Source organism: Phocoenobacter atlanticus subsp. cyclopteri, from assembly GCF_018343795.1.
Taxonomy (GTDB): Bacteria; Pseudomonadota; Gammaproteobacteria; order Enterobacterales; family Pasteurellaceae; genus Phocoenobacter; species Phocoenobacter atlanticus.
In genome coordinates this window covers 1,787,815-1,845,485 of sequence record NZ_CP074346.1, presented here as the reverse complement: position 1 = coordinate 1,845,485, position 57,671 = coordinate 1,787,815, and the positions used below count along the sequence as shown (strand labels likewise).

The following is a 57,671-nucleotide window of genomic DNA, read 5'->3' as shown; positions in this document are numbered from 1 at the left end:
GTGCTGAGTTGAAACGGCGAGTTGGATTGTTTCTTTAAAAATAGGCACTTCAATAAAAGATTCAGTTTCTCGACAAAAGGCTAATAAGCCACAGTCTAGTTGTCCAGTCTCTAATTGTTGTACAAGTTCAGCTGTTTGAAGTTCATAAATATAGAGTTCTAATTGGGGAAATAATTTTGCTAAATGAGGTAAAATTATCGGTGATAAATAAGGGGCTAGAGTTGGAATAATTCCAATATGCAAAGGACCAGACATCTCTTTGCCTTGATTGCTTGCCATATCTTTAAATACTTTCACTTCTCTTAATATCGCTTTAGCTTGATCAACAAGGATTAATCCTGCTTGAGTAAATAACACTTTACGGCTTGTTCTTTCAAGTAATATTGTACCTAATTCATTTTCTAATTTTCTGATTTGACCACTGAGAGTGGGTTGGCTAACATTACAAGAATCCGCCGCTTTACGGAAATGTTTAAACTCTGAAAGTGCAATTAAATATTCAAGATCACGAATATTCATAGAAACCCTCTATAAAAACCTATTGATATAATAGGCGACATTATGACATAAATCAGTGTAAAATAGTCAACAGTTTTTAATGAAACACCTCAATAAATTTAGGAGAAAATTATGTCTTTACAAGATATTTCAGGTCAAAAAGTACCACAAGTTACCTTCCACACACGTCAAGAAGACAACTGGGTTGATGTAACAACGAACGATATTTTTGCAGGTAAAACTGTCATCGTATTTTCATTACCAGGTGCATTCACACCAACGTGTTCTTCAACTCACTTACCTCGTTATAACGAATTAGCGAGCGAATTTGAAGCATTAGGTGTTGATGATATCTACTGTTTATCAGTAAATGATACTTTTGTAATGAATGCGTGGAAAGCTGATCAAGATGCAAAAAATATCAAAGTAATCCCAGACGGTAGCGGTGAATTTACCAAAGGTATGGGTATGTTAGTAAGCAAAGACGACTTAGGGTTTGGCGATCGTTCTTGGCGTTATTCTATGCTTGTGAAAGATGGCGTAATTGAAAAAATGTTCATCGAACCACAAGAACCAGGCGACCCATTCAAAGTATCTGATGCTGATACAATGATCAAATACTTAAAACCTGATTGGCAACCAAAACAATCTGCATCAATTATTACAAAACCAGGTTGCCCATTCTGTACAAAAGCGAAAATGCTATTAGAAGAAAAAGGCATTGCTTATGAAGAAATCGTTTTAGGTCGTGATGCAACAATGACTTCTGTTCGTGCAATTACTGGTCGTGCAACAGCACCACAAGTATTTATTGGCGGAAAACACATTGGCGGATTTGACGATTTAGCAAAATATTTTGCATAATTGCAAAAAGGTTAAATAAAGTAACCGCTAAAAACCCTTATTCGCTTGAGTAAGGGTTTTTTTATATTCTACAGTTTTGAGGAAAATTTCTCTTTTTTGTCCTTTATACCTATATTCTTGGTACTAAAAGATAAATTCATCAAGCTATTCTATCAAGAATAACTATCCATAATTTAGATGAGTGACTTTATTGCAGGGCAAGATAGTATTTAAAATCTCTTAGATTCAAAAAAGAAGTGCAACGTTTGAAAAATAGTAATTGAAATGTAAGATGTGCAGTGTTGCACTTCGATTTTCAACTACCACATATCAAAACGTTATGAAACACTACAAACATCTTACACAAGAACAAAGATATCAAATTTCTGCTCTAATGAAAACAGGAATCTCAAAAAGTGAAATTTCTCGAATCATTGGCGTTCACAAAGCAACGATATACCGTGAACTAAAACGTAATACTGGACAACGAGGTTACCGCCCTAAACAAGCAAATAACCTCGCTGTCTCTAGAAAAGCAAATAATGCTCAAACAATTAGTGATTTTGGCTGGGCATATATAGAGGAGTTATTATCAAGGAAATACTCTCCTGAACAAATTACAGGGAGACTACGTTTTCTTGGGTGGACTAATGTGCCTAGTCACGAAAGAATCTATCAATATATTTATGCGGATAAACAAGCAGGAGGAAAGCTGTATCAGCACCTACGTTGTCAGAAAACCTACAGAAAACGAGGTTACGCTAATCAAGATAGACGTGGTCAAATAGCAAATAGAATTGATATTACAGAACGTCCTGCTTCTGTTGATAATAGAGAACGCTTAGGGGATTATGAAGGTGATACCGTTGTAGGTAAACATCATCGTGGAGTGCTAGTTACCTTGGTTGATAGGGTAAGTCGAGAAACTAAAATAAAATGTTTACCTAACCGTAAGGCTGAACGAGTTAAAGAAGCTTGTATTGAAATGCTTTTAGGTGAAAATCCATTAAGTATTACCTTTGATAATGGTAAAGAGTTTGCACAACACGAAGAGATTGCAAAGTCATTAAAGACAACGATTTATTTTGCAAAACCATATCACTCTTGGGAGCGTGGAACAAATGAAAATACGAATGGGCTTATTCGGCAATTTTTACCAAAATCAGCCACTTTAGATAAAGTAACTGATGATGAGATTAAAGCTATTGAAGATAATTTAAACAATAGACCAAGAAAAGTATTAGGCTATCAAACACCTCTTGAGGTAAAATCTAGATTTGGGTGCGTTGCACTTCAAACTTGAATCCGCCTCTAATAAAAATCCTCACAAAACATTATTAGGCATAAGTATAGCGGGTAGATCCAGTTAAAAATTTACTACTTTTATGCTCGCTGATTTTTAATAACATTTAGTTATTGATTTTATAAAATCAATAGGTAAGGATTGCCCTTACCTTGAGTTATAAGTTTCACTCCTTTAGAATTTCTTGTAGATTAGGGTTATCTTTTTCATTAGTTATATAATGACCATCAAATATACTTGTTTCAAATTGTGTTAGTTTAGGATTGAGTTCCATAATTAATGTTTTTAGATCAGTTAAATCTTGAAATATAATTCCATCAGCACCTATTTGCTTACCAATAGCCTCATCATCTCTGTTATAACCAATCAATTCTGTGGCTAAGGGCATATCAATGCCATAGACATTAGGATAACGAACTGCTGGTGCAGCTGAAGCAAAATAAACCTTTTTTGCTCCCATCTCTCGAGCCATTTTGATAATTTGCTTTGATGTTGTTCCACGTACAATAGAATCATCTACTAGTAAGACATTTTTCCCCTCAAATTCACTACGAATAGGATTGAGTTTACGTCGCACAGATTGTTGTCGTTGTGCTTGGTTAGGCATAATAAAAGTACGTCCAATATAATGGTTTTTTACAAAACCAAATCGACAAGGTAAGTTTAAATACCGAGCCATTTCAATGGCGGCTGTTCCACTTGTTTCTGGTATAGGAATAATGACATCAATATCGTGATGTGACCATTCGCGCTGTAATTTTTGAGCTAATTTGATACCTTGTGCCATACGAGAATGATAAACCGAGACACCGTCCAAAATAGAGTCAGGACGGGATAAATAAATATATTCAAATAAGCAAGGAGTAGTTTGTGGATGGTCTACACAAATTTGAGTAAAACATTCTCCTTGTGTACTAATAAAAATAGCTTCTCCTGCTTTAATATCTCGTTCTAACTTAAAACCACAGATACTTAAAGCTGCACTTTCGGATGCAACCATATACTCCGTTCCTTTATCTGTTTGGCGGCTTCCATAGACGAGAGGTCGTATACCATAAGGATCTCGAAATGCGACAATACCGTAGCCAGTAATAAGTGTTACAACTGCATATCCACCACGAATTCGTTGATGAACTTGAGTAATTGCTTGAAAGATATCTTTTGCAGTAGGGGTTTTTGCTCCTTGTATCTGTAGCTCATGAGCAAAAACATTTAATAATATTTCTGAATCAGAATAGGTATTAAGGTGCCGCAGATCATTACTATGAATTTCTTCAATTAATTGAGCGGTATTTGTCAAATTACCATTATGAGCTAGTGCGATACCGTAGGGTGCGTTAACGTAGAAAGGTTGAGCTTCTGCCACATTATTTGTACCTGCAGTTGGGTATCGAACGTGTCCAATACCAATATTTCCTGTTAATTTTTTCATATGGCGAGTACGAATAACCTCTCTGACTAATCCATTCTCTTTTCGCATATAAAATTTACCATTATCGCCAGTAACTATTCCAGCAGCATCTTGCCCACGGTGTTGTAACACCGTAAGGGCATCAAAGATAATTTGATTTACATAATTTTGAGCAACAACAACACCAACAACACCACACATTTTTATATCCCTTTATCTGAAAGTAATTGACCAATATCATTACGATAATACATTTCTCTAAAAGTAATGTTAGCCACGTTTTGATATGCTTTTTCTTTTGCCTGTTCTAGGCTACTCGCTATTCCTACGATATTAAGCACCCTTCCACCGTTTGTGTAGTAGAGGTGTTCTTTTTCTTGAACACCTGCGAAGAAAATTTGACAATCCTTTTTTTCAATGCTTTCTGCTATGCCTAAAATTTTGTCCCCTTTCTTATATTTGGTAGGGTAGCCCCCTGCAGTAAGGACGACACAACAAGTGCTAGCGTTATGCCATTGTAGAGTGATACTTTCTAACTGTTTATCTAAGGATTTTTGAATAATCTCCAGTAGATCACTTTCTAAAAGTGGTAAAACGGCTTGCGTTTCAGGATCACCAAAACGCATATTGTATTCGAGTAAATAAACGCCGTCAGCACACACCATTAATCCAAAGAAAATGACGCCTGCAAAGTCCATTTTTTCTTGCTGTAACCCTTTTAATGTTGGTTGCAGAATATCAGTAATGAATTGTTGTTTTACTTCTGGGGTGTAATGTGGATTGGGGGCAATAACCCCCATTCCGCCAGTATTTAAACCTGTATCTCCCTCACCAATTTTTTTGTGATCTTTGGCAGAGATAAAAGGTAAAATTGTTTTACCATCAGTGACTGATAAAATAGAAATTTCCACACCTTCTAGAAATTGTTCGATAATAATGGTATCACCAGCATTGGCGAAAACTTTTTTAACCATCATATCATCAATGGTTTTTTCAGCCTCTGTATGTGTTTGACAGATAACCACGCCCTTACCTGCTGCTAAACCACTGGCTTTAACTACAAGGGGATATGGCATAAATTTGATATAATCTAGAGCAAGTTTAGGATCATTAAAACTTTGTGATTTTGCTGTTTTCACACCATACTTCTGCATAAATTGCTTAGCGAAAGATTTAGAACCTTCTAATTTAGCTGCTTTTTTATCAGGTCCAAAAATAGTTAAGTTATTTTGCTGAAATAAATCAACGATACCTGCTACTAATAATTCCTCACTACCAACAATTGTTAAATCTATTTGTTGTTCTTTAGCAAAAGTAAGGATTTCTTGACTTGTTGTTAAGTTTACATTTTCGCAATTAGGTAATAAAGTATCATAGGCATTACCCACTGCTGCGTAAATCTTTGTTACTCGTGGATTTTGAGCTATCTTCCAAGCGATAGCGTGTTCACGACCACCTGCTCCTATAATTAATATTTTCATTTAGGTTACCTTAATGTTTAAAATGTCTTAATTGACTAAATACCATCGCAATATCTTTTTTATTGCAGACATCAATAGAATCTTGATCACGAATAGAGCCACCCGGTTGAATAATTGCAGTAATAGCATTTTCTGATACTAATTCAACCACATCACTAAATGGGAAAAATGCATCAGAGGCAAGCACCATATTGGTTTTATCAAAGGTATTAGCTCTTTCAATGGCTTTTTCTGTTGCCCAAATACGACTGACTTCACCGCCACCAATTCCAAGTGTTTGTCCATCTTTGGCAATCACTATTGCATTTGATTTCACATATTTAACCACTTTTAAAGCAAATAATAAGTCTTTATTCTCAATATCATTTGGTTGTTTATTTGTGACCACTTTAGCATTATCTAGTAGGGCATTATTTACGTCTTGTACTAACAAACCACCATCTACTTTGATATATTCTTTACTGTCTTGTGGCTTTTGATTGCATTTGATGACTCTTAAGTTTTTCTTTTGTTTAAGAACAGTAAGGGCGTCATCGCTAAAGCTAGGAGCAATAACAATTTCTAGGAAAATATCGTTTAATTTTTTTGCCGTACTTTCATCAACTTCACTGTTAAAGGCAACAATGCCACCAAAAATTGATACGGGGTCGCATTCGTAGGCTTTGCTATAAGCTGTTTCAACACTATCAGCAATGGCAACACCACAAGGTGTTGAGTGCTTAACTGCACAACAAGCAATGTCTTCAGTTTCATTAAATTCACAGACGACTTTCCACGCTAAATCCATATCTCGAATATTATTAAATGATAAGGCTTTACCGTTTAGCTGGCTAAAGTTTTTCATTGCTCCATCATTCATTTTATCAACATAGTAAACCGCTTTTTGATGTGAATTTTCGCCATAACGCATTTCACTTTCTTTTTGATAAGAAATCGTTAAAAATTCAGGGCAGTCATCATCAAGTAGGAATTGGGAAATAGCAGCATCATAACAAGCGGTCAGATTAAATACTTTTTTTGCAAAAAATTTCCTTGTTTCATAGCTAATAGTTTGACTGTTATTTAGTTCATCAATAACGATTTGATAATCTTTTTTATCAGTAATGACTACTACATCTTTAAATGACTTGGCAGCACTGCGGAGCATTGTTGGACCACCAATATCAATAAATTCAATAGTATCATCAAAAGGTAAATTTTCTTTCACTTTATCAAAGAATGGATAAAGATTCACAATGACAAAATCAATGGTGGCGATATTTTTTTCTCTTAAAGTTTGCATATGTTCTGCATTGTCACGTATTGCCAAAATACCACCGTGAATATATGGGTGGAGCGTTTTTACTCGACCATCTAGCATTTCATCAGAATCAATGAGTTGACTGACTTCAAGGACAGGAACGCCACTTGCTTGCAAATGCCTATAAGTGCCACCAGTAGAAATAATTTCTACATTATGTTTGATAAGACACTCGGCTAATTCTACGATACCGTCTTTATCAAAAACCGATAGTAATGCTCTTTTTTTCATCGTTGTTTCCTTTGTTAAAGTTAAAATATCTTTTATTGATTAAGTGCAGTATCAAAATCTTTCAGTGCATTCATATCTAATTCATCTGCAACAGTATGTAAATTCGCTATGTGTTCCGTGCCAAAATATCTAAATGTTTCATTAAATGGTAAGAAAAAATCATCGCCTAAATGGTTACCGATAGATGAAGTAATTACTGCTGTTTTTTTGCCGCGCAATTTTCGTCCTATATCTTTTGCAATAGTGATTAAATCGCTAGTGCGGTCAAAAAATACTTTCATTTGTGCCGACATTGCATACCAATATACAGGCGTTGCAAAGACAAAAACATCATAATTTTCAGTGATATTTTCAATGATTTTGAGAAAATCATCATTTTGATTATGGTGCTCATAGTCGTAGTATGAAATGTTGTAATCTAATAAATCAATCACATCATAATCAGAAAATTTTCTTAACTCATCAATAACCTTTCGTGTGCCACCATTTTTTCTTGAACTTCCTAAAATTATTACTTTTCTCATTCTGTACTCCTATATTTTTTTACTGTAATGATAATATTTTGTATCTTGTTCCCAATCACGATTTTCGTAGAGTTTTTGTACAAAATTCTTTAACCACTCTCGGCAACAGTTCCCACTCTTTTTGCAATACCGATTTTGCAATTTCATCAGCCGTTTTTGCACTGCTAATATCCACTTCACTTTGGGCAATAATATCGCCTGTGTCCACGCCTGCATCAACATAATGCACCGTACAACCACTGATTGTATCGCCACTTGCCAATACGGCTTTATGCACATTTATTCCATACATTCCACGTCCACCATATTTAGGTAGTAACGAGGGGTGGATATTAATGACGGTATAGCAGTCAGTGAGGTCTTTATCTAAAATAGATAAAAATCCAGCCAGTACCACTAAATTAATTTTGCGTGTAGCTAAAATTTCACAAATTTGCTGTGAACAATTTTCTCTTGTTACTTGAAAAGTAGTGATATGGTATTGTTCAGCGAGAGTGGTAGCTTTACAACTTCTATCTGCAACAACGCAATCGATTGCAATTTTATGTTTAATTAATTGCATCATATTGCTACCACCACCAGAGACTAAAACAGCAATTTTGATAGAATCTTTAGATGTTATTTTAGACACAATTGATTATCCCCTTGTTCAATATGTCCAATTACATAAGCAGGTTCGCTAATGCTGGCTAAATAATCAACAACATCATCAACCATATTAGGATTAACCACAAGGGTAAAACCTACACCCATATTAAAAGTGCCAAACATCTCATCTTCACTGATATTGCCTCGTTGTTGCACTTCGGCAAAGAGTGGTAGTGATTGCCATAGCGGAGTGACGTTATTTTTGAATACTACAGGTGATAAGTCTTTATTCATACAACGAGGTAGATTTTCAATCAAACCACCGCCAGTAATATGTGCCATTGCGTGAATATCAAACTTTTCTAATAGTTGTAAAATCGGCTTCACATAGATTTTGGTTGGAGTTAGTAGCCAATCACTTACACTTTTGCCTTCAATAACTTCATTATAATCGCTAAAAATTTTGCGTAGCAGAGAAAAACCATTACTATGAAAACCACTCGAAGGTAAGGCAATAATACTATCACCAGCACGTACTTTATCACCATTAATCAGTTGTGATTTTTCTACGACACCAACACAAAATCCAGCAATATCGTAATCACCAATTTGATAAAATCCTGGCATTTCAGCGGTTTCTCCACCAATTAAAGCTGCTCCAGCTTGTAAACAGCCATCAGAAATGCCTGATACTAATTCAGCGGCAACTTCAGCCTCTAATTTGCCACACGCCAAATAATCTAAAAAGAACAGTGGTTTTGCACCGTGACATAAAATATCATTAACACACATCGCCACCGCATCAATACCGACCGTATCGTATTTTTTCTGTGTTAAAGCAATTTCTAACTTTGTGCCTACGCCATCGGTGCCTGAGACTAAAATGGGTTCTTTATAGTTTCCTAAGGCGTACATCGCCCCAAAACTACCCAAATTGGTTAGTACTGATGAATTATGTGTTTGTTGCACTTTTTTCTTCATCAGTTCAACGGCTTTATAGCCTTCTTCTTTATCAACGCCTGCTTGTTTGTATGTGATTGTGGTCATTGTTATCTCTTTTGCTAACTTTATATATCAAAATCATTAGTATTAATTACTTCTGCATAAAAATAGTTTAATGCTGATAAAAACGATTTTTGTACATTTTCTGCATCGACTTTTTTTCCGAATATTTCTAAATTTTTCGTTGCACAAGCATCGCCTATTACTTTAATCTTAAAGCCTAAATCTTTACCAGCCCTTACAGTTGCATCAACGCACATATGCGTCATCATTCCTAGAATTACTAAATTTTCTATATCATTATTTTTTAGATATTCAAATAACTCTGTATCTCTAAAACTATTGGGAAAATGTTTAATAAATACTTTTTCATTAGGTTGTGGTTTTACGGAATTATGTATTTCTGCTCCCAGAGTATCAGGTAGAAAGAAACTAGCATCAGGTCGTGTAGATAAATGTTTAATATGAACAACAAGTTGATTTTTTTCTCTAAATTTATCTAATATTTTTTTCGCATTAATACTTGCTTTTTCACTTTCAAATAATTCTATTTTTCCATTCGGAAAATAGTCATTTTGAATATCAATAATAATAAGTGCTTTATTCATTTTTTACTCCTTTTTTAATTATTTGCCAAACGCTTACATATTTCCAAATAGGCATCTTCAATATCGCCTAAATCTTGACGGAAACGGTCTTTATCCAATTTTTTACCTGTTTCTTTATCCCAGAAACGACAAGTATCTGGCGTAATTTCATCAGCAAGTAAAATATCACCCTTTGCATTTTTACCAAACTCAATTTTAAAATCGACTAATGTAATACCAAGTTTGTCAAATTTGGCTTTTAACAAATCATTAATCTTAGCAGTAATATTATAAATACTTGCCAATTCATCATAAGTCGCTAAGCCTAATGCGACAGCGTGGTGATCATTAATCAATGGATCGCCATATTCATCATTTTTATAGCAAATTTCAAAAATAGTATTATTTGGTTTTGTACCTTCGGCAATACCCACTCGTTTTGCCATTGAACCAGCAATAAGGTTGCGGACAATCACTTCTAATGGGAAAATTTGTACTTTTTGGCACAGTTGTTCTCTATCACTTAACTTTTCAATAAAGTGCGTTTTGATACCATTTTCTTCCAGTAATTTAAAAATTATTGTAGTAATTTGGTTATTGAGTACACCTTTATCTTTGATTGTTCCTTTTTTTGCACCATTGCCAGCAGTGGCATCATCTTTGTAAAAAATAATCACTTGCTCAGTGTTATCAGTTGCATAAATTTGTTTGGCTTTGCCTTCGTAAATAAATTCTGTTTTCATTTTTTTGCTCTTTTGGTTAATCGTGTTCGTTAAGATGAATTTATTGTAGAGATAGGGCATGCCCTGTCTCTACGGATAAAATTACAATGCTACATTAATAGTATCTTTAAAACCTTCTTTCATATTCGTTCTAAAATTGGCTAATTTGGCTTGCAAATCAGCATTACCGATAGCAAGCATTTGTACTGCTAACATACCTGCATTAAAAGAATTATTAATGCCGACACTTGCCACAGGAATAGATTTTGGCATTTGCACAATGGAATACAATGCGTCTATGCCATTACCGATAGCCGATTTTCCAGCATTAATTGGCACGCCGATAACTGGCAAGGTGGTTTTTGATGCCACTACACCCGGTAAATGTGCCGATAAACCAGCACCAGCGATAATCACACCATAGTTTTCTTGTTCAAATTTCGTCAGTATTTCTGCCAATAATTCAGGCGCTCGATGTGCTGATAAAATATGTGCTGAATACTCTATGCCAAATTGTTTTAAACAATCTGATGCACCTTTCATTACTTCTAAATCGGATTGACTACCGAATATAATACCTACTTTCATAATAAAAACTCCGTTAATTAAAATTTTTGTGATTTGTAATATTCTTTAACTTTTCCCACATTCCAATCTTGTGGCAATTTGTCTTTTTCTACAAAGTTCATACAATAGACATTATTTTTATCTTTTGAATACGCTCGGTAGAGATGTTTCCAAGTGTTTATATCAACTCGTGGTAATTTTTTATTGCAAAAAATACGCTCTTTTTATCTCGTGAAAATCCATTGCCTAACAATTTCCAAGTTTCTTTATCTGCACCTTTTAATACACCGCTTTCATAAAAGATATTTTCACTATCCATTGCAAAGTAATCATCTGCATTTACAAGCGTTAAAGTTTGTGGGTCGCTACAACTTTTTATTACTCTGCCAAAGTAATAAGCAAAGTTTTTGTCATACGCAAAACCATTACCTAAAACGCAAAAATCTTGTGCGTCAAGCCCTTTTAATTGTGTAAGTGAAGTTTCATTTTCAATGTAAGCAACATTTTTGTCTTTCCAATAACCATTGCCTAACGCTACAAAACTATCTCTATCAACCTTTGATAATTTAGACCAAGCGTGATAAATATTATTTTTATCTCGTGCAATAAAAACAGTATCACTACTTTGATAAATCTCAAATGTTTCAATATCAGCACTACGCAAAATGCGTTTTTGATGCACGATTTTTCCGTCTTGTATTTCCCAATAAATAATCTTATTAAATTCCTTATCAATAACTTTTTCATTAGGGTATTCGGTTAATTTTTTCCACATCATAACTCTACCCAAAATACTTAACCCCATTTGCAAAAATATTTTGGTCATTATCACCAGAAATATTTTTGAATGTTCCCTCAGAATAACGCTCGGAATGCCCCATTTTGCCTAAAATTCTGCCATCAGCTGACATAATACCCTCTATGGCTAGGCTTGAGCCATTAGGGTTATAAATAAATTCATTAGTTGCTCTATTAGATAAATCAACATATTGTGTCGCAATTTGCCCATTGGCAATGAGTTGTTGTAGAGTATCTTCGCTTGCATAAAAACGTCCTTCACCATGAGAAACGGGAATATTAAAAGTTTGTCCCACAGCAAAAGAAGATAACCAAGGTGATTGGTTATTTACTATTTTTGTTGTTACTATTTGAGAAATATGGCGACCGATCTTATTAAAAGTTAGCGTTGGCGATTGTGGCGTAATTTGACCGATATCACCATTTGGTAACAAGCCTGATTTAACAAGAGCTTGGAAGCCATTACAGATGCCTAAAACCAAGCCATCTCTTGCTAGAAATTCATTAATACTCTCTTTTAATTGTGGGTTTTGTAAGATAGCAGCAATAAATTTACCTGAACCATCTGGCTCATCACCTGCACTAAAACCGCCAGGTAATACAAAGATTTGTGCTGTTTTAAGTTTATGGCACAGTTGATTAATAGAATCACGAATATAATTTGAGGTAATATTTCTAAATAATAGTATTTCCGCACATCCTCCATTGCGATTAAATGCGTTATACATATCGTATTCTGAATTACTACCAGGGAAAGTGGCGATTAATACTCTAGGTTTTGCAACCTTAACACCTTGTATTGAATGTGCTATTTTATTTGTTGTCACAGATAAATCTGTCAGAATAGCCGGTTGTTCATCCGTTTTTACTGGAAAAATTTTTGCTAGTTTTCCTAGCCATACTTCTTGCAAAGTAGTTAGATTAATATGTTCGTTATCAATAACAACAGAAAACTCATTAATACTTTGCCCTAATAAAACTGCATTAGGTTGGCTGATTATTTTTTGACTTTCAACAATGATGCTGGCTGGTTTAATAGTAAAATAATCAGTGTTATTGTTGTTGAGTCTAACACCGATACGATTACCGAAACTCATTTTTGCCAAAGCTTCCGCAATACCACCGTGTTTTACTGTCATTGCTGATAATATAGTGCCTTCTTCAATACCTGTCAGCACTGTTTCAAAATTATTTTTAAGGATATGGGCATTATAGTGTCCTTCATCATCTAATGGATTATCCAGTAGATAAATATATGAACCAATTTGCTTAAATTCAGGAGAAATAATGTTATTAATATTACCAGAACTTACTGCAAAAGAAATAAAAGTTGGTGGTACGTGTAAATCGTTAAATGTACCACTCATCGAGTCTTTACCACCAATAGCCGCGACGTGAAAATCACTTTGAGCCTTGATTGCCCCTAGCAGCGCTAAAAAGGGTTTTGACCAAGTGACACTGTCCTGCCCTAGTTTTTGGAAATATTCTTGGAATGATAAGCGAGCTTTCTTATAATCAATACCGACTGAAACCAATTTAGCAAGAGAATCAATGACGGCATACATTGCTCCGTGATAGGGTGACCACGATAATAGATAAGGATTACAACCCCAAGTAATGGCAGAAACAGTTTGTGTTTCTTTATTAAGCACTGGTAATTTAGCAACAGAAACATCTATTGGAGTCATTTGATAACGTCCACCAAATGGCATTAATACTGTTCCTGCCCCAATAGTAGAATCAAACATTTCACTCAAACCTTTTTGTGAGGTGACGTTTAAATCACATAAATTTTCTTCCCACTGTTTTTGTAAATTATCACCTGAAACTACCCGCTTAAAAGGTTGTTGTCTATCAATATTAGTAACGGTAATATCAATTTGTTGTCTCACACCATTAGTGTTTAAAAACTCACGTTGAATATCGACAATATGTGTACCTTTCCACGTCAGCAATAAACGATTATCATCGGTTACCTTACCAACTACTGTTGCTAATAAATTTTCTTCTTGGGCATATTGCAAAAAGGTTTGACTATCTTTTTCAGAAACAATCACTGCCATACGTTCTTGTGATTCAGAAATAGCGAGTTCAGTACCACTTAATCCTTCATATTTTACAGGAATTAAATCAAGATTAACTTTAACACCATCGGCAAGCTCACCAATCGCAACGCAAACCCCACCTGCACCAAAGTCATTACACTTTTTAATTAATCTAGTAGCATTAGCATTTCTGAATAAGCGTTGAATTTTACGCTCTTCTAGAGCGTTACCTTTTTGTACCTCTGCTCCGCAAAGTAGCAAAGAATTATCATTATGTTCTTTAGATGAACCTGATGCTCCACCACAGCCATCACGTCCTGTCTTGCCACCCAGTAAAATAATATGATCATTAGGTTGTGGTTTAGCCCTGATTACATTTTTGATAGGAGCAGCAGCAACCACTGCACCTACTTCCATTCGTTTAGCTTTATAACCTTCGTGATACAATTCTGACACCAATGAGGTGGCAATACCAATTTGGTTACCATAGGAAGAATAACCTTCAGCAGCTTCAGTGGTAATTTTTTGTTGGCTTAATTTACCAGCAAGAGTATCTTCGATTTTTTCCAGTGGATTAGCTGAACCTGTCACGCGAATTGCCTGATAAACATAAGCTCGCCCAGATAATGGATCTCGAATAGCACCGCCTAAACAAGTAGAGGCACCACCAAACGGTTCAATTTCTGTTGGGTGATTGTGAGTTTCATTTTTGAACATCAACAACCATTTTTCAAGGTGTTTTTCCCCTGAAAAATCGCTAGTTTCCACATCCAAATAGACAGAACAGGCATTGTTTTCATCAGAAATTTCTAAATCATCTAAATATCCAGTTTTATGTAAATATTTTGCCATCACTGTTGCCATATCCATTAGACACTGAGACTTATTTGCAGCTACTTTTGATTTAATGTCTAAATAATGATTGAATGCTGACTGTATTTGTTGTCCAAAAGGCGAATCAGGAAAGCTGATATGTCTAATTTGTGTTTCAAAGGTGGTATGGCGACAATGATCTGACCAATAGGTATCAAAAACTTTAATTTCAGTTTCAGTAGGATTTCTACCTAGTTGTTGATAATGTTGATGAATAGAATGTAAATCTTCGTAGCCCATAGCAAGATTTAGTTCATCTTTTAATTGATCGAGTTGGTTATGATTAAGACTGAGGAAGTTATCATAGATAACTACGCTATCATTAATAGTAATGGGTGTTTTAGCAAAGAGAGATAAATCTTTCTCTTTGCTATCAACAGGGTTTATATAGAATTGTTTAATTTTACTGAGATCAGCGAGGTTAACACTTCCTTCAAGAATAATAATTTTAAAAGATTTAACGGTAATATTAAGTTTTTTTGATAAAATAATTTCAATACATTGTAAAGCAGAGTCTGCTCGTTGGTCGAATTGCCCATCTAAGCATTCAACAGCAAAGTACGTTTTATTTGTTAATTCTAATTCATCAATAACTTTATCACTAACAAGTTCTGATAAAATTCGATATTTAATTTTAGCAATCTCTTGGACACTTGCTTCTAGATCAAAAATATCATAACCATTGATTACCTTTAAGGATTCTAATCCTTGAATATGTAATTCTTGTTTAAATTTAGCACATAACTGCTTCGCCTCTATATCAAAACCAGACTGCTTTTCAATGAAAAAACGTAGATTTGTCATCTTATCCTCAAAGTCATTTTAAAAATGTTAGAAACAAAAAAAGCCTAGATGCACGCATCTAGGCTGAATAATACAGATAAATTATTTTGTGATTTATACAAGTGCTTTATTCTCATTACAAAATACCATAGTTTTACGAAAACAACGCAAGGAGTACAGAATTAAATTCAGTACTTTTTGTAATAAGAGTTATTTTCGTAGTAGTTAATTTAAGGTTAACTGTAGAGACGCTCAACCATATTTTGAGCATATACGATTAAAAATTTTGTGCGATTTTACAACATTTTTTTTGTAAAGTAATCCTCTTTTTTTAAATAAAAATTAATTGTTTTTAAAATAGCGTTGTCCTTTCACTTCTTTACTACTTTCAATTAAACGATGATAATTTTCAAAGCGAGTTCGGTTAATTTTGCCTTCTTCTACGGCTTCTCTAATTGCACAGTTTGGATCGGTGTTGTGTTTACAATCACGGAATTTGCATAAACCTAAAATAGATTGAAATTCTATATAACCTTGAGTGATTTGCTCCACCTCTAAATGCCATAAGCCAAACTCACGAATACCTGGAGAATCAATCAGTTTACCACCTTGTGGTAATTGATATAAATAGGAAGCGGTAGTCGTGTGTTGCCCTAACCCTGAGTTAGTACTCACTTTATTAGTGAGTATATTGCTCTCTGGAAGTATTTGGTTGATTAAGCTTGATTTTCCGACTCCAGATTGTCCTACAAAAATAGACGTACCTTGTGAAAGATAGCGGTCTAATTTTTCCATTCCTTCTCCTGTTTGAGCAGATAAACAAAGGCTTTGATAACCAATGTTACGATAGATATCGAGTTGTTTTTCAACTTCTTGTCGCTCATCATCATTTAATAAATCAATTTTATTTAACACAATTAAGGCTGGAATTTTTGCATTTTCACAAATCACCAAATAGCGATCAATAATATTTAATGACAACTCAGGCAATACGGCAGATACAATAATAATTTGATCAATATTTGATGCCATTACTTTGATTCCGTCATAATAATCGGGGCGAGAAAGTTCATTTTTACGAGGATAAATTGCCTCGATCACACCACTAATGCCTTGCAATTGTTCACTGCCTTTTCGCCAAGATACTTTATCTCCGACTACCACAGATTTTAGAGTACGACGTAGATTACAACGGCATACCTCACCATCTGAATTTTCTACGTCAGCATGTTTAGCGTGACGGGCGATAACCAAACCATCTTTTGTTTCACCCAGCATTTCATCTTGCCATTCTAATTCTTTTTTATGAATTTTATTGTGATGATTAGATTGAATACGTCGTTTTTGATTTTGTGTGAGTTTTCGTTGTTTTCCCAAAAGATTACCCAAATTAACTGATTTTATTAAATTATAGCCTAAGAATTAACTTCTTGCTCCAAAAATTGCACTTCCTATACGAACCATTGTTGAACCACATTCAATCGCACTTTGCATATCATTGCTCATTCCCATTGAAAGGGTGTCAATTTCGGGGTAGTGCTGTTGTAAGGTATCAAATAATGCTTTCATTTTATTTAAGGCGATTTTTTGTTTTTCAGGCTCACTCTCCGATTTTGGAATCGCCATCAAACCACGTAGTTTTAAACGTGGTAACAGCATAATTTCATTGGCAAGAGAGAGCATTTCACGGGGAGCAATCCCTGATTTTGATTCTTCATCACTAATGTTAATTTGGATTAACACATTCAGTGGAGCAAGGTGTTCAGGGCGTTGTTCATTTAAGCGAGTGGCAACTTTTAAGCGATCGATAGTTTGTACCCAATCAAAATGTTCAGCCACTAAGCGGGTCTTTTTTGATTGTAGCGTACCAATAAAATGCCATTCAAGATCATTATAATTATGAAAATAAGCAATTTTTTCTACCCCTTCTTGCATATAATTTTCCCCAAAGGCACGTTGTCCGCAAGCAATTGCTTGTTCAATATCGCTTACAGGTTTGGTTTTGGTTACTGCAAGTAATGTTACCTGATCTAAGCGGTTACATTTTTGTAAAAATTTGCAAATTTGTTTCTTTATTTGTGTTAAATTTTGTTCAATAGACATTTTTAATCCTAAATAAGCTATAATCTCTCCATATTAAAATGCAATATGGTTTAAATCAATAGAGAATATATGAAAGAGTTAGCAAAAATTAAATTAGTAATAACCGATGTCGATGGTGTTTTAACAGACGGCGGACTTTATTACAATGAAAAAGGCGAAGAATTAAAAAAATTCCACGTACAAGATGGTTTAGGTATTAAAATGCTCTTAACTACAGGTACAAAAGTGGCGGTGCTTTCGGGCGGTGATTCGCCGTTGTTACGTAAACGAATTGATGTGTTGAAAATTCCTTATTTTTTATTAGGGAAAATGGAAAAACGCACCGCTTGTTTGACCTTAATTGAGCAAGCAGGAGTAACCCCAGAAGAAACGGCTTACATTGGTGATGATACCTTAGATTTACCCGCATTTGAGATTTGTGGTTTGGCAATTGCTGTGGCAGATGCCCCTGATTACATTAAAAAGCAAGCTGATTTAATTTTAAAAAAGGCAGGGGGACAAGGTGCTTTTCGTGAACTTTCCGATATGTTGTTACTCTCACAAGGAAAGGAAGATGTTTACAGTACAGCAGACGGTTTTATGAGAGTGGTTGAGCAAATGACTCAGTAGTTTTAGATATAATTTTAAAATCATAAAAACAAGCGGTAAGATTTGTGATAAAATTCGCAAATTAATCAAAAAATTTTAAATAACACGTAGAGACAAGGCATACCTTGTCTATTGAATATATATCGTAAAGGACAATAAACAAGTGGAAATCAATTTAGTTGAATTTTTAAAGAACACTTTGGCTGATTTAAAAGCTGAAAATATACAAGCTATTGATGTAAAAGGTAATTCGAGTATTACTGATACAATGATTGTATGTACAGGAACATCAAGCCGTCACGTAGCCTCAATGGCAGATAATTTAACCGAAGAAAGTAAAAAAGCGGGTATTGAAGTCTTTGCCTCTGAAGGGAAAGTGACAGCAGATTGGATAGCGGTAGATTTTGGGCAAGCAATAGTACATATTTTGCAACAAGATAGCCGTGAATTGTATCAATTAGAGAAATTGTGGCATAGATGAGAATTCAGTTAGTTGCAGTTGGTACGAAAATGCCAAAATGGGTAACAACTGGATTTGAAGAGTATCAACGTCGTTTTCCTAAGGATATGCCTTTTGAATTGGTAGAAATTCCTGCGGGAAAACGAGGTAAAAATGCTGATATTAAACGTATTTTAGAGCAAGAGGGTTATGCGATGTTAAACGCCTGTGGGCGTAATCGCATTGTTACTTTAGATATTCCGGGTAAGACTTGGACAACTGGGCAGTTAGCTCAGCAATTAGAAATATGGAAAAATGATGGACGAGATGTGAGCTTACTTGTCGGTGGTCCTGAAGGTTTGTCGCCTGAATGTAAACAACGAGCAGAACAAAGTTGGTCACTTTCGCCATTAACTTTGCCTCATCCCCTTGTGAGAGTGGTTGTGGCAGAGAGCTTGTATCGTGCGTGGTCATTAACGACTAATCATCCTTATCATAGAGAATAATGAACGTTTTTAGCCAAAAAGAATTAGCATCTAAAGAAGTGAGCAACGGTAAGGCTGAAGCTCATCTTTTTATTCGTCGAGCATTAATTGGGTTTCTTGGTGTTCTTGTGTTAACTGCAATATTATTTGCTAATATCTATCATTTACAAATTATTGATTATAAAACCTACCAAACTCGTTCTAATGGAAATAGAATTAAATTATTACCCACTCCTCCTGTTCGAGGATTGATTTATGATCGTAAGGGAAAAGTACTCGCACAGAATTTAACTTTTTTTGGATTATATATTGTTCCTGAAAAAGTCAATAATCTTAAAGAGACATTGCAAAAATTAAAGGATGTTGTAGGTCTAACAGATAAGGATATTGAAGCCTTTCATAAAGAACGCAGACGTTCTTCTCATTATACTCCGATTATTTTAAAAAAAGATTTAACAGAAGAACAAATTGCTCGTTTTGCTGTAAATCAATATTTATTTCCTAACATTGATGTTCAGGCTTATTTTAAACGTTACTATCCTTATGGCGATGCATTAACGCATATTATTGGTTATGTCGCAAAAATAAATGACAAAGATCAAAAAAAATTGAAAGCTGAAGGGAAATATCAAGATTATGCAGGTATGCATAGTATCGGTAAGCGTGGTATCGAAAAATATTATGAAGAGCAGCTACACGGAATACCAGGATTTGAAGAAGTTGAAATTAATAATAGAGGTAAAGTTATTCGTAAATTAAGGGAAAAGAATGCCATTGCAGGAAGCAGTATTCAATTGACGCTTGATATTGATTTACAGCGTTATATTGTGGATTTATTAGCGGATAACAAAGGGGCGGTTGTGGTATTAGATGCGAAAGATAGTAGCATATTAGCAATGGTTACCAATCCGAGTTATAACAATAATTTATTTGTTGATGGTATTTCTTACGATGATTATGAGTATTTATTAAATAATCCTAATCGACCTCTGTATAGCCGAGCAACGCAAGGATCTTACCCTCCTGCCTCAACAATTAAACCTTTTATGGCAATTGCAGGTTTAACAGAAGGGATTGTTACACCTCAGATGACCATTTTTGACCCAGGATATTGGATAATTCCAAATACTAGCCGTAAATTTAGAGATTGGAAACGAGCAGGACACGGACAAACAAATTTAAATAAAGCAATTACGGAGTCTTCTGATACTTATTTTTATCAATTGGCGTTTAATTTAGGTATTGATAAGACATCAAAATGGATGAAAAAATTTGGCTTTGGAGAAAAGACAGGTATTGATATTTTTGAAGAGTCTTCTGCCATTATGCCAAGTCGTGAATGGAAGAAAAAACGTTACAAACAGCAGTGGTTACAAGGAGATACAGTCTCTGTAGGGATTGGGCAGGGCTATTGGACAGCGACACCATTACAACTTGCCAAAGCATTAGCTATTTTGGTGAATAATGGTAAAGTGAATACTCCTCACTTAATGAAAGAAATTGTGGGGGTTGATGTTATGCCATATCAAGATCCCCTTTTGTATGATGATATAAAAAATGTACCTAATACATTTTGGAAAGCATCAAAACAGGGAATGTATAGTGTTATTAATTCATCGCATGGAACTGCGCGCAAGGCTTTTGCCGATACACCTTATAAAGTTGCAGGGAAATCTGGCACTGCACAAGTATTTAGTTTGGCAGAAAACCAAAAATATGATGTGAAAGAGCTTAAAAAAGAATTACACGATCACGCATTATTTATTAGTTTTGCACCTTATGAAGATCCCAAAGTTATCGTTTCTATTATTTTGGAAAATGCAGGAGGAGGATCAAGTAATGCTGCTCCAGTCGTGAGAAAAATAATGGATTACATCTTTCTTGAATCGGATTTATTTAAAAATTTGCAAAATTTAGATCAAAAGTCACCGCTCAATACCCCTCAAGAAGGTAAGGTTTCAAATGAATAGTACATTTATCACTTATATGAAAAAAATATTGGATATTGATATTTGGTTGTTACTTGGATTATTGATGATTAGTTGTTATGGTTTATGGGTATTATATAGTGCGAGTGGTGCCAATGAAAGAATGTTCAATAGTCGATTAATTCAAATAACATTAGGATTTGGTGTACTCTTTTTTATGGCTCTTATTCCTCCTCGTGTTTATGAATTTTTTTCTCCTTTTCTTTATTTGCTCTGTATTGTTTTACTCGTTTTGGTTGATGTAACGGGGGAAATAAGTAAAGGTGCACAACGTTGGTTAAACTTGGGTTTTGTTCGTTTTCAACCTTCAGAAGTGGCAAAGTTAGCCGTACCATTAATGGTGGCAACTTATTTGGGTAAACGTTCTTTACCTCCATCATTAAAAGATACGTTTATTGTACTTGTGATTATCTTAGTACCGACATTATTGGTTGCGATACAGCCTGATTTAGGTACCGCTATTCTAGTATTTGCAGCGGGGATGTTCATCCTTTTTTTAGCAGGCTTAAATTGGAAGTTAATCGCTTCAGGGCTTTTAGGTTTGGCTATTTTTATTCCGATTATGTGGTTTTATTTGATGCACGATTATCAAAAAACGAGAGTAATGACCTTACTTGATCCAGAAAAGGATCCGCTGGGTGCAGGTTATCATATTATTCAATCTAAAATTGCGATTGGTTCGGGTGGCTTTTATGGAAAAGGTTGGATGCAAGGAACACAATCTCAATTAGAGTTTTTACCAGAGCCCCATACTGACTTTATTTTTGCCGTATTAGGTGAAGAGCAAGGAATGGTTGGAATTGTTACTCTCCTAGCGATTTACCTTTTTATTATAGCAAGAGGATTAATTGTAGGAATGAAGGCAAATTCAATATTTGGGCGTTTAATCTCAGGAGGAACGGCGTTATTATTTTTTGTTTATGTCTTTGTAAATATAGGTATGGTCAGTGGTATTCTTCCTGTGGTTGGTGTACCATTACCCCTTTTTAGCTATGGAGGAACATCTTTTGTGACTTTAATGGCGGCATTTGGTTTAATGATGTCTGTTTATGTACATCAAACAAAACAGAAGGATACCAATCCTTACAATAGAAAATTTACAGAATATAAATATTAAGAAGGTTTTGAATTAAAGGAATACTATGCGAGTTATAAAATTTTTCAATGTGTTACTTGTTGCTATGACAATGAGTACTTTTGCAAGTGCAAAATTATCAAAAAATGACGTTCACGTAAAAGGTGCGAAGTTGCTTCCATCTAAGGTGTCGACAAGAATATACAGCTATCGAGACAGAGGGTATAAATATACTACTTTGAGTAAAGAAAAATCGGCTCGTTATCATTCTGTTGGAATTGCCAGTTACTATGGCGGTAAGTTTAATGGTCGAAAAACAGCAAATGGTGAAATTTTTAATGAAAATAATTTTACTGCTGCACATAAAACATTGGCTTTTGGTACTTATTTGCTTGTCACTAATTTACGTAATGGGCGTAAAATTATTGTCAGAGTAAATGATCGAGGTCCATTTAGTAAAAAACGAATTCTTGATCTTTCTAAGAGAGCTGCTCGATCTTTGGGGATGTTACGTTCAGGTATTGCTAAAGTAAAAGTTGAAGCTTTACAAGTTGATCAAAATGGTTATATTTCAGGAAAGGGAACCTCCTCTTTATTAAAGATAGCCCAAAAATCTGGTCTATCATTAAAAATTAAGCAAGCACCTATTTTAACTGCACCTGTTATTGTTAAAATTGTAAATTTTAAATCTAAAGATACCGCTTATGAGATAACAAGAAAGGTTAAACCTAAGACGGTTATTGAAAAAAATGGCAAGTACTATGATGTGTTAATTGCCGTTGATAATCTATTACAGGCAAAAAAATTAAAAAATCAGCTTGCGCTTTTAACACATAACAAAGTTTATATACACAATAAAAAATAGGGAGATGCAATGTCTAAAATTATGAATAAATTACACCAGTTAGGATTATGTGTATTAATAACATCATCGGTCGCTTATGCTCAGAATGATATAGATTTTACTCCATCTCTTCCATCATTAAAGGCACAAACTTATGTCTTAATGGATTATAATTCGGGACAAGTATTAGCGAGTTTAAATCCCAATCAACGTCATTATCCCGCAAGTTTAACTAAAATGATGACCAGCTATGTGATTGGCTCAGCTATTAAACAGGGATATATTAGTAATGATGATGAAGTAATTGTTTCTGAAGCTGCTTGGGGATATAAATTCCCAGGTTCATCAAAAATGTTTTTAAACTTAAAACAAAAAGTGTCTGTGAGCGAATTAAATAGAGGGATTATTATTGCTTCAGGAAATGATGCTTGTGTTGCAATGGCTGAACATATCTCAGGTTCTCAAGAAGCTTTTATTAATGTAATGAACCAATATGTAGATAAATTTGGTTTAAAAAATACACATTTTGCAACAGTGCACGGTTTAGACCATCCAAAACAATATTCTTCAGCTTATGATATGGCAATAATAGCCGCTAGAATTATTCGTGATTTACCTGAAGAATATAAAATATATTCAGAAAAAGAATTTACCTTTAATAAGATTAAACAACGTAATCGTAATGGTTTATTGTGGGATAAATCAATAAATGTTGATGGAATGAAAACAGGGCATACTGATGAAGCTGGCTATAACCTTGTTGCCTCAGCGACAAATTCGAATATGCGTTTAATTTCAGTCGTAATGGGAGTGCCCACTTATAAAGGACGTGAAATTGAAAGTAAGAAATTGTTAAAATGGGGATTTAATAATTTTGAAACATTCAAATCTGTGACGGCGAATCAAACGATTGCTGAACAAAGTGTTTATTATGGTGAACAAAATAAAGTAAAACTTGGATCATTTACCGATAGCTATATTACTATTCCTAAAGGTAAAAGGGCAGAGCTAAAAGTACGCTACGATTTAGAGAATAAAGAGTTAAAAGCACCTTTAATCAAAAAACAAGTGGTTGGAAAAATAATTTATCAATTAGCAGGAAAAGAGATCGCCTCGACGGATTTACAAGTAATGGAAGATGTAATGGAAACAAATATCTTTGGGCAAGCTTGGGATTGGTGTGTTTTAACCGTACAAGGATTTTTTAATTAAATATGGAACAGCAACACAAAAAGAGACGTCAAAAGAAAGATCCTAATGCACCCTTTGTTCGTCCACAACTAGAATTACCAAATGGACATAAAAAATTATTATTACATTCTTGTTGTGCACCTTGTTCAGGGGAAGTAATGGAAGCAATTTTGGAATCAGGAATAGAGTTTACCATTTATTTTTATAACCCAAATATTCATCCATTAAAAGAATACTTAATTCGTAAAGAAGAAAATATTCGTTTTGCAGAAAAATATAATATTCCTTTTATTGATGCAGATTATAATCGTGCAGATTGGTTTGAGCGAGCAAAAGGAATGGAAGATGAACCAGAACGAGGTATTCGTTGTACAATGTGCTTTGATATGCGTTTTGAAAAAGCGGCACAATATGCACACGAAAATGGTTTTCCTGTTTATACGAGCTGTTTAGGTATTTCTCGTTGGAAAGATATGAATCAAATTAATGGCTGTGGGCATCGTGCTGCAGAACCTTATGATGATGTCGTTTATTGGGATTATAATTGGCGTAAAGGTGGCGGCTCACAACGAATGATAGAAATCAGTAAACGTGAACAGTTTTATCAACAAGAATATTGCGGTTGCGTGTACTCATTGCGAGATTCTAATCGATGGCGAGAGGCAAGTGGTCGTCAAAAAATAGAAATAGGTAAACTTTATTACTCAATGGGATAATAAGCTTACAAAATATTTTTGAAGCGGTATGATCGGTAACACTTTTTGCAAATAATTTCTGTTTTTGGATAAATTCCCCTCAATCAGTAAAAAAATGCAAAAAAATGCTAGACAATAGCTTATAAAATCACTAACATACGCTCTCGCAAAGACGCAGTACTTAAAGGCGTTCGTAGCTCAGTTGGATAGAGCGTTGGCCTCCGGAGCCAAAGGTCGCAAGTTCGAATCTTGTCGAGGGCGCCAGACGTTAATGCTAATACAACAAAAAAAATAGACAATGGTGGCTATAGCTCAGTTGGTAGAGCCCCGGATTGTGATTCCGGTTGTCGTGGGTTCAAATCCCATTAGCCACCCCATTTTTTGTCTAACTCAAATTAAGATCGGCGAGTAGCGCAGCTTGGTAGCGCAACTGGTTTGGGACCAGTGGGTCGTAGGTTCGAATCCTATCTCGCCGACCACTTCTTTTTAATTCAATTTTAATCAAAAAAATACCCACAGTAATTAATTACTGCAGGCATTTGTTTTTAAATCAGAAATGATTATTCAACAGTTAATGTTTTACCATCATAACTCATCGTTTTAACCTCTGTTAATGCTTTATTACCCGTAGTTTTACCACCAGCAATAATCACTTTATCGCCATAAGTAACAGAAACTGCTCCTGCCGTACCCACAGGTAATTTACCTACAATTTTCCACGAACCTGTTTTCATATCTAAAGCATAAACGTCAGAACGGAATGTTTTACTTGCTTTGGCTTTACGGTGATCGTTAACACCTTTTTTGTAATTTTCAGCGACACCTGGGAAGTTTGCACCACCAGTCACTAAATACGTACCGTGACTAACACCACTCATTACAGCTGCGATACCTTCTTGATATTTATCGCCTTTTGGAGCTGGAAGTTTTTGCATTGCTTTCCACTCAATACCTTTATCACCTAGTGTTCCCACTTCTGTGGTATCCGTACGAAGTCCTGCTTTAAGTTCACCATTTGCAACTACAAATTTACCATCAACAACGGCAAAGGCTGCTCCAGCACGTCCACCATAAGGGAAGTAGCCTTGATTTGCCCAGTGATTGGTTTTTGGTTCATAACTGGTTACAATTGAATTAAATAAGAAATCTTCTGCAGACATTGCAAAATATTTATCAAAGACTTTGCCCTTGCCCTCTTTTCCTGCTGCTTTTGCATCTTGGAATAAACCATCCCAAATATTTTGGTTTACGCCACCAAAGAAGTAAATTTTACCTTTATAAGTTGTCACACTGGTACCCGCACTTGGACCAAATGGTGAGCGAGTTGTTAATTTTTGCCATTTTTTATCAGCAGGATTATAGCTATAGGCATCTTTTGCGGTTTGGTTATCAGCAACTTCTGTATTATGGAAACCACCGAAAACATAAAGTTTACCATCAACACCTGCGGCAACAGCTTGGTTTCTTTTACCACCTGGGAATGCAGGAACCGCTTCCCATTTAGCCTCTTTTTCTTTTAAATTTAATGAATAGAATAAGTCAGAACCTGAACCTAACCCCACATAAAGGGTGTCACCCACTAATGCACCTGTTCCTGAACCCGCAATCACTTCTGGTAAAGCAGGGTATGATCCAGCAAATGCACCTTGAGTTAAAGCGAGAGCTGCAATTGCGATAGATGATTTAAAAAAAACTTTTTTCATTGATAAACTCCTTTATATATTTAACAAAGATAGAAATAGTTAAATAGAGAGTAAGTGAGGAAATATTGTTCCTAATTATTAGGAGCAATTAATTTAGATACTACATTTACCCTATATTTAATTAACTGAAGAAAAACTTCAAAATTTGGAGTTAATTTGAAATTAACTTCTAAAAAGTGATTATATTCAAGACTATTTATTTTAGGAATAAAAAAATTCAATTTTGCTAGTTAGTTCACAAAATTGAAATTTTTATAAAAATATCTAAAAGGGTTGGGATCTTGCTAACTTATTGAAAAGGTTAGATTATGGATAAAAAAGTTAAAAAGACCACCAAATTAGTTTTACTTCTAAGTAGTTGTTTTTTTTTTTAGAAAACTAATATTATTTGAGCTCATTGTTTGAATTAAATACAAATTAGGAGCAAAAAATGAAAAGATCATTACTTAGTTTTTTAATATTAGTATCGTCTTATACAAATGCACAAAGTGTTGATAATCTAAATATTCAAGAAAGTAGTGGCAGACCTGTTTACGTAACAGGTTATGACTTAAATAATAAATATATTACACTTAACTTTAAAGTCACTGATAGTATGAATGTCTGTTGGTATGGTTCGGGTGAGAATATACCTTTTATCATTGATGATAATTCAAAAAAATCGTCTTTAGTTGGTCTTGATAATGTGACTTATTGCCCTGAAAGAATGTCAATGAGTTCAGGTGATAAATTTTTTGTTAAGTTTGTTGCTCCTAGTGATAATGCTAAAACATTTAGTTTAGTTGAAGGTGAATGTGCCTTGAATTATAAAGAAGGTTGTTGGCGTTTTGAGAATATTCCACTTAATCATCAATCTAAAAAATCAGAATATTCTGTAACCAAAAAAGACTTCTTCTACATTGAAAACAACAAACTCACTAAAGCCGATTTAAAAGACTATTCCAAAGGGCAATTACGCCTATTAAGAAACTACTTCTTTGCTAAAAAAGGCTTTACCTTTAAAGAAGGCTCAGATTTAGATACGTTCTTCAAACAATTCTCGTGGTACTCCCCAACAGAAGTGACATCAACAGATATTTATGAAAATCAACTGACAGAACAAGAGAAAAATAATGTCAGTTTGATTTTGGCTATGGAGAAAGGAGAGTCTGCGGAGCAGGTGAGTGAAAATAAAGAAAAATCTAATATTCAAAATACTGAAACAACACCCAAAAGTACAGTAACGGTGAATGAAGAATCTAAATCATCAGAAAGTAATACTGTTAAAAAAGTAGCGAGTATTGACACAGAATTAAGCTTAGCAAGAAAAGATGGTCATTATGGCTTTATAAACAGTAATGGGGAAATAATTATTCCATTTGAATATATTAGAGCTAAGCCATTTATGAAAAATGGTTTGGCTTTGGTTAAAAAACGTGGGGGAAAATATGGATTTATAAATAAAAAAGGAAAATTTGTTATTCAGCCACAATATGATAAAGCGGTATCATTTTCAGAAAATGGTTTAGCAGCAGTTAGAAAAGAAGGTGGATGGGGTTTTATCAATAGTAAAGGAGAAGAAGTTATTCCATTACAATATAGTTGGGCTGATTCCTTTTCAGAAAATGGTTTAGCTCCTGTTAGTAAAGATGGTAAAAAAGCATTTATTAATAGTAAAGAAGAAATCATTATTCCATTAAAATATGATTATGTAAGATCGTTTTCAAAAAATGGTCTAGCTCCTATTGCAAAAGATGGGAAATGGGGGTTCATTAACAGCAAAGGAGAAGTTGTTATTCCATTACAATATGATAAAGCCTATTCATTTTCAGAAAATGGTCTAGCAAGAGTTCAAACAGGATATAACAAGTGGGCACTTATTAATACGAAAGGAGAGAGCGTTGTATCATTAGAATGTGATAAAATTTATTCTTCCTCAGCTGATAATTTGGCGAGAGTTCGAAATACTTTTCGTCAATGGGGAGCGATAAATAGCAAAGGGGATATTGTTATACCATTTGAATATAGTTATCTTGCTCCATTTTCAGTGGTTGGGTTAGCAGAAGCCAAAAAAGGTGGTTCATTAGGTTTCATCAATACTAAAGGCGAATTCTTTTATGGCTTAGTACCTTATTCTGATAAAAATACATTAAGTGTGGTTCATAATGAACAAGGTAAATATGGCTTTGTGAATAATAAAGGGGAAGTGGTTGTTCCGTTGGAATATGATAAAGTTTATCCGTTTTCGGAGGATGGTTTAGCCAGTGTTGAAAAAAATGGTAAATGGGATATGGTTGATAAAAAAGGAATGTCAATTATTCAAAATGCTAAACTTAATACTTTTGTGAAAAAATATATATCTAATTTACTTGATCAACTTAATTATAATTTTAATGTTCTTGTATATGATAATAATAGTAACGTATTATCTGATGAAAAACTAAAGGATCGTCTTTTAAAAAATGATTTTACTTTAGAGTTAAGTGGTTCTTGTTTATCTAATGTAGATCTTAAATCAGAAACATTAGAATTACTTGTGGCATCAGTCATTAAAAAATGTGGTAAACAGGAGTTACCAACTTATGATAAATTTAAAGATAAGGAGTTAAAAACATCTAAATTTCAAAAAGAAATAAATCAATATTTATCAGCACTCTCAGAATCGGAAAAAGCTTGTTATTCAGTTAATAAAAAATTAGAAAGAGTAAAATATTTTAAGAATTTAAATGAAGCAAAGAATATGGCAAAGAATATAAAACCTTGTAATAATTTAGCTACAAAATTACTAGAACTTAATTTTGAATTACCTGCAATACCAACGAGATTAGCAAAAAGACAAAATAAGGTAGTAAATATAGATGAAAATAATATGAACTTATTTTCAAAACTTTGTAAAAAACAACCACAATGTGCCAAAAACTTTTAAAGAATAATTGATTTCTATAATTAAATCTTAAGCGGTTAGATTTCTAATAAAATTTGCAAATTTTTGATTGAATGTGACCGCTTACATTTTTGTTTATTCATCTTCTCTCTAAGGGATAAATTAGAGAGAAGATTTTTTTGTTTTGTTTGTAATATATTTCACAGAAAATTTTATATCGAGCAACGGTCGGATATACGCAAACAAGTTTGCTAATGCCGACCCTACAAAACATTGTAACTAATTGATATATAATAATTATTGTAGGGGAGCCATTAGCAAACGTAGTTTGCGTATATGCTCCCGTAATGCACAGGGAAAGAATATGGCAACAATATGCTTTAACCTATTTATGAAAACTTGCAAATTTTTGATTGAATGTGACCGCTTGTTTTTTTCTTATTAGTAATGTTCCCTTTATCTTATCAATTAGAAAGACGATTTTTTATTTAGCTAACCATAAATAGTATGTTTTTTATTCTTTAATAAAGCAAATAATCTATATTCATCACAAAAAAATCCCTTTTTAACCAAATTAACCTTATCAATCATTAGTATTTTTTATTATTATCATAGATAATTCTAATCTAAAATAATAAAATTAATTCTATATTTCATATAAATTGATATAAAAATCAAAATAAATTGGCTTTTTGAAATAGAAAAGTGGGAAGGGGTGTTATGTTATATGATAAAAATGAAGTGCGAGAAAACTGTGGGTTTGGGTTAATCGCAAATATTGAGGGTGAACAAAGCCATAAAGTGGTGCGTAATGCCATTTTAGGTCTCTCTCGTATGCAACATCGTGGAGCGGTGTTATCAGATGGAAAAACAGGGGATGGCTGTGGGTTACACTTGCAAATGCCAAAACGCTTTTTTCGTTTTATTGCTGAAGAACAAGGGTTTAAATTGGCAAAAGAGTTTGCGGTGGGGCAGATTTTTTTTCCTGCAGACCCTGAATTAATCGAGCAATATACACAGATTATTAAACAAGAATTAACCAAAGAAACCTTAACCATCAGTGCGTGGCGTGATGTGGCGATCAATCCAGCGATATTAGGTTAAATTGCCTTAGCGAGCTTGCCCGCTATCAAACAGGTGTTTATCAATGTGCCTCCAGGTTGGGGCATTAAGGATATGGAACGCCGTTTATATATGGCACGTCGTCGTATTGAAAAACGCATTGAACATAATGATTTTTATATTTGTAGCCTCTCTTCTCAAATTATTATCTACAAAGGGTTATGTATTCCTAAAGATTTGCCTAAATTTTATTTGGATTTGGCGGATTTACGTATGGAAAGTGCAATTTGTCTCTTTCATCAACGTTTTTCTACCAATACGCTACCTCAATGGAAATTGGCACAACCTTTTCGTTATCTAGCCCATAATGGTGAAATCAATACCATTTCAGGAAACCGTGCGTGGGCAAGAGCAAGGGCATATAAATATAGCACGCCATTAATTCCTGATTTACAAACCGTTGCTCCATTTATCAATGAAACAGGATCAGATTCCAGCTCGTTAGATAATATGTTAGAACTCTTTGTGAATGGGGGAATGGATTTATTTCGAGCAATGCGTTTATTGATTCCACCTGCGTGGCAACATAATCCTGATATGGACGAGGATTTGAAAGCTTTCTATGATTTTAATGCAATGCATATGGAACCTTGGGACGGACCTGCTGGTATTGTATTGAGTGATGGTCGTCACGTTGCCTGTAATTTGGATCGTAATGGTTTACGCCCTGCTCGTTATGTGATTACGCAAGATAAGTTAATTACCATTGCCAGTGAAGTAGGGATTTGGGATTATGCCCCTGATGAAGTGATTGAAAAAGGGCGTGTCGGACCGGGTGAGTTATTAGTGATAGATACTGATAATGGTCGCTTAATTCATTCCGCAGAAATTGATGCTGAAATTAAAGATCGCCACCCATATCGAGAGTGGTTAGAGAAAAATGTATTACGTTTAACCCCTTTTGAAAAGGTGTCTGATACTGAAGTTGGTGATATTGAGGTTACGCCTGAGCAACTACTCACTTATCAAAAGCAGTTTGGTTATACAAAAGAAGAGCTTGAAAATATCATTCAAGTATTGGGTGAGAATGGACAAGAGCCAGTAGGGTCGATGGGTGATGATACCCCATTTGCGGTATTGTCTGAAAAGCCTCGTGTTATTTATGATTATTTTCGTCAATATTTTGCACAGGTTACCAATCCACCGATCGATCCTTTGCGAGAAGCCCACGTGATGAGCCTTGCCACAAATATTGGGCAAGAGGTGAGTGTCTTTTTTGAAACAGAAAGTACCTCCCATAGAGTGAATTTTAAATCGCCAATATTAGTTTATTCTGATATGCAACAAATATTGGCATTGCCTCAGCAGTGGTATAAACATATATTTTTAGATGCGACTTATAATCGTGATATTACCGATTTAAAAAGTGCCATTGTTGATTTGTGTGATCAAGCCGAAGAAGCCGCAAGAAAGGGTTGTGGTTTAATTGTGGTGTCTGATCGTTTGATTAGTAAAACAAATTTACCTATTCCTGCTGCATTGTCAGTGGGGGCGATACAGCAACGTTTAGTTGAGAAAAATTTACGTTGTGATGCCAATATTATTGTGGAAACAGGCTCAGCTCGTAACCCTCATCACTTTGCTGTGTTAATTGGATTAGGAGCAACAGCGGTCTACCCTTATTTAGCTTATGAAACATTAGGGCAGCTAGTCAAACTAGGTGCAATGAATAAACCATTACGAGAAGTCATTGCGAATTTCCGTAAAGGGATTGATAAAGGGCTGTATAAAATAATGTCTAAAATGGGTATTTCGACTATCTCCTCTTACCGTTGTGCTCATCTTTTTGAAGCGGTAGGATTAAGTAAAGAAATTACCAATTTATGTTTCCCTCGTATTACTTGTCGTATTGGTGGTGCTTCCTTTGAGCATTTAAACCAAGATAATATAACGCTCAACCGCTTAGCGTGGCGTGTTAGTCAACCATTACCAATGGGAGGAGAGCTTAAATATAAACCACAAGGTGAATATCACGCTTATAATCCTGATGTAGTGAATTATTTACAACAAGCCTTGAATTCAGGGGATTATCAGATTTATAAAAAATATACCGAAGTGGTAAATAACCGCCCTGTCACCAATATTCGAGATTTACTACATCTAAATATAGACTCACAACAACCTATTCCTCTTGAACAGGTTGAACCCGCAGAAAATTTATATAAACGCTTTGATAGTGCGGCGATGAGTATCGGAGCATTAAGCCCAGAAGCCCACGAAGCATTAGCAACTGCAATGAACCGTTTAGGTGGTTTCTCAAATTCAGGGGAAGGAGGGGAAGATACTGCTCGTTATGGTACGGAAAAAGTGTCTCGTATTAAGCAAGTTGCCTCAGGTCGTTTTGGGGTAACGCCTGCTTATTTAATGAGTGCTGATGTTATTCAAATTAAAGTGGCACAAGGGGCGAAACCTGGTGAAGGGGGGCAACTTCCAGGGGATAAAGTGACGCCTTATATTGCAAAATTACGTTATTCCGTACCGGGTTCAACCTTAATTTCCCCCCCGCCTCATCACGATATTTATTCTATTGAGGATTTGGCACAATTAATTTTTGATCTAAAACAGATCAATCCAACGGCATTAATTTCAGTAAAACTGGTTTCCTTACCAGGCGTTGGCACCATCGCAACAGGCGTGGCAAAAGCCTATGCAGATTTAATCACTATTGCAGGGTATGACGGTGGCACAGGTGCAAGCCCTCTAACGAGTGTCAAATATGCGGGTTCACCGTGGGAACTTGGTCTAGCAGAGGCTCAGCAGGCATTGGTTGAAAATAATTTACGTCATAAAGTCCGTTTACAAATTGATGGTGGCTTAAAAACTGGTCTTGATGTGATTAAAGCAGCGATTTTAGGGGCAGAAAGTTTTGGTTTTGGTACAGGTCCTATGATTGCATTAGGTTGCCGTTATTTGCGTATTTGTCACTTAAATAATTGTGCGACGGGTATTGCCACACAGGATGAGACGTTACGTCAAAATCATTATCACGGCTTACCTGAAAAAGCGATGAACTATTTTAAATTTATCGCCCAAGATGTACGTGAAATTATGGCACAACTCGGTGTTGAAAAATTAACGGATCTGATTGGGCGGACAGATCTTTTGGCGGTGATCGAAGGTAAAACGGCGAAGCATTCACAACTTGATTTAACGAGTTTACTTTATAAACCGCAAGTACCAAAAGGTGGGGCAACACATTGTATTGAAAGCAATCCACCGATGGATCAAGGCTTACTCAATAAAGCGATAATGAAAGAAGCTGAGAGCGTATTGCAATCTGACGAACCTTGTCATTTAGAAATGAACTTTGATGTCAGCAACTTAGATCGTTCTATTGGAGCGACACTTTCAGGCAAAATTGCACAGAAATATGGTAATAAAGGCAATCCACAGCAACGCTTTGACCTTAATTTAGTGGGAACAGCGGGGCAAAGTTTAGGGGCGTGGTTATCTGGTGGCGTGAGTATTTCTCTGATTGGCGATACTAACGATTATGTCGGTAAAGGTATGGCAGGCGGAAGCATTGTTATTCGTCCACATACTGGCGTGTCATTCCAACCAGAGCATTCAACCATTGCAGGGAATACCTGTTTATATGGTGCGACAGGTGGAACGCTCTATGCTTCAGGGCGAGTGGGAGAACGTTTTGCGGTTCGTAACTCAGGTGCAACCGCTGTTGTTGAAGGTATTGGTGATAATGGTTGTGAATATATGACTGGCGGTGTGGTATGTGTGCTAGGTAAAACGGGTATTAACTTTGGTGCAGGTATGACTGGCGGTTTTGCTTACGTATTGGATGTGGATGATCGACTTCAAGAGCGTATCAATGGTGAGTTAGTGGAAGGGGTATCTATCGTTGATTTAACAAGGCATCAAGTATATTTAAAGAGTTTACTTTCTCAATATCTTGAGCAGACAATGAGTCCATTAGCAGAAGTTATTTTAGAGAATTGGGAAGAATATATTGCACGTTTTGTGCTTGTTAAACCCAGATCGAATGATGTTGATGGCTTGCTAGGACAAGATCGCCATACCATCAATGAACTTGGTGTAATTACCCAATAGTGAGCAATAACAAGCGGTAGGATAAAGATCAAAATTTACAAATTTTTATCACTAAGTCACCGCTATCACCAAATTAAAGTAGGAAAGAATATGACAAGACAAGGCAATATTTATCAATTTATCGATGTAAATCGTAATGATCCACCTAAAATTCCATTAATACAAAGGAAAGAGGATTTTATTGAGATTTATGAAGTGTTTAGTGAACCACAGGCACAATCCCAAGCAGATCGTTGTTTAGCCTGTGGTAACCCTTATTGTCAACATAAATGCCCATTACATAATAATATTCCAGAATGGCTGAAACTAACCTATGAAGGGCGAATTATTGAAGCAGCAGAATTGGCACACGAAACGAATACATTACCTGAAATTTGCGGACAAGTTTGTCCTCAAGATCGCTTATGTGAAGGAGCGTGTACTTTAAATCCTGAATTTGGCGCCGTAACGATTGGCAGTATTGAAAAATATATCACAGAAACCGCCTTTGAAATGGGCTGGCGACCTCAAGTAAAAAATATTCCTCATTCAGGTAAAAAAGTCGCAGTAATTGGCTCAGGACCTGCTGGCTTAGGCTGTGCTGAGCAACTGATTAAAAATGGTGTGTCGGTCACGGTGTATGAACGTCAACCTGAAATTGGCGGATTACTCACTTTTGGTATTCCATCATTTAAGTTAGAAAAAAGTGTGATGAGCCGTCGCCGTGAAATTTTTAGTGAAATGGGGATTGAGTTCAAATTGAATATTGAAATTGGAAAAGATATTCAGTTGGAGGAAATTGTCAATGACTATGATGCCGTTTTTTTAGGGATAGGGACGTATCAAAGTATCAAAGCGAATATTCCTAATGAAGAGGCTCAAGGAGTCTATTCTGCCCTTCCTTTTTTGATTGGCAATACAAAGAATGTGATGGGTTTAGAGACGGATGAATTTTTTTCATTACAAGGTAAGCGAGTGGTTGTGTTAGGTGGCGGTGATACGGCAATGGATTGTGTGCGTACTGCTATTCGTCAACAAGCAACGGAAGTGATTTGTGCCTATCGTCGTGATGAAACCAATATGCCGGGTTCTAAAAAAGAGTTTGTTAATGCAAAAGAAGAGGGGGTTAAATTTCAATTTAATGTACAGCCTACGGCAATTCAAACCAATGAAAAAGGTGAAGTAACAGGTATTGAAATTGTACATACACAACTGGGAAAACCAGATAGTAGTGGTCGTCAGCGAGCTGAGATTGTGGAAGGCAGTGAAAAAATCATTGATTGTGATGTCGTGATTGTTGCCTTTGGTTTTTCTCCTTCAAAAATGTCTTTTTTAGAGCAAGTCAGTGTAAAAATAGATGATTACGGTAGAATTGAAGCAAAAGGAAATCATAAGCAACAAACATCCAATCAGAAAATTTTTGCAGGAGGAGATATTACCAGAGGTTCAGATCTTGTTGTCACTGCGATTGCAGAAGGACGAGATGCCGCCCACTCTATTTTAGATTATTTAGAGGTATGATGAAAAAAACAAGCGGTCAGATAAATACAAAAATTTGCACATTTTTGCATTAAAGTGACCGCTTATTAACAAAGACTTGATTTTATTTACAATAATGAATAAATTATATTAAAACTAACCAATAAGGACGTAATTATGTCAAATGCAGCAGTGCAAAATGTATTTAAATTAATCGAAGAAAATGAGATCAAATTTGTTCTTCTTCGTTTTACCAATATCCAAGGGAAAGAACTCGGCGTCTCTTTACCTATTAGTGCCGTAGATGAAGACCTTTTTGAAGAAGGTAAAATGTTTGATGGTTCATCAGTAGAAGGTTGGAAAGCTATTAATAAAGCCGATATGCTATTAATGCCAATTGCAGAAAGTGCTGTTGTTGATCCTTTTGCTCAAATTCCAACGCTCTCTATTCGTTGTAGTGTTTATGAACCAAGTACAATGCAATCTTATGATCGTGATCCTCGTTCTATCGCAATGCGAGCAGAAACTTATTTGAAATCAACAGGTATCGCAGATACCGTATTATTTGGACCAGAGCCTGAATTCTTCTTATTTGATGATGTACGTTTTAGTAATAAAATGAATGGCAATTCTTATGCGATTGATGATATTGAAGGGGCGTGGAATACCAATAGAAAATATGAAGAGGGGAACAATGCTTATCGTCCTCTTGTTAAAGGAGGGTACTGTGCTGTAGCACCTAATGATACTGGACACGACATTCGTTCTGAAATGTGTTTGTTATTAGAAGAAATGGGCTTAGTAATTGAAGCACATCACCACGAAGTCGCAACCGCAGGGCAAAATGAAATTGCCACTCAATTTAATTCCTTAGTATTAAAAGCAGATGAAACCCAAATTTATAAGTATGTGGTACAAAATGTCGCATTAGAACACGGTAAAACTGCCTGCTTTATGCCAAAACCATTAGCGGGTGATAATGGTTCAGGAATGCACTGTAATATGTCATTAAGTAAAGATGGACAAAATATCTTTATGGGGGATAAATATGCAGGTCTTTCAGAAACCGCATTGTATTACATTGGTGGTATTATCAAACACGCCAGAGCATTAAATGCCTTTACTAACCCAACAACTAACTCATACAAACGTTTAGTTCCGGGTTTTGAAGCGCCAGTATTACTGGCGTACTCAGCAGGTAATCGTTCTGCTTCTATCCGTATCCCAGCGGTCACAAGCCCTAAAGCAACACGTATTGAAGCACGTTTCCCTGATCCATTAGCAAATCCATACTTAGCATTTTCTGCGTTATTAATGGCAGGGCTTGATGGAATTAATAATAAAATCCACCCAGGGGATGCAATGGATAAAAATCTTTATGATCTTCCTCCAGAAGAGCTTAAAGGTATTCCAGCAGTAGCGGGTTCACTAGGTGAAGCATTAGACGCCCTTGAGCAAGATTATGAATTCTTAACTCAAGGTGGGGTATTCTCAAAAACCTTTATTGATACCTTTATTGATATAAAACGTAAAGAAGTTGAGCGTTTGAATATGACCCCACATCCACTAGAATTTGAAATGTATTATTAATTTTATTTAACAAACAAAATAGTATTAACTCGTTGATAAATTTTATTTTAGCACTCACTTGCTATAGAAATTTATCAGCGAGTTATTGTTTTATAATGATTAGTCTGTTTTTATCTAACTTTTAACTTGCTTTTTATTTTATAGTCAGGTAACATTGCGGGGCTTTTCTGTTATGGAATAAGTCACTTGATGTAATCATTTATCAAGTGTCATTACAAATTTTGTAATGAAATATAAAATGTTTCCGATTTGGAAACTAAAGAGGTTAATCGTGCTCCCTTAAGTTTTTGATAGCTTAAGATTGGTAGTTCGGTTTTTTTATTAGCTAAATTTATAATGGAGCTCTGGTCTAATGCAGAACCAAAGAATCCGTATCCGCTTAAAAGCATTTGATCATCGTTTGATTGATCAATCAACAGCGGAGATCGTAGAAACGGCTAAACGTACTGGTGCACAGGTTCGTGGTCCAATTCCTTTACCAACTCGTAAAGAGCGTTTTACTGTATTGATTTCTCCTCACGTAAACAAAGATGCACGTGACCAATATGAAATTCGTACACATAAACGTTTGGTTGATATTGTTGAGCCAACAGAAAAAACTGTTGATGCACTAATGCGTTTAGATCTAGCTGCTGGCGTTGATGTACAGATCAGTCTAGGTTAATTGGGAAATTTAAAGAGGTTATTACAATGATTGGTTTAATCGGTCGTAAAGTTGGTATGACTCGTATCTTCACTGAAGATGGCGTTTCAGTACCAGTTACAGTTATCGAAATCGAAGCCAACCGTGTGACTCAAGTTAAAACCCTTGAAACAGACGGCTACTGTGCAATTCAAGTTACAACTGGTGCTAAAAAAGCAAGCCGAGTAACTAAGCCAGAAGCAGGTCATTTCGTAAAAGCAGGTGTTGAAGCTGGTCGCGGTTTATGGGAATTTCGTACTGAAGGTGAAACTCAAGAGTTCACTTTAGGACAAGAAATCAAAGTGGACATTTTCACAGATGTTCAAAAAGTAGATGTTACTGGTACATCAAAAGGTAAAGGATTTGCAGGCGGTGTTAAACGCTGGAACTTCCGTACTCAAGATGCTACTCACGGTAACTCTTTATCACATCGTGTTCTTGGATCGATTGGTCAATGCCAAACGCCAGGTCGTGTGTTTAAAGGTAAGAAAATGGCTGGACACTTAGGGGCTGAACGTGTAACTGTTCAATCACTTGAAGTTGTTCGTGTAGATGCTGAACGTAACGTGCTATTAGTAAAAGGATCTGTTCCTGGTGCTATTAATGGTAACGTTATTGTCAAACCAGCTGTTAAAGCATAAGTCTAGGAGATAGAGATGGAATTAGTAACTAAAGATGCAGGAAGTGCATTGACTGTTTCTGAAACTACCTTCGGACGTGAGTTTAATGAAGCACTAGTTCATCAGGTAGTTGTTGCGTATGCAGCAGGTGCTCGTCAGGGAACTCGTGCACAAAAAACTCGTGCTGAAGTGTCTGGTTCAGGGAAAAAACCTTGGCGTCAAAAGGGTACTGGTCGTGCTCGTGCAGGTAATGTTAAGTCGCCAATTTGGCGTTCTGGTGGTGTTACTTTCGCAGCTAAACCACAAGACCATAGTCAAAAAGTAAACAAAAAAATGTACCGTGGTGCAATCAAAAGCATTCTTTCTGAACTTCTTCGTCAAGAACGTTTAGTAGTTGTTGAAAAATTTGATGTAGATGCACCTAAAACGAAAGTTTTAGTACAAAAATTAAAAGAAATGGCATTAGACGATGTTTTAATCATCACAGCAGAAGTAAGTGAGAATTTATTTTTAGCGGCTCGCAACTTATATAAAGTTGATGTACGTGATGTGCAAGGTATCGATCCAGTAAGCCTAATCGCTTTTGAAAAAGTGGTTATCACTACTGATGCTATTAAGCAAATTGAGGAGATGTTAGCATGATGCAAGAAGAACGTTTGCTAAAAGTGCTTAGAGCACCTCATATCTCTGAAAAAGCGACAAACAACGCAGAAAAAGCAAATACAATCGTATTCAAAGTTGCATTAGATGCTAATAAAGTAGAAATTGCAAATGCGGTTGAACAACTTTTTGAAGTTAAAGTGGATTCTGTGCGTACTGTGGTAGTTAAAGGTAAAACTAAACGCCGTGGTGCTAAAATGGGTCGTCGTAGTGACTGGAAAAAAGCTTATGTAACACTTGAAGAAGGCCAAGAATTGGACTTCGCAGGTAGTGCAGAGTAAACGGAGGAATAAAATATTATGGCTATAGTAAAATGTAAGCCGACCTCCGCTGGTCGTCGTCACGTAGTTAAAATTGTTAACGCAGAGCTTCATAAGGGTAAACCTTATGCACCTCTTTTAGATACTAAATCTAAAACAGGTGGTCGTAATAATTTGGGTCGTATTACTACTCGTCACATCGGTGGTGGACATAAACAACACTATCGTATTATTGACTTTAAACGTAACAAACTTGATATCGTTGGTACAGTTGAACGTTTAGAATATGATCCAAATCGTTCTGCGAATATCGCATTAGTGCTTTATAAAGATGGTGAACGTCGTTATATCTTAGCACCTAAAGGTCTTTCTGCAGGTGATCAAGTTCAAGCGGGTGTTTCAGCACCAATTAAAGCTGGTAATGCATTACCTATGCGTAATATTCCAGTAGGTACAACAGTACATAACGTAGAATTAAAACCTGGTAAAGGTGGTCAAATCGCACGTTCTGCTGGTACTTACGTACAAATTATTGCTCGTGAAGGTAATTATGTTACTTTACGTCTTCGCTCAGGTGAAATGCGTAAAGTATTAGCTGAGTGTTCTGCGACTATCGGTGAAGTAGGTAACTCAGAGCATATGCTTCGCGTCCTTGGTAAAGCTGGTGCAAGCCGTTGGAGAGGTATTCGTCCAACAGTTCGTGGTACAGCAATGAACCCTGTTGATCACCCACATGGTGGTGGTGAAGGTCGTAACTTCGGTAAACACCCAGTTACTCCTTGGGGCGTTCAAACCAAAGGTAAGAAAACTCGTCACAACAAACGTACAGATAAATATATTGTACGTCGTCGTGGCAAGTAATATTTTTTTAATTAAATAAAGAGGTAAGCCATGCCACGTTCTCTCAAGAAGGGTCCTTTCCTTGACCTACACTTGTTGAAGAAGGTAGAGAAGGCGGTGGAAAGCGGGGATAAAAAACCAATTAAAACTTGGTCCCGTCGTTCAATGATCATTCCACAAATGATCGGATTGACCATCGCAGTCCATAATGGTCGTCAGCATGTTCCTGTGTTTATTTCCGATGAAATGATCGGTCATAAACTAGGTGAATTTGCCCCGACTCGTACATATCGCGGTCACGTCGCAGATAAGAAAGCTAAGAAATAAGAGGTAGAAGATGGAAACAATAGCAAAACATCGTTACGCTCGTACTTCTGCACAAAAAGCTCGCTTAGTTGCTGATTTAATTCGCGGTAAAAGCGTTGCACAAGCATTAGAGATTTTAACTTACACTAATAAAAAAGCGTCAGATTTAGTGAAAAAAGTATTAGAATCTGCTATTGCAAATGCAGAGCATAATGACGGTGCAGATGTCGATGATCTAAAAGTTGCGAAGATTTTTGTAGATGAAGGTCCTAGCATGAAGCGAGTAATGCCACGAGCAAAAGGTCGCGCAGATCGTATTTTAAAACGTACTAGCCACATTACTGTGGTTGTGTCAGATCGTTAATCAGTAGGAGAATAGCAATGGGTCAAAAAGTACATCCAAATGGTATTCGCCTTGGCATTGTTAAGCCTTGGAACTCTACTTGGTTCGCGAATACACAGGATTTCGCTGATAATTTAGAAGGCGATTTTAAAGTCCGTAAATATTTAAACAAACAGTTAGCAAATGCTTCCGTTTCACGTATCACTATTGAACGTCCAGCAAAAAGCATTCGTGTAACTATTCACACAGCTCGCCCAGGTATCGTAATTGGTAAGAAAGGTGAAGATGTTGAAAAATTGAGAAGTGCAGTTGCGAAAATCGCAGGTGTTCCAGCTCAGATCAATATCGCTGAAGTGAAAAAACCAGAGCTAGATGCAAAATTAGTTGCAGATGGCATTGCTTCTCAACTAGAACGTCGTGTAATGTTCCGTCGTGCGATGAAACGTGCAGTACAAAACGCAATGCGTTTAGGTGCTAAAGGTATCAAAGTTGAAGTAAGTGGTCGTTTAGGTGGTGCAGAAATCGCACGTTCTGAGTGGTATCGTGAAGGTCGAGTGCCTCTACATACACTTCGTGCAGATATCGATTACAACACTGCAGAAGCTCTCACAACATACGGTATTATCGGTGTTAAAGTGTGGATCTTTAAAGGTGAAGTTCTTGGTGGAATGACTGCAGTGATGGAATCAGAAAAACAACCTGAAAAGCAGAAACCTCGCAAGGGTTCTCGCAAAGGTCGTAAATAAGGAGATCACTGAATGTTACAACCAAAACGCACAAAATTCCGTAAAGTTCACAAAGGTCGTAATCGTGGACTTGCGGTTGGTACTGATGTAAGCTTCGGTACTTATGGTTTAAAAGCAGTTGGACGCGGTCGTTTAACCGCTCGTCAAATCGAGGCAGCACGTCGTGCGATGACTCGTGCAGTTAAACGTCAAGGTAAAATCTGGATTCGTGTATTCCCAGATAAACCAATTACTGAAAAACCATTAGAGGTCCGTATGGGTAAAGGTAAAGGTAACGTAGAGTACTGGGTAGCCTTAATCCAACCGGGTAAAGTATTATATGAAATGGACGGTGTTCCAGAAGAAGTTGCCCGCCAAGCATTTGCATTAGCGGCAGCAAAACTTCCTATGAAAACCGCATTTGTAACTAAGACGGTGATGTAATGAAAGCTCAAGAACTCCGTAGTAAAAGTGTTGAAGAGCTGAATGCTGAATTGGTTAACTTGTTAGGTGAGCAATTCAAGTTGCGTATGCAAGCAGCCACCGGTCAGCTTCAACAAACCCATCAGTTAAAAGAAGTGCGTCGTAGTATTGCACAAGTAAAAACTGTATTGACTGAAAAGGCGGGTGAGTAAATGACTGATAAAATTCGTACTGTACAAGGTAAAGTAGTTGGCGATAAAATGGATAAATCATTCACAATCGCAATTGAACGTACCGTAAAACATCCATTATATGGTAAGTTTATGCGTCGTACTACAAAACTTCACGTACACGATGAAAATAACGAAGCAAAAGTAGGTGATTTAGTTGAAATTAAAGAGTGTCGTCCACTCTCTAAAACTAAATCTTGGACTTTAGTTCGTGTAGTTGAGAAAGCAGTTATTGTTGACTAATTTCTAAACTATGAAAAAATAAAAAGACCTAGCACTTGTGTTAGGTCTTTTTTTTATTTTTGAATTCCATTAATTATATAGAAAAAAGCGGTTACATTCTCTATGCTTTTTACAAATTTGAGTTGTTATTTATAGAGAAGTAGTGATATAATGCTCCACCTTATCCTATTTCTAGGGTAAGTTCGTCCCGGAAGGGTGTTTTTTAATTTAGCGGAGCACTAATATGATCCAAGAACAGACTATGCTTGATGTTGCTGATAATTCAGGAGCTCGCCGCGTAATGTGTATCAAGGTTCTAGGTGGATCGCACCGTCGTTACGCTGCAGTAGGTGACATCATTAAAATTACCGTAAAAGAAGCAATTCCTCGTGGTAAAGTAAAAAAAGGTGATGTGTTAAAAGCAGTTGTGGTGCGCACCAAGAAGGGTGTTCGTCGCCCAGATGGAGCAGTTATTCGCTTCGATGGTAATGCTTGTGTAGTATTAAACAATACAACTGAGCAACCTGTCGGTACTCGTATTTTTGGTCCTGTGACTCGTGAACTTCGTTCTGAGAAGTTTATGAAGATCATCTCTTTAGCACCAGAAGTACTGTAAGGAGAATAAAATGGCTGCAAAAATCCGTCAAAATGATGAAGTTATTGTTCTTACCGGAAAAGATAAAGGTAAGCGTGGTAAGGTAACAAAAGTGTTACCAAACGGTAAAGTATTTGTTGAAGGGATCAATATGATCACTAAACACGAAAAACCAGTCCCTGCTTTAAATAAAGAGGGTGGTATCGTGAAGAAAGAAGCTGCAATTCAAGCATCAAATGTTGCTATCTTTAATCCAACAACAAACAAAGCTGACCGTGTAGGTTTTAGAATTGAAGACGGCAAAAAAGTTCGTTTCTTCAAATCTAATAATGAAATTATTTAACTAATTGGAGTAATGCGATGGCGAAACTGCATGATTATTACAGAGAGCAAGTAGTTAATGAATTGAAAGAAAAATTCAACTACTCGTCTGTCATGCAAGTCCCACGAATCGAAAAGATAACCCTGAATATGGGTGTGGGTGAAGCATTGACCGATAAAAAATTGTTAGAGAATGCAGTAGCAGATCTAACAGCGATTAGCGGTCAAAAACCTTTAATTACTAAGGCTCGTAAGTCAGTTGCTGGCTTTAAGATCCGTCAGGGATATCCAATCGGATGTAAAGTGACCCTACGTGGTGAACGTATGTGGGAATTCTTTGAAAGATTGGTTACGATTGCCGTTCCTCGTGTTCGAGATTTTCGTGGTTTAAGCGTAAAATCTTTTGATGGACGTGGTAATTACAGTATGGGTGTTCGTGAACAAATCATTTTCCCAGAAATTGATTATGATAAAGTTGATCGTGTACGTGGTTTAGATATCACTATCACTACAACGGCGAACAATGATGAAGAAGGTCAAGCGTTATTAGCTGCCTTTAATTTCCCATTCCGTAAATAAGGTAGGTTATCGTGGCAAAAAAATCAATGATCGCACGAGATGTTAAACGTGCTAAATTAGCTGATAAGTTCTACGCAAAACGTCAAGAATTGAAAGACATTATTGCTAATGTTAATTCTTCTGATGAAGAGCGTTGGGATGCGGTATTAAAATTACAAGGTCTTCCTCGTGATTCAAGTACAAGCCGTCAGCGTAACCGTTGTCGCCAAACTGGTCGTCCTCATGGGGTACTTCGTAAGTTTGGTTTAAGCCGTATTAAGGTTCGTGAAGCAGCAATGCGTGGAGAAATCCCAGGCCTTAAAAAAGCTAGTTGGTAATCACCTCTTTTATATTGGAATCATGGGAGTAAATACATGAGCATGCAAGATCCAATCGCAGATATGCTAACTCGTATTCGTAACGGGCAAGCTGCGAACAAAGTTGCTATCAGTATGCCTTCATCCAAGCTAAAAGTTGCTATTGCTAACGTTTTGGCTGAAGAAGGTTTTGTTGAGAGCTTCAAAATTTTAGAAGGCGTTAAGCCTGAATTGGAAATCACTTTAAAATATTTCCAAAATAAACCAGTTGTAGAAAAAATTCAACGTGTGAGCCGTCCTGGTCTTCGTATTTATAAACGTAAAGACGAATTACCAAAAGTAATGGGTGGTTTAGGTATTGCTGTTGTTTCTACATCAAAAGGTGTTATGACTGACCGAGCTGCTCGTAAAGCAGGATTGGGCGGTGAAATCATCTGTTATGTCGCTTAATAAGGGGTAGGAAGAATGTCTCGTGTCGCAAAAGCACCTGTTAATATTCCTGCCGGCGTTGAGGTAAAACTTGACGGTCAGTTATTAACAGTGAAAGGAAAAAATGGTGAGTTGTCTCGTACAATTCATAATGCAGTTGAAGTAAACCAAGATGCAGGCGTATTAACATTTGTACCTAAAGAAGGTATGGTTAATGCAAATGCTCAAGCTGGTACTGCTAGAGCATTAGTTAATGCTATGGTTATCGGTGTTACAGAAGGCTTTACTAAGAAATTGCAATTAGTGGGTGTTGGTTATAGAGCACAAGTAAAAGGTAACACAGTTGCACTTAGCTTAGGTTTCTCACATCCGGTTGATCATCAGTTGCCTGCAGGCGTAACTGCTGAATGTCCATCGCAAACAGAAATTGTTTTAAAAAGTGCGGACAAACAGTTAGTTGGTCAAGTAGCAGCCGATATTCGTGCATACCGCCGTCCTGAGCCTTATAAAGGTAAAGGTGTACGTTACTCTGATGAAGTAGTACGTACAAAAGAGGCTAAGAAAAAGTAAGGTAGGTTAACTATGGATAAGAAAACAGCTCGTATCCGTCGTGCCAGCCGTGCACGTCATTTAATGAGAGAGCAAGGTGCAACCCGTCTGGTTGTATATCGTACACCACGCCATATTTATGCGCAGGTAATTGCACCTAATGGCTCAGAAGTACTAGCAGCAGCTTCAACTGTTGAAAAAGTAATTAAAGAGCAAGTAAAATATACTGGAAACAAAGACGCAGCAGTAATGGTTGGTAAACTTGTCGCTGAACGTGCTTTAGAAAAAGGTATTAAAGCGGTTGCATTTGATCGTTCTGGTTTCAAATACCACGGACGTGTGCAATCATTGGCAGACGCTGCTCGTGAAGCTGGTCTTCAGTTCTAATAGAGGAATTTGAGATGTCAAACATCGAAAAACAAGCTGGTGAACTGCAGGAAAAGCTAATCGCGGTTAACCGTGTATCAAAAACCGTAAAAGGTGGTCGTATTATGAGTTTTACTGCTTTAACAGTAGTAGGCGATGGTAACGGTCGTGTAGGTTTTGGTTACGGAAAAGCTCGTGAAGTTCCAGCAGCAATCCAAAAAGCGATGGAAAAAGCTCGTCGCAATATGGTTAATGTAGCTTTAGATGAAGGTACATTACAACATCCTGTTAAAGGTGCTCATACTGGTTCTCGCGTATTTATGCAGCCAGCTAGTGAAGGTACTGGTATCATCGCTGGTGGTGCAATGCGTGCAGTGTTAGAAGTTGCAGGTGTTCGTAACGTACTTTCTAAAGCATATGGTTCGACGAATCCAATTAATGTGGTTCGTGCAACTATTGATGCATTAGAAAATATGAAATCTCCAGAAATGGTTGCTGCTAAACGCGGTAAAACAGTTGAAGAAATTTTGGAGTAATTGAATATGACAAAAACGATTAAAGTAACTCAAACTCGTAGCTCAATTGCTCGTTTACCGAAGCATAAAGCAACGTTAAAAGGTTTAGGCCTTCGTCATATTCGACACACAGTGGAACTTGAAGATACTCCATCAGTTCGTGGAATGATCAACCAAGTTTCATATATGGTTAAAGTGGAGGAGTAATAGAATGCGTTTAAACTCTCTATCTCCAGCAGAAGGTGCTAAACATAGCAGTAAACGTTTAGGACGTGGTATCGGTTCTGGCTTAGGCAAAACTGGTGGACGTGGTCATAAAGGTCAAAAATCTCGTTCTGGTGGCGGTGCTCGTCGTGGATTCGAAGGTGGACAAATGCCTTTATACCGTCGTTTACCTAAATTTGGTTTCACGTCATTAAAATCTTTACGTACTGCTGAAATTCGTTTAGATGAATTAGCGAAAGTTGAAGGTGATATTATCACTTTAGACACACTTAAAACCGCTAATTTAGTAACAAAAGATATTTTATCTGCAAAAGTAATTTTATCAGGTAAAATTGAAAAAGTGGTAACTGTTAAAGGTTTACGTGTTACTAAAGGTGCAAAAGCTGCTATTGAAGCTGCTGGCGGTTCAATCGAGGAATAATCAATGGCAAAGCAACCAGGATATCAAGGAAATAATACACAAAAAAGCTCTGGTGAACTAAAATCTAGACTATTATTTGTTTTGTTTGCATTAGTGGTTTTTAGAATCGGATCTTTTATTCCTGTTCCTGGTATTGATGCTTCTGTTTTATCCGAATTAATTCAAAAACAACAAGGTACCATCATTGACATGTTTAATATGTTTTCTGGTGGTGCATTGAGTAGAGCATCTATTTTTGCGTTAGGTATTATGCCTTATATTTCTGCTTCTATTATCATTCAGTTACTTACTGCCATTCATCCGGCATTATCTGAGTTAAAAAAAGAAGGTGCAGCAGGACAACGTAAAATTAGTAAATATACAAGATACTCTACTCTTTTATTAGCATTTATTCAGTCTGTTGGTATTTCTTTTGCCTTACCAAATATGATCAATGGACTTGTTCCTAATCCTGATATGCTGTTTTATATTACAGCTGTTATTAGTTTAGTAACGGGAACAATGTTCTTAATGTGGTTAGGTGAGCAAATTACAGAACGTGGCGTAGGAAATGGAATTTCTCTCATTATCTTCGCTGGGATTGTGGCAGGATTACCAGGCACTATTGGACAGACAGTTGAACAAGCGCGTCAAGGTGAAATATCTTTGATTGTTCTGCTTTTAATTGTAGTTGTTGCTTTTGCAGTAACATATTTTGTTGTTTTCGTTGAACGTGGACAAAGAAGAATCGTAGTCAATTATGCAAGTCGTCAACAAGGGCGAATGATGATGCCTGCGAAATCTTCACATTTACCATTAAAAGTAAATATGGCTGGTGTAATTCCAGCTATCTTTGCATCTAGTATTATTCTTTTCCCTGCAACTGTTGTGAAATGGTTTGGAGAGAATGAAGGTTTTGAATGGTTGTCTGATATTTCATTATTATTACAACCAGGTCAACCATTGTATATTGCATTATTTACAATGGCTGTGATATTCTTTGCTTTCTTTTATACAAGTATGCAAAATAATCCACGTGATATTGCGGATAATTTGAAAAAATCAGGTGCGTTTGTACCAGGTTATAGACCAGGAGAACAAACATCTCGTCATATTGACAAAGTAATGACACGAATTACAATGATTGGTGGTTTGTATATTGCATTTGTTTGTTTGGTTCCTTATATCGTAACATCATTATGGAAAGTACCATTTAATTTAGGTGGTACATCGCTATTGATTGTTGTGGTAGTTATTATGGATTTCATCGCACAAGTCCAAAGTCATTTAATGTCTTTACAATATGACTCTGTGTTGAAGAAAGCCAATTTAAAAGGTTCAAGATAATATAATCTTGTACTAATAGAAAAAGGATAAGCAATGAAAGTTCGTGCTTCAGTTAAGAAATTATGCCGTAATTGTCGTATTGTTAGACGTTCAGGTGTGGTTCGAGTAATTTGTTCAGAACCAAAACACAAACAACGTCAAGGTTAATTAAGTATTATTTCTTGCAAAGAACCAGCTGAGTGGTTATACTACTCAGCTCATTTCGTCCTGATATACTGTTTGAGTATCCTGAAACGGGCTTTTCAAGATCAGTGTATCAATGAATTTTAATTTTAAAAAATAGGAGTGCATAGTGGCCCGTATTGCAGGCATTAACATTCCTGATCAAAAACACACTGTAATCGCATTAACTGCTATTTACGGTATCGGCAAAACTAGAGCAAAAGAAATTTGTGCTTTAACAGGTATTGCTGAAGACGTTAAGATCAGAGAATTGTCTGAAGAGCAGATTGAAAAACTGCGTGAAGAAGTTGGTAAATTTACTGTTGAAGGTGATTTGCGCCGTGAAGTAACTTTAAGTATCAAACGTCTTTTAGACTTAGGTTGTTACAGAGGTTTACGCCATCGTCGTAGCTTACCGGTACGTGGTCAACGTACTAAAACAAATGCGCGTACTCGTAAGGGTCCACGTAAACCGATCAAGAAATAGTCGGAGTAAATTATAATGGCTAAAACACCAGTTCGTACACGTAAACGTGTAAAAAAACAGATTGCAGATGGCGTAGCACATATCCACGCCTCTTTCAATAACACAATCGTAACTATTACTGACCGTCAAGGTAACGCTCTTGCTTGGGCTACCGCTGGTGGTTCAGGTTTCCGAGGTTCTCGTAAATCAACTCCATTTGCAGCACAAGTTGCAGCGGAACGTTGTGCTGAAACTGTTAAAGAGTTCGGTCTGAAGAATTTGGAAGTTATGGTTAAAGGTCCGGGTCCAGGTCGTGAGTCAACAGTCCGTGCATTAAGTGCAGCAGGATTTCGTATCACGAGTATTGTAGATGTGACTCCGATTCCTCATAACGGTTGTCGTCCACCTAAAAAACGTCGTGTTTAATTGACGTTAGGATAATTGGAGAAAGAAAATGGCAAGATATTTGGGTCCAAAGCTCAAGCTAAGCCGTCGTGAAGGTACTGATTTGTTTTTAAAATCAGGCGTTCGCACGATTGAATCAAAATGTAGAAATAGACTTGATGTAGCACCTGGACAGCATGGTGCACGTAAAGCACGTTTATCTGATTATGGTAGTCAGTTGCGTGAAAAACAAAAAGTTCGCCGTATTTATGGTATCTTGGAGCGTCAGTTCCGTAATTACTATAAAGAAGCTAACCGCTTAAAAGGTAATACTGGTGAGAATTTACTAGTATTATTAGAAGGTCGTTTAGATAATGTTGTTTATCGTATGGGATTTGCTACAACTCGTGCTGAAGCACGTCAGTTAGTTAGCCATAAATCTATTGTGATAAATGGTCGAGTAGTAAACATTCCTTCTTATCAAGTTTCTGTTGATGATGTGGTCGCTGTTCGTGAGAAATCTAAGAAACAAGCACGAATAAAAGCATCATTAGAATTAGCTACTCAAAGAGAAAAACCAACTTGGTTAGAAGTTGATGTAGCTAAAATGGAAGGCGTATTTAAACGTACTCCTGAGCGTTCAGATCTATCAGCAGATATTAATGAGAGTCTGATCGTTGAGCTTTACTCTAAATAATAATTGATAAAGCTTAAAAGAAAAGAGAGGATAAAATGCAGGGTTCTGTGACAGAATTTTTAAAACCGCACTTAGTGAACATTGAACAAATTAGTTCAACTCACGCAAAAGTGACATTAGAGCCACTAGAGCGTGGCTTTGGCCATACACTAGGGAATGCCCTTCGTCGTATATTACTTTCTTCTATGCCAGGTTGTGCGGTTACAGAAGTTGAAATTGATGGTGTATTACATGAATACAGCAGCAAAGAAGGTGTTCAGGAAGATATTCTTGAAGTGTTACTAAATTTAAAAGGTTTAGCGGTAAAAGTGCAAGACAAAGATGATATTGTTTTGACACTGAATAAGTCTGGAATTGGCCCTGTTATTGCAGCGGACATTACACATGATGGTGATGTGGAAATAGTTAACCCTGAACACGTGATCTGTCATTTAACAGATAAAAATGCGTCTATTAGTATGCGCATTCGAGTACAGCGTGGTCGAGGTTATGTACCAGCTTCTGCGAGAATTCACACTCAAAGTGATGATCGTCCAATTGGTCGTTTATTAGTTGATGCACGTTTTAGTCCAGTTGATCGTATTGCTTACAATGTGGAAGCAGCACGTGTGGAACAACGTACAGATTTGGATAAGCTACTCATTGAGATGGAGACTAATGGAACATTAGATCCTGAAGAGGCTATTCGTCGAGCTGCAACAATTTTAGCAGAGCAATTAGCTGCATTCGTAGATTTACGAGATGTACATCAACCAGAAGTAAAAGAAGAGAAACCAGAATTTGATCCTGTTCTTCTTCGTCCAGTTGATGATTTAGAACTTACAGTTCGTTCAGCTAACTGCTTAAAAGCAGAGACAATTCACTATATCGGTGATTTAGTACAACGTACAGAAGTAGAGTTATTGAAAACACCTAATCTTGGTAAAAAATCACTTACCGAAATTAAAGATGTGCTTGCTTCTCGTGGTTTATCACTGGGTATGCGTCTTGACAATTGGCCGCCAGCAAGCATTGCTGAAGACTAATTTTCAGACATTAGATTTCTAAGAAGGAATAAGGTATGCGTCATCGTAAGAGTGGCCGTCAACTAAATCGTAATAGTAGTCATCGCCAAGCGATGTTTCGTAATATGGCAGGTTCTTTAGTTAATCATGAGATTATTAAAACAACTGTACCTAAAGCGAAAGAGCTACGTCGAGTAGTTGAACCATTAATTACTTTATCAAAAGTAGATAGCGTAGCAAATCGTCGTTTAGCATTTGCTCGTACACGCAACAAAGATGTTGTGGCAAAATTATTTAATGAATTAGGTCCACGTTTTAAAGAACGTGCGGGTGGTTATACTCGTATTATGAAATGTGGTTTCCGTGCAGGCGATAACGCACCAATGGCTTACATTGAGTTAGTTGATCGTCCAGAAGTTGCAGAAGAAGCAGCAACTGAATAAATAATTTAGTTTAGAAATTAAAACCTAGTATAGTGATATGCTAGGTTTTATTTTTTGTAAAAAAATTGAGAATAATAGCGTCAAAGTTGCAAATATTTTTAAATCTTAGTTAGCAAATTTTGTATAAATTAGTACAATTATGTCTAATATTTTAGATGATTTTATCACAATAAAATCTTTAAATAACATTACACCTTATTTAAAACTTACTTTTTTTATACTGTTCAAACTGCAGTAATAGTTGTGCAATTAAAGATAATTGTTGCACTAGTAACCTTGCTTTATCTTTTTCGTGGTCTAAATAATCTTGCTCTAAATATTGTAACTGTGTGATTAAATCATTGAGCTGTGTGCTACGCTGTTTTGTTTCTGAATAGGTGGAATCCAATAATCGTGAAATAAATTTTCCTTGTTGAAAGAAAACAGTTGAATATTCAAATTGGTGATTGATTGTATCGCTCTCTTTACGGTACACCCCTAATGCAGAAATATAGCTTAATAACGTGTAATTTAATTCTAATAATTGTGGTGCAACCGCTAAGCTATTTTTATATTTCTTTGGTTCTTCCTGCATTGCAGAAACGGTAGTACTCAATTTTGCAACATTATGATAAGCCATTCGGCGAGCTAAACGATACCCAAAATGGTCTCGATAACCAAATTGTAATTGTGCCATTATATGACGTAAATATAAGGAGCTACTTTTTAGTGTTTCTTCCAAATTTTGACGTAAATTAAGATATCGCCAATCCGCCCAAAGGAAAGAAACCGCAAACCACGCAATGCCTGCTCCAATAAAGGTATCTAAAATTCGAGGTAATATCGCCATTTCTTTACCCAAACCAATGACATCAAAACTCACTAATACTTGAATGGTAATAAAAAAACTGGCATAGCTGTATTTTCTTTCCATAAAAAAGAAAAATAAGCTACTTGTGGCAACAATAATCCCCAATTGAGCCTCTAGCGTTGGAGATAAATATCTTAATGATAGCCCAACAAATACCCCTAAAAGCGTGCCTAAAATACGCTGAACCAATCGTTTTTTTGTGGCGGAGTAATTTGGTTTACATACTAAAATCGCCGTTAATAAAATCCAATAACCCAATTCCAGATGAAATATCTGTACAATCGAACAACATACAAATACCACAATGGAAAGGCGAATAGCGTGACGAAAGAGTTCAGATCCTAAATAACACTGTTTTTTTATTGTATAAAAAATATTGCCTATGCCTGAAATATTTTCAGATAACAAGCGGTAGGTTTGTTGATTATTTTTACCAAAATCATTACAAATATTTTCTTCATATAAAGTTTCAAATAACAAGGTGATATTTTTTAAATTTTCAACCATTGAAGATAATTGATAAAAAGATGCCTTTGTTTCTTTTTGATGATACTGCAATGAGTTTTGTAATCCCTTTAATACTCTTTGCATTTTAAAATTCGGTTTATAATCCAAATTATGGCGTAACGCTTTTGCAATATATTGGCACTCTATTGCTTGTAATTCTAATAAACGGCGTAATCGAAAAACCAAATCAGTGTGCTGAAACTCTTCCAATAAATCTTGATATTGAGAATGGCTTGAACTGGTTCTTTCCCAAATTTCTTGCCCTGTTAAATAGTAACGTAACATTTTTTGCGTATGAAAATGACGATGTTGTTGATCTAAACGACTAAACAACACTTCTCTTACTTCATCAAATGAACGCATTACTGCAGTATTGGCTCGTGCTAACGCTAATTTTTTATCAGACAGGCGATTAATATCATCAAAATCAAAAAATGTTGATTTTTGCTGTAAATAGTTTCCTAAACTATCAAAATAAGAGGCTAAACTCTCCTGTGTTGCTCGATTAGGTAAACACAAATAAATCAATAATGAGATAAAGCTATAAATCAAGGTACCTAATAAAATTAACGTTGTGTTGATATACCACACCACATTAGGGGTATAAACCAGTGCAGTATAAACAGCAACCAGCAAAGTACAAAATGCAATCTTGCTATAACGCCCGCCTACTGCACCAAGCATTACTACAATAAAAGTAATGATGGTTAGTAAAGGAACAAAAATCCATCCTTTTGTCAAAAAGAATTGTGAGATAAGAGAGACGGTACCAAATGCTATCAGCATTAAAATAAGATCTTTGAAACGCCCTGTTAAACGGTTACTTTGCTCTGATAATGCTGTCGCAATAATGCCTAAAACTAATGGCATTGCAAGATGAGAAATCTCTAATTGCCAAATAACAATAGCGGCAATATTGGTTGAAATAAATACCGCCAATACATTAAGCATATTGATATTCAACCATTGTAATCGCAAACTATTGAATACGTTTTTCATCAATTAACCTAAGTGTTCAATCATCTTTAATACAATTGCAGAGGATTTTTGTGCAGCAAGGGGTAAAAATTCATCAAAAGATAAATGGGACTCTTTATCCGCCACATCTGAAATCGCTCGAACAACGACAAAAGGCACACCAAAAGCGTGACAAACTTGAGCAATAGCCGCTGCTTCCATTTCAACCGCCACCACTTGCGGAAAATTTTTGCAAATTTTTGTGATCATCTCACCGCTATTCACAAATAAATCGCCACTACAAATCAACCCTGAAACAGCATTTTCACCTAGTTGTTGTGTCAAAGAAAAAGCTAATTCAGCGAGTTCTTTATCTGCCACAAATCCAGCTGGATTGGCAGGAAGTTGCCCTATTTCATAGCCAAAAGCCGTCACATCAACATCGTGATAGCGAGCTTCTGTTGAGATAACAATATCTCCCACATTTAAGTTTTTATCCAATCCACCCGCTGAACCTGTATTGATCACATAATCAAGTTTAGTTAATTGCAAAAAGAGAGCGGTGCCCATTGCAGCCGCCGTTTTTCCAATACCTGATTGTAGTAATGCTACCTCTTTATTATTAATTTTTCCTTCAAAAATTTTACAGCCTGCAATTTCAGTTATTTTTAAATCTTGTAGGGTATTTTTCAAAATCTCTACTTCTTGTGCCATTGCACCAATAATGCCTAGTTTCATTGTTTGTCCTTTGTATTTTTATTGATTGTATTCTATCCTTAAAACTAAAAACCTTAAAGAATTTATTATCTTGAAATTATAAAACAAGCGGTTACATTTGTTTAATTTTTTGCAAATTGCAGTAAAAGTTTGATCTCCATAGCAAATAACTAAAATAGATTTTTACATTTAAGATAAATTTATATAGTATTTTTTAATTACATTTATTCTTACCGCTTATGGACAATAGGAGTGTTCCAATGAAAAAAACATCATTACTTAATGCCCCTCTTTCACAACTGATTGCAAAAATAGGGCATACTGATGGAATAACACTTTGTGATGCAGGATTACCCATTCCTGAAAAAGTAAATCGCATTGATCTTGCTATAACCAAAGGCATTCCAAGTTTTTTAGATCTCTTTAATGCAACCATTACAGAACTATTTGTTGAACGAGTTTTATTAGCTGAAGAAATAAAAAAGATAAATCCAAGCATACATTCAATGATTTTAGAAAAGCTCTCAGAATTAGAAAAACAGCAGGGAAACCAAATTCAAATTGACTATGTTCCTCACGAACAATTCAAACAAAAAACGAATGAAAGTAAGGGGATTGTTCGTTCAGGAGAATGTTCACCTTATGCCAATATAATTTTATATTCTGGTGTTCCGTTTTAAGAAAATATGAAGGAAGTAATTATGTCAAAACCTCATTTAGTTGTTTTAGGCAGTATTAATGTCGATCACGTTATTTATGCAGAACGCTTTCCTCAAGCAGGAGAAACCTTGTTTGGTAAAAAATATCAACTGGCTTATGGAGGAAAAGGGGCTAATCAAGCAGTTGCAGCCGCTCGTTTAGGTGCCAATGTTGATTTTATCGGTTGTATTGGGAATGATGCAATTGGTCACGAAATGAAAACGGCGTTTGAAAAGGACAACATCAATACTCAACATATTTTTGAGATCCCACAAGAAACCACTGGTGTTGCAATGATCCAAGTGACCGACAGTGGTGAAAATAGTATTGTAATCTCAGCAGGAGCAAATGCTCACCTCACGACTGAAAAATTAGCTAGCTGTAAAGACACACTTTCACAAGCTGAAATGTTATTAATGCAACTTGAAACTCCTTTAGAAACGATTATTAACGCCACTCAAATAGCCTATCAAAATGGTGTTAAAGTGGTATTAAACCCAGCTCCAGCAAGAACATTACCTGATGAATTATTACAACACCTCTTTATGATTACCCCAAATGAAACTGAAGCGGAATTATTAACAGGCATTAAGGTAACTGATGAACAGTCGGCTCAACAAGCTGCCCAAGTGTTTCATCAGAAAGGCATTGAATATGTGCTGATAACCTTAGGTTCTAAGGGCGTTTATTGTAGCTATCAAAATCAAGGCGAAATTATCAAAGGATTTAAAGTCAATGCGATTGATACCACCGCCGCTGGGGATACCTTTAACGGTGCATTATTAACTGCATTACTCGAACAAAAACCTATGCCAGAGGCGATCACTTTTGCTCACGCTGCTGCTGCCCTTTCAGTGACGAAAAAAGGAGCTCAATCTTCAATTCCTAGCCGAGAAGAAGTGATGAAATTTTTACAATCTCAATGATTGTAAAATAAGAGAGTAGGGTAAGCACTTAGCTGAAAGTGTAGGTTATTTAATAAAGTTTGGTGCTTAACCGAAAAAATCGTATACTTATCCGCAACAGCGTAAACACCGAGTCCGTTGCCTGCAATACGAGTGGACGATACTTGAAAAATGAAATAATGAATAAAAAAATAAATCTTCTGAAAAAGTTGAAGAAAAAACAAATTCTTTTTGGAAAAAGATAATCGGCTTTGTTGTAAGTATTGCACTTTTAATATTTATGGTTAGTGGAGGCGTTCCTTATTTTACAATTATCTTTTTTATAATATTGCCATTTTTGGGGACTATTTTTGCTAAAACAAATAAAAAGTCTTTTTATAAACTTCAAGAGATCTTACCTACATCAACTATCCGTTCTGTTGCAATGGGGTTAGCAGAAATATCAGGAAAAGCAAAAATGATAGAGCCTGTTATTTCTAAAATCACAAAGAAAAAATGCATTGGTTATATCTATTTAGTTGAAGATATTAGAAAAGACAAAGAAGGAAGAATTTCTTATTTTAAGGATTTTTCCGAAACTGTTTGTAATCCATTTTTTGTAAAAGATAAAACAGGGCAAATAAAAGTTTTACCTAATGATTTAGAGTTTTTAGATTTTGAAGAAAGTCATCAAAAAATAACAGGCAGCAAACGATATACAGAATATTTACTTAAAGAAAATATGGAAGTTTTACTTATTGGTAAAGCTGGAATTACAGAAAATAATGAACCTGTTTTCAAAAAAGAAGAAATTAAAAATGTTTTTGGAATTGCACCTTTAAAAAAAGTAGGAAATTATAATAAATTAAGACCTCTTATAAAGTCTGCTGGATATTTTATATATTTTTGGATAATTATAGTTGCAATAATTTTACTTACACCAACTAATTTAGAAAATAATATGATAAAATTTGGAAACTATCATTGGGAAATTCCATTTCAAAACACAAAAAAATAATAAATAAGGCAAAACAATATGACAACATTTTTCGCTTACATAGCCATCGGATTAGTAATATTAGGTTTAATTAATATAGTAGTTTCAACATATAATAAACTTGTAATGCTTAATAATAATACCGACAAAACTTTTAAAAATATTGATATTTTATTAAAACAAAGAGCAGATGAAATACCTAACCT

63 protein-coding genes, 3 tRNA genes, 1 pseudogene and 1 riboswitch (2 of these 68 only partly in view) are annotated in these 57,671 nt (G+C 35.8%); of the genes and pseudogenes, 49 read left to right on the top strand and 18 right to left on the bottom strand.

Annotation, left to right across the window (positions count from 1 at the left end; genetic code table 11):
- Positions 1-519 carry the 5' portion of a DNA-binding transcriptional regulator OxyR gene (gene oxyR, locus KGI96_RS08960; RefSeq protein WP_211599383.1) on the bottom strand. The gene continues 369 nt to the left of window position 1, outside the view, so only the first 519 of its 888 coding nucleotides appear in the window; its start codon is at positions 517-519; its stop codon lies beyond the left edge, outside the window.
- 111 nt (positions 520-630) lie between these two features.
- On the opposite strand from oxyR, the gene KGI96_RS08955 reads away from it, so the two are divergent.
- Both KGI96_RS08955 and KGI96_RS08950 read left to right on the top strand, forming a co-directional pair.
- Entirely contained in the window at positions 631-1,362 is a 732-nt protein-coding gene (locus KGI96_RS08955) for a glutathione peroxidase (RefSeq protein WP_211599384.1), read from the top strand.
- A 319-nt stretch (positions 1,363-1,681) separates the two neighbouring features.
- Positions 1,682-2,644 carry an IS30 family transposase gene (locus tag KGI96_RS08950; protein WP_213156442.1) on the top strand — a complete coding sequence of 321 codons (963 nt, stop codon included), beginning with the start codon at positions 1,682-1,684 and terminating at the stop codon, positions 2,642-2,644.
- 166 nt (positions 2,645-2,810) lie between these two features.
- Here KGI96_RS08950 and purF read toward each other — a convergent pair whose 3' ends face one another.
- The 14 genes from purF to KGI96_RS08880 all read right to left on the bottom strand — a co-directional run bounded on the left by purF (position 2,811) and on the right by KGI96_RS08880 (position 17,659).
- Complete coding sequence (gene purF / locus KGI96_RS08945) at positions 2,811-4,256, bottom strand: amidophosphoribosyltransferase (RefSeq protein ID WP_211597163.1); 1,446 nt, start codon at positions 4,254-4,256, stop codon at positions 2,811-2,813.
- A gap of 2 nt (positions 4,257-4,258) precedes the next feature.
- Positions 4,259-5,536: a phosphoribosylamine--glycine ligase gene (gene purD / locus KGI96_RS08940; RefSeq protein WP_211597164.1), complete on the bottom strand. Its 1,278-nt coding sequence runs from the start codon at positions 5,534-5,536 to the stop codon at positions 4,259-4,261.
- Positions 5,537-5,546: 10 nt separating this feature from the next.
- Complete coding sequence (gene purH / locus KGI96_RS08935) at positions 5,547-7,067, bottom strand: bifunctional phosphoribosylaminoimidazolecarboxamide formyltransferase/IMP cyclohydrolase (RefSeq protein WP_211597165.1); 1,521 nt, start codon at positions 7,065-7,067, stop codon at positions 5,547-5,549.
- 32 nt (positions 7,068-7,099) lie between these two features.
- Positions 7,100-7,591: a flavodoxin family protein gene (locus tag KGI96_RS08930; RefSeq protein ID WP_211597166.1), complete on the bottom strand. Its 492-nt coding sequence runs from the start codon at positions 7,589-7,591 to the stop codon at positions 7,100-7,102.
- A 55-nt stretch (positions 7,592-7,646) separates the two neighbouring features.
- Positions 7,647-8,222 carry a phosphoribosylglycinamide formyltransferase gene (gene purN / locus KGI96_RS08925; RefSeq protein WP_211597167.1) on the bottom strand — a complete coding sequence of 192 codons (576 nt, stop codon included), beginning with the start codon at positions 8,220-8,222 and terminating at the stop codon, positions 7,647-7,649.
- Positions 8,210-9,232 carry a phosphoribosylformylglycinamidine cyclo-ligase gene (gene purM, locus KGI96_RS08920; RefSeq protein WP_211597298.1) on the bottom strand — a complete coding sequence of 341 codons (1,023 nt, stop codon included), beginning with the start codon at positions 9,230-9,232 and terminating at the stop codon, positions 8,210-8,212. The genes purN and purM overlap by 13 nt, the downstream gene beginning before the upstream one ends.
- A 14-nt stretch (positions 9,233-9,246) precedes the next feature.
- Positions 9,247-9,789 carry a cysteine hydrolase family protein gene (locus tag KGI96_RS08915; protein WP_211597168.1) on the bottom strand — a complete coding sequence of 181 codons (543 nt, stop codon included), beginning with the start codon at positions 9,787-9,789 and terminating at the stop codon, positions 9,247-9,249.
- Positions 9,790-9,803: 14 nt separating this feature from the next.
- Entirely contained in the window at positions 9,804-10,511 is a 708-nt protein-coding gene (gene purC, locus KGI96_RS08910) for a phosphoribosylaminoimidazolesuccinocarboxamide synthase (protein ID WP_211597169.1), read from the bottom strand.
- A gap of 81 nt (positions 10,512-10,592) precedes the next feature.
- The gene (gene purE, locus KGI96_RS08905) at positions 10,593-11,078 is read right to left on the bottom strand and encodes a 5-(carboxyamino)imidazole ribonucleotide mutase (protein WP_211597170.1); all 486 of its coding nucleotides are present in this window, start codon (positions 11,076-11,078) and stop codon (positions 10,593-10,595) included.
- A gap of 17 nt (positions 11,079-11,095) precedes the next feature.
- Positions 11,096-11,239 (bottom strand): hypothetical protein, encoded by a 144-nt coding sequence (locus tag KGI96_RS11340; protein WP_370685844.1) that lies wholly within the window; start codon positions 11,237-11,239, stop codon positions 11,096-11,098.
- Positions 11,236-11,835 (bottom strand): DKNYY domain-containing protein, encoded by a 600-nt coding sequence (locus KGI96_RS08895; RefSeq protein ID WP_211597171.1) that lies wholly within the window; start codon positions 11,833-11,835, stop codon positions 11,236-11,238. Before KGI96_RS08895 ends, KGI96_RS11340 begins: the two co-directional genes overlap by 4 nt.
- A gap of 4 nt (positions 11,836-11,839) precedes the next feature.
- Positions 11,840-15,577, bottom strand: a complete 3,738-nt coding sequence (locus tag KGI96_RS08890) for a phosphoribosylformylglycinamidine synthase (protein ID WP_211597172.1) — start codon at positions 15,575-15,577, stop codon at positions 11,840-11,842.
- 178 nt (positions 15,578-15,755) lie between these two features.
- Positions 15,756-15,853: riboswitch (purine riboswitch) on the bottom strand.
- A gap of 45 nt (positions 15,854-15,898) precedes the next feature.
- Positions 15,899-16,933 carry a small ribosomal subunit biogenesis GTPase RsgA gene (rsgA, locus tag KGI96_RS08885; protein WP_211597173.1) on the bottom strand — a complete coding sequence of 345 codons (1,035 nt, stop codon included), beginning with the start codon at positions 16,931-16,933 and terminating at the stop codon, positions 15,899-15,901.
- Positions 16,934-16,978: 45 nt separating this feature from the next.
- Positions 16,979-17,659, bottom strand: coding sequence for a YggS family pyridoxal phosphate-dependent enzyme (locus tag KGI96_RS08880; RefSeq protein WP_211597174.1), 681 nt, complete (start codon positions 17,657-17,659; stop codon positions 16,979-16,981).
- 69 nt (positions 17,660-17,728) lie between these two features.
- Between KGI96_RS08880 and KGI96_RS08875 the strand changes: the two genes are divergently transcribed.
- The 11 genes from KGI96_RS08875 to KGI96_RS08825 all read left to right on the top strand — a co-directional run bounded on the left by KGI96_RS08875 (position 17,729) and on the right by KGI96_RS08825 (position 25,443).
- A complete protein-coding gene (locus KGI96_RS08875; RefSeq protein ID WP_211597175.1) occupies positions 17,729-18,268 on the top strand; it encodes a KdsC family phosphatase in 540 nt (179 codons plus the stop codon).
- A 142-nt stretch (positions 18,269-18,410) separates the two neighbouring features.
- Positions 18,411-18,728 carry a ribosome silencing factor gene (gene rsfS, locus KGI96_RS08870; protein WP_211597176.1) on the top strand — a complete coding sequence of 106 codons (318 nt, stop codon included), beginning with the start codon at positions 18,411-18,413 and terminating at the stop codon, positions 18,726-18,728.
- Positions 18,725-19,192 (top strand): 23S rRNA (pseudouridine(1915)-N(3))-methyltransferase RlmH, encoded by a 468-nt coding sequence (gene rlmH, locus KGI96_RS08865; protein WP_211597177.1) that lies wholly within the window; start codon positions 18,725-18,727, stop codon positions 19,190-19,192. Before rsfS ends, rlmH begins: the two co-directional genes overlap by 4 nt.
- Positions 19,192-21,141 carry a penicillin-binding protein 2 gene (gene mrdA / locus KGI96_RS08860; protein WP_211597178.1) on the top strand — a complete coding sequence of 650 codons (1,950 nt, stop codon included), beginning with the start codon at positions 19,192-19,194 and terminating at the stop codon, positions 21,139-21,141. The genes rlmH and mrdA overlap by 1 nt, the downstream gene beginning before the upstream one ends.
- A complete protein-coding gene (gene rodA / locus KGI96_RS08855) occupies positions 21,134-22,276 on the top strand; it encodes a rod shape-determining protein RodA (RefSeq protein ID WP_211597179.1) in 1,143 nt (380 codons plus the stop codon). Before mrdA ends, rodA begins: the two co-directional genes overlap by 8 nt.
- 25 nt (positions 22,277-22,301) lie before the next feature.
- Complete coding sequence (locus KGI96_RS08850) at positions 22,302-23,099, top strand: septal ring lytic transglycosylase RlpA family protein (RefSeq protein ID WP_211597180.1); 798 nt, start codon at positions 22,302-22,304, stop codon at positions 23,097-23,099.
- 9 nt (positions 23,100-23,108) lie between these two features.
- Positions 23,109-24,290 (top strand): serine hydrolase, encoded by a 1,182-nt coding sequence (locus tag KGI96_RS08845; RefSeq protein ID WP_211597181.1) that lies wholly within the window; start codon positions 23,109-23,111, stop codon positions 24,288-24,290.
- A gap of 2 nt (positions 24,291-24,292) precedes the next feature.
- Entirely contained in the window at positions 24,293-24,985 is a 693-nt protein-coding gene (locus tag KGI96_RS08840; protein WP_211597182.1) for an epoxyqueuosine reductase QueH, read from the top strand.
- Between the two features lie 166 nt (positions 24,986-25,151).
- Positions 25,152-25,228, top strand: a tRNA-Arg gene (locus KGI96_RS08835).
- Positions 25,229-25,265: 37 nt separating this feature from the next.
- Positions 25,266-25,341: transfer RNA gene (locus KGI96_RS08830), tRNA-His, on the top strand.
- 25 nt (positions 25,342-25,366) lie between these two features.
- Positions 25,367-25,443: transfer RNA gene (locus KGI96_RS08825), tRNA-Pro, on the top strand.
- 81 nt (positions 25,444-25,524) lie between these two features.
- On the opposite strand, the gene KGI96_RS08820 is transcribed toward KGI96_RS08825, so the two are convergent.
- Entirely contained in the window at positions 25,525-26,667 is a 1,143-nt protein-coding gene (locus tag KGI96_RS08820) for a YjhT family mutarotase (protein ID WP_211597183.1), read from the bottom strand.
- Positions 26,668-27,097: 430 nt separating this feature from the next.
- On the opposite strand from KGI96_RS08820, the gene KGI96_RS08815 reads away from it, so the two are divergent.
- From KGI96_RS08815 to rplQ, 32 genes and pseudogenes are all read left to right on the top strand, one after another.
- Positions 27,098-29,572, top strand: coding sequence for a WG repeat-containing protein (locus KGI96_RS08815; protein ID WP_211597184.1), 2,475 nt, complete (start codon positions 27,098-27,100; stop codon positions 29,570-29,572).
- A 678-nt stretch (positions 29,573-30,250) separates the two neighbouring features.
- Positions 30,251-34,717: pseudogene (gene gltB / locus KGI96_RS08810) on the top strand (glutamate synthase large subunit).
- 90 nt (positions 34,718-34,807) lie between these two features.
- Entirely contained in the window at positions 34,808-36,217 is a 1,410-nt protein-coding gene (locus KGI96_RS08805) for an FAD-dependent oxidoreductase (RefSeq protein WP_211597185.1), read from the top strand.
- Positions 36,218-36,352: 135 nt separating this feature from the next.
- A complete protein-coding gene (glnA, locus tag KGI96_RS08800; protein ID WP_211597186.1) occupies positions 36,353-37,765 on the top strand; it encodes a type I glutamate--ammonia ligase in 1,413 nt (470 codons plus the stop codon).
- A gap of 352 nt (positions 37,766-38,117) precedes the next feature.
- Positions 38,118-38,429: a 30S ribosomal protein S10 gene (gene rpsJ, locus KGI96_RS08795; protein WP_001181005.1), complete on the top strand. Its 312-nt coding sequence runs from the start codon at positions 38,118-38,120 to the stop codon at positions 38,427-38,429.
- A gap of 26 nt (positions 38,430-38,455) precedes the next feature.
- On the top strand, positions 38,456-39,088 hold the full coding sequence (gene rplC / locus KGI96_RS08790; protein ID WP_211597187.1) for a 50S ribosomal protein L3: 633 nt from the start codon (positions 38,456-38,458) through the stop codon (positions 39,086-39,088).
- A 15-nt stretch (positions 39,089-39,103) separates the two neighbouring features.
- On the top strand, positions 39,104-39,709 hold the full coding sequence (rplD, locus tag KGI96_RS08785) for a 50S ribosomal protein L4 (RefSeq protein ID WP_211597188.1): 606 nt from the start codon (positions 39,104-39,106) through the stop codon (positions 39,707-39,709).
- Complete coding sequence (rplW, locus tag KGI96_RS08780) at positions 39,709-40,008, top strand: 50S ribosomal protein L23 (protein ID WP_211597300.1); 300 nt, start codon at positions 39,709-39,711, stop codon at positions 40,006-40,008. Before rplD ends, rplW begins: the two co-directional genes overlap by 1 nt.
- Before the next feature lie 18 nt (positions 40,009-40,026).
- Entirely contained in the window at positions 40,027-40,848 is an 822-nt protein-coding gene (gene rplB / locus KGI96_RS08775; RefSeq protein ID WP_211597189.1) for a 50S ribosomal protein L2, read from the top strand.
- Positions 40,849-40,878: 30 nt separating this feature from the next.
- The gene (gene rpsS / locus KGI96_RS08770) at positions 40,879-41,154 is read left to right on the top strand and encodes a 30S ribosomal protein S19 (RefSeq protein ID WP_115316024.1); all 276 of its coding nucleotides are present in this window, start codon (positions 40,879-40,881) and stop codon (positions 41,152-41,154) included.
- Between the two features lie 10 nt (positions 41,155-41,164).
- Complete coding sequence (gene rplV / locus KGI96_RS08765; protein WP_115316023.1) at positions 41,165-41,497, top strand: 50S ribosomal protein L22; 333 nt, start codon at positions 41,165-41,167, stop codon at positions 41,495-41,497.
- Positions 41,498-41,514: 17 nt separating this feature from the next.
- Complete coding sequence (gene rpsC, locus KGI96_RS08760; protein WP_211597190.1) at positions 41,515-42,222, top strand: 30S ribosomal protein S3; 708 nt, start codon at positions 41,515-41,517, stop codon at positions 42,220-42,222.
- Positions 42,223-42,234: 12 nt separating this feature from the next.
- Complete coding sequence (gene rplP, locus KGI96_RS08755; RefSeq protein ID WP_211597191.1) at positions 42,235-42,645, top strand: 50S ribosomal protein L16; 411 nt, start codon at positions 42,235-42,237, stop codon at positions 42,643-42,645.
- On the top strand, positions 42,645-42,836 hold the full coding sequence (rpmC, locus tag KGI96_RS08750; RefSeq protein WP_211597192.1) for a 50S ribosomal protein L29: 192 nt from the start codon (positions 42,645-42,647) through the stop codon (positions 42,834-42,836). The genes rplP and rpmC overlap by 1 nt, the downstream gene beginning before the upstream one ends.
- Positions 42,837-43,097 carry a 30S ribosomal protein S17 gene (gene rpsQ, locus KGI96_RS08745; RefSeq protein WP_211597193.1) on the top strand — a complete coding sequence of 87 codons (261 nt, stop codon included), beginning with the start codon at positions 42,837-42,839 and terminating at the stop codon, positions 43,095-43,097. It begins immediately after the preceding gene.
- A 223-nt stretch (positions 43,098-43,320) separates the two neighbouring features.
- Complete coding sequence (gene rplN / locus KGI96_RS08740) at positions 43,321-43,692, top strand: 50S ribosomal protein L14 (RefSeq protein WP_090920031.1); 372 nt, start codon at positions 43,321-43,323, stop codon at positions 43,690-43,692.
- Positions 43,693-43,702: 10 nt separating this feature from the next.
- The gene (rplX, locus tag KGI96_RS08735; RefSeq protein ID WP_211597194.1) at positions 43,703-44,014 is read left to right on the top strand and encodes a 50S ribosomal protein L24; all 312 of its coding nucleotides are present in this window, start codon (positions 43,703-43,705) and stop codon (positions 44,012-44,014) included.
- A gap of 17 nt (positions 44,015-44,031) precedes the next feature.
- The gene (gene rplE, locus KGI96_RS08730) at positions 44,032-44,571 is read left to right on the top strand and encodes a 50S ribosomal protein L5 (RefSeq protein ID WP_211597195.1); all 540 of its coding nucleotides are present in this window, start codon (positions 44,032-44,034) and stop codon (positions 44,569-44,571) included.
- 11 nt (positions 44,572-44,582) lie between these two features.
- Positions 44,583-44,888, top strand: coding sequence for a 30S ribosomal protein S14 (gene rpsN / locus KGI96_RS08725; protein WP_211597196.1), 306 nt, complete (start codon positions 44,583-44,585; stop codon positions 44,886-44,888).
- 36 nt (positions 44,889-44,924) lie between these two features.
- Complete coding sequence (gene rpsH, locus KGI96_RS08720; RefSeq protein WP_115316081.1) at positions 44,925-45,317, top strand: 30S ribosomal protein S8; 393 nt, start codon at positions 44,925-44,927, stop codon at positions 45,315-45,317.
- Positions 45,318-45,332: 15 nt separating this feature from the next.
- Positions 45,333-45,866: a 50S ribosomal protein L6 gene (gene rplF, locus KGI96_RS08715; protein WP_211597197.1), complete on the top strand. Its 534-nt coding sequence runs from the start codon at positions 45,333-45,335 to the stop codon at positions 45,864-45,866.
- A gap of 12 nt (positions 45,867-45,878) precedes the next feature.
- Positions 45,879-46,232, top strand: a complete 354-nt coding sequence (rplR, locus tag KGI96_RS08710) for a 50S ribosomal protein L18 (protein WP_211597198.1) — start codon at positions 45,879-45,881, stop codon at positions 46,230-46,232.
- A gap of 14 nt (positions 46,233-46,246) precedes the next feature.
- Positions 46,247-46,747 carry a 30S ribosomal protein S5 gene (rpsE, locus tag KGI96_RS08705; RefSeq protein ID WP_211597199.1) on the top strand — a complete coding sequence of 167 codons (501 nt, stop codon included), beginning with the start codon at positions 46,247-46,249 and terminating at the stop codon, positions 46,745-46,747.
- Positions 46,748-46,753: 6 nt separating this feature from the next.
- The gene (gene rpmD / locus KGI96_RS08700; protein WP_211597200.1) at positions 46,754-46,933 is read left to right on the top strand and encodes a 50S ribosomal protein L30; all 180 of its coding nucleotides are present in this window, start codon (positions 46,754-46,756) and stop codon (positions 46,931-46,933) included.
- A gap of 4 nt (positions 46,934-46,937) precedes the next feature.
- Complete coding sequence (gene rplO / locus KGI96_RS08695; protein WP_211597201.1) at positions 46,938-47,372, top strand: 50S ribosomal protein L15; 435 nt, start codon at positions 46,938-46,940, stop codon at positions 47,370-47,372.
- A gap of 3 nt (positions 47,373-47,375) precedes the next feature.
- A complete protein-coding gene (gene secY, locus KGI96_RS08690) occupies positions 47,376-48,698 on the top strand; it encodes a preprotein translocase subunit SecY (RefSeq protein WP_211597202.1) in 1,323 nt (440 codons plus the stop codon).
- Positions 48,699-48,731: 33 nt separating this feature from the next.
- A complete protein-coding gene (gene rpmJ, locus KGI96_RS08685) occupies positions 48,732-48,845 on the top strand; it encodes a 50S ribosomal protein L36 (RefSeq protein WP_090920061.1) in 114 nt (37 codons plus the stop codon).
- A 145-nt stretch (positions 48,846-48,990) separates the two neighbouring features.
- Positions 48,991-49,347 carry a 30S ribosomal protein S13 gene (gene rpsM / locus KGI96_RS08680; RefSeq protein ID WP_115316074.1) on the top strand — a complete coding sequence of 119 codons (357 nt, stop codon included), beginning with the start codon at positions 48,991-48,993 and terminating at the stop codon, positions 49,345-49,347.
- 15 nt (positions 49,348-49,362) lie between these two features.
- On the top strand, positions 49,363-49,752 hold the full coding sequence (rpsK, locus tag KGI96_RS08675) for a 30S ribosomal protein S11 (RefSeq protein WP_211597203.1): 390 nt from the start codon (positions 49,363-49,365) through the stop codon (positions 49,750-49,752).
- A 28-nt stretch (positions 49,753-49,780) separates the two neighbouring features.
- Positions 49,781-50,407 (top strand): 30S ribosomal protein S4, encoded by a 627-nt coding sequence (gene rpsD, locus KGI96_RS08670; RefSeq protein WP_211597204.1) that lies wholly within the window; start codon positions 49,781-49,783, stop codon positions 50,405-50,407.
- Positions 50,408-50,442: 35 nt separating this feature from the next.
- Complete coding sequence (locus tag KGI96_RS08665; protein ID WP_211597205.1) at positions 50,443-51,432, top strand: DNA-directed RNA polymerase subunit alpha; 990 nt, start codon at positions 50,443-50,445, stop codon at positions 51,430-51,432.
- Positions 51,433-51,467: 35 nt separating this feature from the next.
- Positions 51,468-51,854, top strand: a complete 387-nt coding sequence (gene rplQ, locus KGI96_RS08660) for a 50S ribosomal protein L17 (RefSeq protein ID WP_211597206.1) — start codon at positions 51,468-51,470, stop codon at positions 51,852-51,854.
- A 199-nt stretch (positions 51,855-52,053) separates the two neighbouring features.
- On the opposite strand, the gene yccS is transcribed toward rplQ, so the two are convergent.
- Positions 52,054-54,210, bottom strand: coding sequence for a YccS family putative transporter (gene yccS / locus KGI96_RS08655; protein WP_211597207.1), 2,157 nt, complete (start codon positions 54,208-54,210; stop codon positions 52,054-52,056).
- A gap of 3 nt (positions 54,211-54,213) precedes the next feature.
- A complete protein-coding gene (gene mtnN, locus KGI96_RS08650) occupies positions 54,214-54,906 on the bottom strand; it encodes a 5'-methylthioadenosine/S-adenosylhomocysteine nucleosidase (protein ID WP_211597208.1) in 693 nt (230 codons plus the stop codon).
- Positions 54,907-55,145: 239 nt separating this feature from the next.
- Here mtnN and rbsD point away from each other — a divergent pair, with 239 nt between their 5' ends.
- The 4 genes from rbsD to KGI96_RS08630 form a co-directional block, all read left to right on the top strand.
- The gene (gene rbsD / locus KGI96_RS08645; RefSeq protein WP_211597209.1) at positions 55,146-55,565 is read left to right on the top strand and encodes a D-ribose pyranase; all 420 of its coding nucleotides are present in this window, start codon (positions 55,146-55,148) and stop codon (positions 55,563-55,565) included.
- 21 nt (positions 55,566-55,586) lie between these two features.
- Complete coding sequence (rbsK, locus tag KGI96_RS08640; RefSeq protein ID WP_211597210.1) at positions 55,587-56,510, top strand: ribokinase; 924 nt, start codon at positions 55,587-55,589, stop codon at positions 56,508-56,510.
- Positions 56,511-56,769: 259 nt separating this feature from the next.
- A complete protein-coding gene (locus KGI96_RS08635; RefSeq protein WP_213156440.1) occupies positions 56,770-57,486 on the top strand; it encodes a hypothetical protein in 717 nt (238 codons plus the stop codon).
- Positions 57,487-57,504: 18 nt separating this feature from the next.
- Positions 57,505-57,671, top strand: the 5' end (the start) of a protein-coding gene (locus KGI96_RS08630; RefSeq protein ID WP_211597212.1) for a LemA family protein. It continues 394 nt past the right edge of the window; the window shows 167 of its 561 coding nt (coding positions 1-167); its start codon is at positions 57,505-57,507; its stop codon lies beyond the right edge, outside the window.

Coding starts and splice junctions, on each gene's coding strand:
- rplQ (WP_211597206.1), top strand. CDS start 51,468: ATGCGTCATCGTAAGAGTGGCCGTCAACTAAATCGTAATAGTAGTCAT.
- KGI96_RS08845 (WP_211597181.1), top strand. CDS start 23,109: ATGTCTAAAATTATGAATAAATTACACCAGTTAGGATTATGTGTATTA.
- rpsS (WP_115316024.1), top strand. CDS start 40,879: ATGCCACGTTCTCTCAAGAAGGGTCCTTTCCTTGACCTACACTTGTTG.
- KGI96_RS08635 (WP_213156440.1), top strand. CDS start 56,770: ATGGTTAGTGGAGGCGTTCCTTATTTTACAATTATCTTTTTTATAATA.
- rplP (WP_211597191.1), top strand. CDS start 42,235: ATGTTACAACCAAAACGCACAAAATTCCGTAAAGTTCACAAAGGTCGT.
- KGI96_RS08955 (WP_211599384.1), top strand. CDS start 631: ATGTCTTTACAAGATATTTCAGGTCAAAAAGTACCACAAGTTACCTTC.
- KGI96_RS08890 (WP_211597172.1), bottom strand. CDS start 15,577: ATGACAAATCTACGTTTTTTCATTGAAAAGCAGTCTGGTTTTGATATA.
- rplR (WP_211597198.1), top strand. CDS start 45,879: ATGGATAAGAAAACAGCTCGTATCCGTCGTGCCAGCCGTGCACGTCAT.
- KGI96_RS08815 (WP_211597184.1), top strand. CDS start 27,098: ATGAAAAGATCATTACTTAGTTTTTTAATATTAGTATCGTCTTATACA.
- purE (WP_211597170.1), bottom strand. CDS start 11,078: ATGAAAGTAGGTATTATATTCGGTAGTCAATCCGATTTAGAAGTAATG.
- purC (WP_211597169.1), bottom strand. CDS start 10,511: ATGAAAACAGAATTTATTTACGAAGGCAAAGCCAAACAAATTTATGCA.
- rplE (WP_211597195.1), top strand. CDS start 44,032: ATGGCGAAACTGCATGATTATTACAGAGAGCAAGTAGTTAATGAATTG.
- rbsD (WP_211597209.1), top strand. CDS start 55,146: ATGAAAAAAACATCATTACTTAATGCCCCTCTTTCACAACTGATTGCA.
- KGI96_RS08820 (WP_211597183.1), bottom strand. CDS start 26,667: ATGAAAAAAGTTTTTTTTAAATCATCTATCGCAATTGCAGCTCTCGCT.
- rodA (WP_211597179.1), top strand. CDS start 21,134: ATGAATAGTACATTTATCACTTATATGAAAAAAATATTGGATATTGAT.
- rpmJ (WP_090920061.1), top strand. CDS start 48,732: ATGAAAGTTCGTGCTTCAGTTAAGAAATTATGCCGTAATTGTCGTATT.
- glnA (WP_211597186.1), top strand. CDS start 36,353: ATGTCAAATGCAGCAGTGCAAAATGTATTTAAATTAATCGAAGAAAAT.
- rplW (WP_211597300.1), top strand. CDS start 39,709: ATGCAAGAAGAACGTTTGCTAAAAGTGCTTAGAGCACCTCATATCTCT.
- rpsJ (WP_001181005.1), top strand. CDS start 38,118: ATGCAGAACCAAAGAATCCGTATCCGCTTAAAAGCATTTGATCATCGT.
- KGI96_RS08950 (WP_213156442.1), top strand. CDS start 1,682: ATGAAACACTACAAACATCTTACACAAGAACAAAGATATCAAATTTCT.
- rpsD (WP_211597204.1), top strand. CDS start 49,781: ATGGCAAGATATTTGGGTCCAAAGCTCAAGCTAAGCCGTCGTGAAGGT.
- purH (WP_211597165.1), bottom strand. CDS start 7,067: ATGAAAAAAAGAGCATTACTATCGGTTTTTGATAAAGACGGTATCGTA.
- purD (WP_211597164.1), bottom strand. CDS start 5,536: ATGAAAATATTAATTATAGGAGCAGGTGGTCGTGAACACGCTATCGCT.
- rplF (WP_211597197.1), top strand. CDS start 45,333: ATGTCTCGTGTCGCAAAAGCACCTGTTAATATTCCTGCCGGCGTTGAG.
- rpsH (WP_115316081.1), top strand. CDS start 44,925: ATGAGCATGCAAGATCCAATCGCAGATATGCTAACTCGTATTCGTAAC.
- rplD (WP_211597188.1), top strand. CDS start 39,104: ATGGAATTAGTAACTAAAGATGCAGGAAGTGCATTGACTGTTTCTGAA.
- secY (WP_211597202.1), top strand. CDS start 47,376: ATGGCAAAGCAACCAGGATATCAAGGAAATAATACACAAAAAAGCTCT.
- purF (WP_211597163.1), bottom strand. CDS start 4,256: ATGTGTGGTGTTGTTGGTGTTGTTGTTGCTCAAAATTATGTAAATCAA.
- rpsE (WP_211597199.1), top strand. CDS start 46,247: ATGTCAAACATCGAAAAACAAGCTGGTGAACTGCAGGAAAAGCTAATC.
- rplV (WP_115316023.1), top strand. CDS start 41,165: ATGGAAACAATAGCAAAACATCGTTACGCTCGTACTTCTGCACAAAAA.
- KGI96_RS08850 (WP_211597180.1), top strand. CDS start 22,302: ATGCGAGTTATAAAATTTTTCAATGTGTTACTTGTTGCTATGACAATG.
- rplO (WP_211597201.1), top strand. CDS start 46,938: ATGCGTTTAAACTCTCTATCTCCAGCAGAAGGTGCTAAACATAGCAGT.
- rplC (WP_211597187.1), top strand. CDS start 38,456: ATGATTGGTTTAATCGGTCGTAAAGTTGGTATGACTCGTATCTTCACT.
- rplB (WP_211597189.1), top strand. CDS start 40,027: ATGGCTATAGTAAAATGTAAGCCGACCTCCGCTGGTCGTCGTCACGTA.
- KGI96_RS08880 (WP_211597174.1), bottom strand. CDS start 17,659: ATGTCTATTGAACAAAATTTAACACAAATAAAGAAACAAATTTGCAAA.
- KGI96_RS08805 (WP_211597185.1), top strand. CDS start 34,808: ATGACAAGACAAGGCAATATTTATCAATTTATCGATGTAAATCGTAAT.
- yccS (WP_211597207.1), bottom strand. CDS start 54,210: ATGAAAAACGTATTCAATAGTTTGCGATTACAATGGTTGAATATCAAT.
- rpsC (WP_211597190.1), top strand. CDS start 41,515: ATGGGTCAAAAAGTACATCCAAATGGTATTCGCCTTGGCATTGTTAAG.
- KGI96_RS08665 (WP_211597205.1), top strand. CDS start 50,443: ATGCAGGGTTCTGTGACAGAATTTTTAAAACCGCACTTAGTGAACATT.
- KGI96_RS08875 (WP_211597175.1), top strand. CDS start 17,729: ATGAAAGAGTTAGCAAAAATTAAATTAGTAATAACCGATGTCGATGGT.
- mtnN (WP_211597208.1), bottom strand. CDS start 54,906: ATGAAACTAGGCATTATTGGTGCAATGGCACAAGAAGTAGAGATTTTG.
- rlmH (WP_211597177.1), top strand. CDS start 18,725: ATGAGAATTCAGTTAGTTGCAGTTGGTACGAAAATGCCAAAATGGGTA.
- KGI96_RS08895 (WP_211597171.1), bottom strand. CDS start 11,835: ATGATGTGGAAAAAATTAACCGAATACCCTAATGAAAAAGTTATTGAT.
- rplX (WP_211597194.1), top strand. CDS start 43,703: ATGGCTGCAAAAATCCGTCAAAATGATGAAGTTATTGTTCTTACCGGA.
- rbsK (WP_211597210.1), top strand. CDS start 55,587: ATGTCAAAACCTCATTTAGTTGTTTTAGGCAGTATTAATGTCGATCAC.
- KGI96_RS08840 (WP_211597182.1), top strand. CDS start 24,293: ATGGAACAGCAACACAAAAAGAGACGTCAAAAGAAAGATCCTAATGCA.
- rpmD (WP_211597200.1), top strand. CDS start 46,754: ATGACAAAAACGATTAAAGTAACTCAAACTCGTAGCTCAATTGCTCGT.
- rpmC (WP_211597192.1), top strand. CDS start 42,645: ATGAAAGCTCAAGAACTCCGTAGTAAAAGTGTTGAAGAGCTGAATGCT.
- rplN (WP_090920031.1), top strand. CDS start 43,321: ATGATCCAAGAACAGACTATGCTTGATGTTGCTGATAATTCAGGAGCT.
- rpsK (WP_211597203.1), top strand. CDS start 49,363: ATGGCTAAAACACCAGTTCGTACACGTAAACGTGTAAAAAAACAGATT.
- KGI96_RS08930 (WP_211597166.1), bottom strand. CDS start 7,591: ATGAGAAAAGTAATAATTTTAGGAAGTTCAAGAAAAAATGGTGGCACA.
- rpsQ (WP_211597193.1), top strand. CDS start 42,837: ATGACTGATAAAATTCGTACTGTACAAGGTAAAGTAGTTGGCGATAAA.
- mrdA (WP_211597178.1), top strand. CDS start 19,192: ATGAACGTTTTTAGCCAAAAAGAATTAGCATCTAAAGAAGTGAGCAAC.
- KGI96_RS08915 (WP_211597168.1), bottom strand. CDS start 9,789: ATGAATAAAGCACTTATTATTATTGATATTCAAAATGACTATTTTCCG.